The sequence below is a fragment of the Amycolatopsis regifaucium genome, assembly GCF_001613935.1.
Lineage (GTDB): Bacteria > Actinomycetota > Actinomycetes > Mycobacteriales > Pseudonocardiaceae > Amycolatopsis > Amycolatopsis regifaucium.
In genome coordinates this window covers 393,850-438,902 of sequence record NZ_LQCI01000012.1, presented here as the reverse complement: position 1 = coordinate 438,902, position 45,053 = coordinate 393,850, and the positions used below count along the sequence as shown (strand labels likewise).

Below are 45,053 nucleotides of genomic sequence, written 5' to 3'. Positions count from 1 at the left end.
ACCCTCGAACAAACACGATGAAAAAGGCTCATTGCAAATTTTGCAATGAAGGGGCCTTTCATGTCACTTGAAGCGACTTAAAGCGCCCGTCGGCCGGAGAGTGCCCGTCCCAGCGTCAGCTCGTCCGCGAACTCCAGGTCACCGCCCATCGGCAGCCCGGACGCCAGCCGCGTCACCCGCAGGCCGGGGAAGTCGCGAAGCATCCGTACGAGGTACGTCGCGGTCGCCTCGCCCTCGGTGTTCGGGTCGGTCGCGATGATGATCTCGCTGATCTCCGCGCCGCCGATCCGCGCGAGCAGCTCACGCATGCGCAACTGCTCCGGACCGATCCCGGACAACGGGTCCAGCGCACCGCCGAGTACGTGGTAGCGGCCCTTGAACTCGCGCGTCCGCTCGACCGCGAGGACGTCCTTCGGCTCCTCGACCACGCAGATGACCGTGAGGTCGCGGCGGGTGTCCCGGCAGATCCGGCAGGTCTCCTGCTCGGAGACGTTGCCGCAGACTTCGCAGAACTGCACGCCTTCCTTGACCTTGCCGAGCACTTCCTGCAAGCGCGAGATATCCGCGGGATCGGCCGCCAGCAGGTGGAAGGCGATCCGCTGCGCGCTCTTGGGACCGACGCCGGGCAGCCGCCCGAGCTCGTCGATCAAATCCTGGACGACACCTTCGTACAAGCTAGCCGCCGAGCCCGGGGAAGCCGCCGAGATCCGGCATCCCGCCACCGAGGCCGCCCGCGAGCGGGCCGAGCTTCTGTTCGGTGAGCTTCTGCGCGTTGGCCGAGGCGTCCCGCACGGCCGCGACGACCAGGTCGGACAAGGTCTCGACGTCGTCGGGATCGACCACCTTGGGGTCGATGGACAACGACTTGAGCTGACTGTCGCCGGACACGGTCGCGGTGACGAGACCGCCGCCGGAGGTGCCGGTCACCTCCGTGTTGGCCAGTTCTTCCTGGGCTTCGACCAGCTTCTGCTGCATCTGCTGTGCCTGCTGCATGATCTGCGACAGGTCGAAGCCGCCACCGGGTTGCGCCATGATCCGATCGGTCCTCTCCTGGAAAATCCGTGCCGCCTACCAGCCTAGCCGCCACTCGTATGGCACCGTGGGCGCCGTGCGACGACGGCTGAGCCTGGTGATGGCGATCGGATTGACGCTCTTCGCGGCGTGCGGGGTCGAGACCCCCGCGTCGCCGCCGTCCGCGTCGGCTCCGGGTACCACCACCGTCTTCACCTCCCTTCCCGAACCGGCACAGCCGACACCACCGAGTTCGGCACCACCGTCGAGCGTTCCCCAGCCGCCGCCCTCCACTCAGCGGCCGGCGGCCGGGAAGGTCGTCGTGCTGGATCCGGGGCACAACGGCGGCAACGCGGGCAGGCCCGGCGAGATCAACAAGCCGGTGCCCGCCGGACGAGGCAAGACGAAACCGTGCAACACCACCGGAACTGCGACGAATTCCGGCTACGCCGAGCACGCGTTCACCTGGGATGTGTCGCAGCGGATCGCGGAAGCCTTGAGCGCCAAGGGAATCCGGGTCATCCTCACCCGGCAGAACGACAACGGCGTCGGACCGTGCGTCAACGAACGCGCCGCCATCGGGAACGACGCGGCGGCGGACGCGGTCGTGTCCATCCACGCCGACGGCTCGAATTCCGCCGGTGCGCACGGTTTCCACATCGCCTATTCGGCGCCGCCCCTGAACGCGCAACAGGGCGAGCCCTCGGCGAAACTCGCGACGGCGTTGCGGGACGGCCTCCGCGCGGGCGGCTTCCCGACGTCGACCTACCTCGGTTCGAACGGGCTCGCGCCGCGTTCCGACCTCGCCGGGCTCAACCTCTCGACCCGGCCGGCCGCGCTCGTCGAATGCGGGAACATGCGCAACGCCGACGAGGCCGCGGCGATGGCGAGCGAAGAAGGGCGTCAGCAGTACGCCGCCTCCATCGCGAAGGCCATCGCGGACTACCTCGCGGCCTGACCCCCACCGCGTTCCGTCCTCTCAACGCGGTAGTTGGCAGCGCGAACTACCGCATTGAGAGGACGAAATGCGTTCTCGTCAGCGCTCGTCAGCGCTCGTCGAGGGGGCGGGCGTTGAGGTGATCGGTGAGCAGCTTCCGGGCGATCTCCTCCGGGTCCTGCTCGGGCGGGAGCGGCGGAGGGGGCGGAGCGGGGCTCGCGTCCTCCGAGTAGAGCTCTTCGTCGTCCTCGACCGGCTCTGGCGGGAGCGGGATGTCCGGTTCGGTCGTCGCCACCTTGGGCCGCTGGGGCTCCGGCTTCGGCGGCGGAGGCGCCGCGGGGGCGCCGGCCGCCTCGGCGGACCGGCGGGTGAACGATCGCTCGGCCGAGGGCGGCGGCGCGGCGGCCTTGGGAGCGGCGGCCTGCCGGGGCTGCGCGGCGCCGTGCACGCACCGCACCTGCCAGTCGCCGCCGAAGACCTCCTTGAACGCGGCCGCGATACGTTCCGTGTGCTGTGGCTCGGAAAGCCTGAGCGCCACCGGTTCCGCGTTGTGCGTGAGGGTGACGGCGTTGCCTTCGACGCCGACCACACTCGCCTGCGTGAGCATCGCCCCGGTCACCGCGCCACCCGGGAGCTTGCGGATCGCGGCCTGTACCTGCGGCCAGCGGCCGCGGATGCCGTCCGCGTCCGACCCACCGCTCGAAGCCGCCGCGGGCGCCGGGGCGGCGGGAGGCGGCGTGGGTGCGGAAGGACGTTGGGGAGCGACCGGCTCGGGCCGCGCGGTGGGCTGAGCCGCCGCCGCGGGCTGCTGTACCGGGGCGGCCTGCTGGGCGGGGGCGGGGGCGCGACGCGAGGGCCGCTGGAACTCACGGACGGGCTCACCCGCGGGAGCGACAGGGGTCGGCGCCGCGCCCACCGAAGCGACCGGCACCGTCTGGGCGACCGGAGCGGCTTGGGCGGAACCGGCGACAGGCGCGGGTGCCGAAGCGGCGCGGCGCTCCAGCCGTTCGAGCCGGGCGAGCAGCGCGTCGGTGCCCTCGGCGACCGACGGCAGCAGCATCCGCGCCGTCAGCAGTTCCAGCACCAGCCGCGGCGAAGTCGCGCCCCGCATCTCCAGAAGTCCATTGTGGACGATGTCGGCGTAGCGCGAGAGGGTGGCGGGCTCCAGCTTGGCGGCCTGCTCCTGCATCTTCTTGAGCTCGTCGTCCGGCGCGGAGACCAGTCCGCGTTCCCCCGCGTCCGGCACCGAACGCAGCATCACCAGGTCGCGCAGGCGGTCGAGCAGGTCGGTGGCGAACCGGCGCGGATCGTGCCCGGCCTCGGCGAGTTTCTCGACGGTGCCGAAGACCGCGGCCGCGTCGTCCGCGGCCAGCGCGTCGACCATGCCGTCGATGAGCGCCACGTCGGTGACGCCGAGCAGGGACACCGCCCGCGAGTAGTCGACGCCGTCCGGCCCGGCACCCGCCAGCAACTGGTCCAGCACCGATTGCGTGTCCCGCGCCGAACCGCCGCCCGCGCGGATGACCAGCGGGTACACGGCGGGCTCGACCTTCGCGCCCTCGGCGGCGACGTTGCGTTCGAGCAGGTCGCGCATGGAACTGGGCGGGATCAGCCGGAAGGGGTAGTGGTGCGTCCGCGACCGGATGGTGGGCAGCACCTTGTCCGGTTCGGTGGTCGCGAAGATGAAGATCAGGTGCTCCGGCGGCTCTTCCACGATCTTCAGCAGGGCGTTGAAACCCTGCGTGGTGACCATGTGCGCCTCGTCGATGATGAAGACGCGGTAGCGCGAATCCGCCGGGGCGTAGAAGGCCCTGTCACGCAGTTCGCGGGCGTCGTCGACACCACCGTGACTGGCGGCGTCGAGTTCGGTGACGTCGACGCTGCCTGGGCCCTCGGGCGCGAGGTTTCGGCACGAGTTGCACTCGCCGCACGGATCCGGGGTCGGGCCCTTCGCGCAGTTCAGCGACCGCGCCATGATGCGCGCGCTGGAGGTCTTGCCGCAGCCGCGCGGGCCGGAGAAGAGGTAGGCGTGGTTGATCCGGCCGGCCGCCAACGCGGTCCGCAGCGGATCGGTCACATGCTCCTGCCCGACGACCTCGGCGAAGGTAGCCGGACGGTACTTTCGGTACAGCGCTAATGCCACGGCCGCGAGACTACCGGGAAGGTCCGACGGTGAGACCAGCACCGACCCCAGGCACGTATCCGGTCCGCTTCGGCACGGCCGAACTGCTCCGCGACGCCGACCGCCCGAACGCCTGGCTGGTCATGGTCGACGGCGTGGCCCAGTCGCACGTCAACCTCGACGACCCCACGGATCTCGAGTTCGACTACGTCCGCCGGATCGCCGACGTCGTCGACTGCCTCGGCGAAGGCCCGCTAGACGTGCTGCACGTCGGCGGAGCGGCCTGCACCCTCCCCCGCTACATCACGGCGACGCGACCGCGCTCACGCCAATTGGTCTTCGACGCCGACGGCGAACTCGTCGCGCTCATCCGCGAGCAGCTGGGTCTGAAGGGGTTGAAGGTCCGGGTCGGCGACGGCCGCGAAGGCGTCTCCGGCAGGTATGACGCTTCGGCCGACCTGGTCATCGTGGACGCCTTCGAGCGCGGAGTGTTCGCCGGCGGGCTGGCGACCGCCGAGTTCACGAACGAGGTCGCACGCGTCCTTCGACCGACCGGGACCTACCTCACGAACGTTTCGGACGGCCCGAACCTGCCGTTCCTTCGCCGGTTCCTGGCGACACTGGCGACGTCGTTCCCGCACCTCGCGCTGCTCGCGGAACCGGGTGTCCTGCGGGGCCGCCGCTTCGGCAACATCGTGGTCGCGGCTTCCCGCGTCGAGCTGCCCGTGCCCGACCTGACCCGCCGGGCCGCCTCAGCCACCTACCCGGCGCGCTGCGTCGCGGGCGAAGACCTCCGCGACCTGCAAGGCAAAGCGCGCCCCATCACCGACGCGGACGCCTTGCCGTCCCCGGTACCACCAAAAGACGTCTTCGGGATCTTCCAGCCCCGGAAATGAAAGGGGACCCCGCGCACCCGTCAGAGCTTGCTTATCCTTGCTGCCTTCCGGCCCTGGGGAGGTTCACAAGATGGACGCCGCGCGGGGTCCGGGGACCAGTGTAGCCACTCCCCTCCCGGCATGGAGGACAGTGGGGGGTATGAGTACTCCGACCTGGGAAGATGTCCTCAAGGCCGCCGAAGCCGTCCATCCGTTCGTGCGACACACGCCGGTACTGCGCGCCGAAGTCGACGGGCGGCCGCTCGTCCTCAAGCTGGAGCATCTGCAGCGGAGCGGGTCGTTCAAGCTGCGGGGCGCGGTGAACGCGCTGGTGAACGGTCCGCTGCCGGAGCGGGTGCTGACGGCGTCCGGTGGCAACCACGGGCTGGGCGTGGCGACGGCGGCTTCGCTGCTGAACGTGCCCGCGACGGTGTACGTGCCTGAGTCCGCTCCGCAGGCGAAGACGGCTCGGATCGAGGCTACGGGCGCGAAGCTCATCCGTCACGGCGCGACGTACGCCGAGGCGGCCGCGAAGGCGCTCGAAGCCGCGTCCGAGCCGGGTACGCGGTACCTGCCCGCCTACGACGATCCCGCCGTCGTCGCCGGCCAGGGCACCGTCGCGGCCGAGGTGATCGAGGACGCGCCGGACGTCGACGCGTTCCTGGTCGCGGTCGGCGGTGGCGGGCTGGTCGCCGGGACGTCGCTGGCCGGGTTGCCGACCTTCGGTGTCGAGCCGGAGCGGTGCCGTGCGCTCGACGCGGCGCTGAAGGCGGGAGCGCCGGTGGACGTGGACATCGATTCGGTGGCGGCGTCCGCGCTGGGCGCGTCCAAGATCGGGAGTGTCCCGTTCGAGGTGCTCCGGACGCGGGTCACGTCCGTGCTGGTCAGCGACGCGGAACTGCTCGCCGCGCGGGATCGGCTCTGGGAGGAGTTCCGCCTCGCCGTCGAACCGGCCGCGGCGGTCCCGTTCGCCGCTTGGCTGGCCGGGCGGACCGGCGGCGAGCTGCCCTGCGTCATCCTGTGCGGCGCGAACAGCGAGTGGACGCCGTGAATCAGCGCTGATCAACCCTGGGCGGGGGCGGCCCGGAACCGGACCCGGAACTCGGTCCGCCCCGGACGGCCGGCCACCCCCACCTGCCCGCCGTGCGCGGCGACCACGGCCGCGACGATGGCCAATCCGAGTCCGGTGCTGCCTGCCGCCCGCGAGCGGGAATCGTCGCCGCGGGCGAACCGTTCGAACACGTCCGGGAGGATCTCCGGCGGGATCCCCGGCCCGGTGTCGACAATGGACAGTGTCACCATGGAGTCCACTGTGGATAGAGAAGTGGTGACCTCGGTGCCCGCGGGGGTGTGCGTGCGCGCGTTGCCGAGCAGGTTGCTCACCACCTGGTGCAGCTGACCCGCGTCACCGAGGACGGTGATCGGTTCGGGCGGGACTTCCAGCCGCCACTTGTGTTCCGGCCCGGAAACGTGCGCGTCGGCGACGGCGTCCGCGACCAGCCGGGAGAGATCGACCGGCTCGTGCACCACCGGACGGCCGGAATCGAGGCGCGCGAGCAGCAGCAGATCCTCGACGAGACCGGTCATCCGCGTGGATTCCGACTCCACCCGCCCCATCGCGAACGCGATGTCCGGTGGCACCTCGGAGGTGGAGCGCCGGGTGAGTTCCGCGTAGCCGCGGATGGCCGCGAGCGGTGTCCGCAGTTCGTGGCTGGCGTCCGCGACGAACCGGCGCACCCGGCTCTCACTGGCCTGGCGCGCGGACAACGCGGCGGCGATATGCCCCAGCATGCGGTTGAGCGCGAACCCGACCTTGCCTACCTCGGTCCGCGGATCAGTGTCTACTTCGGACACTCGTTCGGACAGCGCGACCTCGCCGCGGTCCAACGGGAGTTCGGCGACCCTGGTCGCGGTGGCGGCCAGCCGGTCGAGGGGTTGCATGGTGCGCCGGACGGTCACCGCGCCGAGCGCGCCGGCCAGCAGGATGCCGCCGACGGCGACCCCGCCGAAGATGAACCCCAGGTTCCACAGAGTGTCGGTGACCTCTTTGGTCGGCAGTCCGGTGACCGCGATCCCGCCGCCGGGCGTCGCCTTCGCCACCACCCGGTACTCCCCGAGCGACCCGAGATCCACGTCGCGCGGTTCGCTCCCCGGCCGCGTCCGCACCAGGGTGTCGATCTGCGTCCGCGTGATTTCGTCGTGCGGGAACGGGTGGGCGACCTTCGCGTCGTAGCTGGAGCGCAGCACCGCCGCGAGCACGCGCCCGTCCGGATACACGTTCACGAACAACGAACCGGTGCTCTGGCCGTAGGCGCGCAGGCCTTCCGGAACCCCGTCGCCGCCTGGACGGCCCGTCGGTGGCGGACGACTGGCGCGTTCACTGGTCTCGGCGATCCTCGCGTCGAGCTGGCCGAACAGGAAGTCCCGCAACGCCAGTTCGGTCACCACGCCCACCACCAGGCAGACGAGCGCGAGCAGCCCCGCGACCTGTGCGATCAGCCGCCGTCGCAGGGACCAAGGCCGCCTAGCCCGCGGGCTTGAGGACATACCCGGCGCCGCGCATCGTGTGGATCATCGGTTCCCGGTCGGCGTCGATCTTCTTGCGGAGGTAGGAAATGTACAGTTCGACGATGTTGGCCTGGCCGCCGAAGTCGTAGCTCCACACCCGGTCCAGGATCTGCGCCTTCGACAGCACCCGCTTCGGATTGCGCATGAGATAGCGCAGCAGTTCGAATTCGGTCGCCGTCAGCGGCACGAGATCACCGCCGCGGTGCACCTCGCGGCTGTCCTCGTCGAGCGTCAGGTCGCCGACGACCAGCGTCGAACCGCTCGGCCCGGCGACCCCGCCCGCGCGGCGCAGCAGCGCGCGCAACCGCAGCGCGACCTCCTCCAGGCTGAACGGTTTGGTGACGTAGTCGTCGCCGCCCGCGGTGAGCCCGGCGATCCGGTCCTCCACCGCGTCCTTCGCGGTCAGGAACAGCACCGGCAGGTTCGGCACCTCGGAACGCAGGCGGCGCAGCACCTCCAGGCCGGTCAGGTCCGGCAGCATGACGTCCAGTACCACCGCGTCCGGCCGGAACTCCCTGGCGACCCGGACCGCCTCGGTGCCGTCGGCGGCGGTGCGGATGTCCCAGCCCTCCATGCGCAGGGCCATCGACACGAGTTCGGACAACGTCGCCTCGTCATCGACCACCAGCACCCGCACGGGGCTGCCGTCGGCACGGCGCAAGCCTGCCTTCGCGGAACCTGACGAAGGGACGTTCACACTGGTCATGCTGCCATCGTGGGCGCCACCGTTGAGGCTTTGCTGTGTCCGGCCTGTGCGTTTCCTGTGAACGATCACCCGGCCGGGGCGGAATCACAGCGCGTGCCCACGGCCGGCACAGCTTCCGCACAGCGTCGGCGCCGAGCATGGCCGCAACCGAGTACACGGAGGCGACCAGATGACCGAACCGACCAAACCCGGTGAGCCCGCGGGGCCCACCGAGCCCGCGACGGGGGAAACCGCCGCCTGGGGCGCGCCCGTCCCGCCCCGCACCCCCAAGAAAACGTGGTCGGGCCGCAAGACCGCGGTCGCGGCCGGGGTGGCGGTGGTGCTCGCCGCCGGCGGTGGAGCCGCGATCTGGGCGGGAACCGTCGCGAACGGCGCGGAACGGGCTCAGGGCGGGATGATGGGCGGCCCCGGCGGTGGCCGGGTGATGATCGGCCCCGGCGGGGGCATGCCGCGTGACACGCTGCACGGCGACTTCGTCGTCCCGGACGGCAAGGGCGGTTACCACACCGAGCGGGTGCAGACCGGCGAGATCACCGAGATCAGCGCGACGTCCGTCAGCCTGACCAGCAAAGACGGCTACAAGCAGGTCTACACGATCGACGCGTCGACACGGAAAACCGGCGACCCCAAGACGGGCGAGACGGTGACGGTGACCGCCAAGGTCTCCGGGCAGACCGCGACGGCGACGACCATCGGAAAGGCCGGGCAGAACCAACGCGGTCAGACCGGCGGCCAGCCGGGACAAGGACAGCAGGGCCAGCCGGGTCAGGGCGGTCCGCGCCCCGGCTACTGACGCACGGCGGCGAGCAGGGCGGCGGCCGTCTCGGCGGGCTCTTGTCCGGAGGTATCGAGGACGACGCGGTCACCGCGGGACGCCCGCATCCGCTCCGCCTCGGTGGCCGCGCGGGCGGCCACCCGGTCCCGCACACCGGGTGGCGCGCCACGGAGTTCGTCACCTGCCAGCAGCGCGGAGTCGCCGTCGGCCCGGAGCCGGACGCGTTCGGCGAGCGTCGCGGCGTCCGCGTCGAGATGGACGACGGTGACCTCCTCGAAGACCCGGCGGTGCTCCGGGCGGAATTCCCTGGCCACGACGAGAAGCCGCCGCGCTCCCGCGTCGCGGTAGCCGCGCCAGAGTGCCGCGAGGTTCGCCGCCTCCAACGCCGGATCCGGGCCGGGATGGGCGAACCCGAGCTGCGCGAGGTCGACGTAGGCGACCGGCGTCTCCTGCTGCCAGAAGTCCCGCAGCACCCGCCACGCGGCCGTCGACTTGCCGACCGCCGTCGGACCGGTCACCACGGTCACGAGCCCGGGCGCAGGCTCCACCGGGGCCGGCCGCCGGACCGGCCCGTCGGCCACGACGCAGCGCCGGAACAGGGCCTCCACGGTCTCTTCGGGGCGCTGGCCGGTCGTGTCCATCTCCTCGCCGAAACCGGTGCGGTCGTAGGCGTCGGCCACCGCGAAAAGGTCGGGCAGCGCCTCGGCTGGTGAACCGCGGCCGAGGAAACGGCTCCGCAGTTCGTCGCGCTCGCAGGTCAGCCGGACGAGCGTGAGGTCGAAGTCGCGGCCTTCGAAAGGTGACTCGACACCGTTTTCGGGGTCCACCACCCCGGACACGACGACCTGCGCGGTGCCCCGGTGGCGCAGGATCTCCAGCACCCGCAGCAGGTTGGCCGCCTTGATCGTGTGCGCGGCTTCGCCGCCGCCCGGCGGCGGGCCGATCAGCCCGAGCTGGTCGATGTCGACGTACGCGACGTTGCCGCCCGATGCCACGATGCGCGTGTACAAACCCCACGCGGTGGTCGATTTCCCGGCACCCGGTGCCCCTGTCGTCCAGAGCACGGGCGTCTTGGCGGTCCCCATGGCTTTCGATCTTATGAACCCCTGTCCACCGAAATAGGGCAGAGTTGGGCGCGTGCGGGACATCAGCGGTTCGTTGGCCAGACAGGCTTATGCGGTCGCGGCCGTCTGCCTGGTCGCCGACGCGGGACTGTTCCTCATCGGCGGGCCGCCGCTCTCCCTCGGCTGGCAGGCGTGGGTGGTGCTGCTCGGCGGGATCCTCGCCAACGCCGCCCTCGCCGGGCCGTCACGGTATTCCGGCTGGGTTTCGGCCGCGCACGCCGCGTTGCTCGTCGCCGCGCCGCTGCTGCTGTTCCCCTACGACCACTACCTGCAGGCCACCAACGCGGGCGTGCTGATCGCGGGATACCGCGCGGGTGCCTGGCTGTCGGCCGAACCCGCGCTGGCCTCGCTGGCGACGATGCTCGCCGGGCTCGTCGCCTGCAACCTCATCCCGGTCGACCGCGGCGACCGGGACTGGCGGTTGCTGATCATCGACGTCGGCGTGAGCGGCCTGCTCCCGTGGATGGTCGGCCGCTACACGACCGCGCGGCGCGCCTACATCGCCGATCTTCAACGCGCCGAGGACCAGCGGCAGCAGCACGAAACCGAGGCGGTGCGCCGTGCCGTCATCGAAGAGCGCACGACGATCGCCAGGGATCTGCACGACGTGATCTCCCATCACGTCAGCGCGATCGGCGTGCACGCCGGGGCCGCCCGGCTCGGTTTGCCGGACGGCGAACCCGTCGTCCGTCGTTCGCTCTCCGCCGTCGAATCGTCGAGCCGGGCCGCGATGGCCGATCTCCGCCGCCTGCTGGATCTGTTGCACGGCAAGGAGAATGGAGACGCGCAGCGGCAGCCGGGGCTGGACAATCTCGACGAGCTGCTCGAAAACCTCCGCATCGCCGGACTTCCGACGCGGATGACCAGTCACGGTGGACCGCGCGAACTGCCTGGCTCGGTGGACATCGCGCTGTACCGCATCGCCCAGGAGGCGCTGACGAACGCGCTCCGGCACGGGTTGGACAGCGTCGTGGAGATCGACCTCGCCTACCGGCAGACCGAGGTCGTCCTCACCATCACGAACGAGATCGGCCGTCCGAGCGGTGGCTCGTCGGCCGAGTCGACGAAACGCGGTCTCGCCGGGATCAGGCAGCGCGTGGCGTTGTTCGGCGGGCACGCGGAATGCGGGCCGCTGGACGACGGGCGGCATTGGCGGGTTCGAGTCGGATTTCCTTTGGAGGCTGAGTGATCCGGGTTCTGCTGGCGGACGACCACGCGATGTTCCGGTCCGGGATGCGCGCGGTACTGGACACCCAGGCGGACTTCGAGTGCGTCGGCGAGGCCGCGGACGGACGCGAGGCCGTCGCCCAGGCGGCGTCGCTGCGCCCGGACGTCGCGGTACTCGACGTCCGGATGCCCAAACTGGACGGTCTGGCCGCGACCGAGGCGATCATGTCCGCACCAGGCAACGACACCCGCGTCCTCGTGCTGACGACCTACGACTCCGACGAGTACGTCTACCGCGCGCTGCGGGCCGGCGCGAGCGGATTCCTGTTGAAGAGCCTCGCACCCGAAGAACTCGTCTCCGCCATGCGGGTGGCCGCACGCGGCGACGCGCTGATCGACCCGACGGTGACCCGGCGGCTGGTGTCGACCTTCGCCACCAGCATCGAACCCGTCGCCGCCGAACCGGCGGAGCTGGAACGGCTCACCTCCCGCGAACGCGAGGTCCTCCTGCTGGTCGCCGACGCCTCCAGCAACGCGGAAATCGCCGCGCATCTGCACGTCGGCGAAGAGACGGTGAAGACGCACGTTTCCCGGATCCTGGCGAAGCTGGGGCTGCGGGACAGGGTGCACGCCGTCGTCTACGCCTACCGCAACGGTCTCGTCGGCGACCGGTGATCGGTTCGCCGGACGCGGCCGCCGGTGACAGAATCGCCGCAGGTACGACGAGGCGGGGAGCTGCGAATGAAGCGCTGGATCACGCTCACGATCGGACTGGTGTTCCTACTGGTGGGCGGCGTGTGGGTGCTTCAGGGCGCCGGCGTGCTGACCGGCAGCTTCATGACCGGGCAGAAGCTGTGGTTCCTGATCGGACTCGTCGCGTTCCTGGTCGGGGTGGTGCTGGTGGCGGCCACCGCCCGGCGGAGCAGGCATGGCGGACGAGCCCGGTAGTGGCCGGTCTCCTCGGCCTTCGCACCTTCCCCAGTACATGATGGCCCCCTTCAGGTACTTCACCCGGGCAAAGCGTCAGCGGATCTTGAAGATCGGGTAGCCGGGCGCGATCTCCCGCAGCTTTTCGTCGGACGCCTTCGCGTCGACACCGTCGAAGAACACACCCACCTCGAACTTCCAGCGCTTGAGGTAAGCGCGCAGGATCTCGGGCTTCTCGTCGTCGGTGAGTTCGGTGAAGCTGAACGTCTCGGTGCGGCGCCCGACGCTGAGTTGCCCTTCCCCCGCCACGCGCAGGTTCCGCACCCACTGCGTGACGCCGCGCGGCGCGACCAGGTAACGCTCGCCGTGCAGCTTCAGCAGGTTGACCGGCACCGAGCGAAGTTCCCCGCTTTTGCGACCGCGGATCGAGAGGACCCGGCTGCCGAACACACTGACGCCGAGCTTCGTCAGCTTGAGCACGAACTCGTTGAACGCGCTGGTCGCCTTGGCGGGCTTGAGATAGCGGGGGGCGGTCATCTCGGCTCCTGAAGTTTGGGAGAGCAGCGCTCTCTGTTAAGAGCAGTGAACACTGGAGTGCCGCCCCGCGTCAAGAGCAGCGCTCTCGTTTAGGTGCGATGCTCTACAGTGAGCGCGTGCCCGCCACCCAGACCGCACGTGAACGCGCCCGTGCCGAACTCACCCGTGAGATCAAGGACGAAGCCCGCCGCCAGCTCGCCGAGGTCGGCGCGCTCGGTCTTTCCCTCCGCGCCGTCGCGCGGGAACTCGGCATGGTCTCTTCGGCGCTCTACCGGTACTTCTCCAGCCGTGAGCAGCTGCTGACCGCCCTGATCATCGACGCCTACAACGCCGTCGGCGAGACCGCGGAGGCCGCCGACAACCCAGGGAAGAGTCCGCTGGAACGATGGGAATCGATCTGGCGAGCGGTCCGCGCCTGGGCGAAGGCGCATCCGCACGAGTACGCGCTGATCTACGGTTCGCCGATCCCCGGCTACCAGGCTCCGCAGGACACCATCGCACCGGCAGGCCGGGTGGCGTTCGCATTGGTCGCCGTTTTGCGCGACGCGAACCTGCGTGTCGAGACCGAGGTCGGCGAGATGCCCGGCGAACTACTGCGCCAGCTCGACGCCGTCACCGGAATCCTCCGGGTCAACCTGGCCCCGGAGACGGCGTCCCGGCTGATCATGGCCTGGACCCAGCTGTTCGGAATGCTCAACTTCGAGCTGTTCGGCCAGTACGTCGGCAGCGTCGACCCGTCGGACGCGTTCTTCGCGCACGGGACCCGTCAGATGGCCGAGTTCGTCGGGATCAAGATGACCGGCTGAGCGCGGTCCACGAGCGCATCAGCAGCTGGACGGCGTCCACGACGTCCTCGTCACCGGTCCCCTCGGGACTGAGGAAGCGCTGCAGCAGGAGACCGTCCTCGAGCGCGTGCAGGATCAACGCCAGAAAGGCCGGCTCGGCGGGCGGTTCCACGCCCCGCGCGGCGAGCTCGGTCTTGACTGACGCCTCCAGCAACGCCCGTGTCGACTTCTCGCCTTCACCGACCAGCGGCCGCGCCTCGGGATTCCGCAGAGCGTAGAGGGCCAGTTCGGTGCGCAGGGTCAACCAGCCCGCGAGATGTTCGGCGCGCTCGACGTTCCAGACGCGCAGCCGGTCCATCATCTCGGCGAAGGAACCGACGCCCGCACGCAGCGCGGCGACCTCCTCGGCTTCGCGCTGGGTCCGGCGGCGCAGCAGTTCGACGACCAGCTCGTGTTTGCCGTCGAAGTTGCCGTAGAAGGCACCTCGCGTGAATCCGGCCCGGTCGGCGATCTGCTCGACCGACGTACCGTTGACCCCGCGTTCGGCGAACAGCTCGGCGGCCGCCGCGAGCAGGCGCTGTCGGGTCTGCTCGCGACTTTCTTCCCGCGTCAAGCGCTTCGCCGCCACATGGCGATCCTAGAGTTCGCGACTCTTGTGCCCGCTCAGCCACACCCCGCTCGCGAGGACGACGACGGCGACCGCGACGGCCACGGCGGTGAGCGGCCACAGAGCCTGGCTGGCGAAGAAGGCGGCGACGGCGCCGAAGAGCACGGCGACGAGAAGCAACGGCGTGGTCCGGACGGCTGCGGCGGGGACGGTGGCCATGGGAGGTTTCCCTTCGGGGCTGGAGCGCGGAACACTCGGCTTTCGCGGATGGGACCGCGCCGGTTCGGTGGCCTTACGCCGGCTGGGGCGCGGATCACCCTTCCGGGCGAGATATCCGCGTGGCGGCTAACGTCACGCCGGGGACGACATCGAGGGAAAGGCGGCTCGCGGTGGAGAAGTGGGCGGAGCAGGTCGACAGGATCCGGGTCATCGGAACCGGGGTGATGGGCCGGGGCATCGTCCAGCTCGCCGTGACGGCGGGGCTCGAAGTCGAGCTCGCCGACGCCCAGCCCGACGCCGTCGACAAGGCCATCGACCACGTCGGCGCGATGCTCGGCAAACTCGCTTCGAAGGGCAAGATCACCGAAGAAGCCGCCGCGGCCGCGAAAGATCGGCTGATCGCGGTCGCCGATCCGCTGGCCCCCGCCGACGGCGTCGACCTGGTCGTCGAAGCGGTCCGCGAGGATCTGGAGATCAAACGCGCGCTGTTCGCCGAACTGGAACGCGTCTGCGGCCCGGACACCGTGTTCGCCACCAACACCAGTTCACTTTCGGTCACCGAGATCGCCGCCGCGCTGACCGATCCCGGCAGGCTGCTCGGTCTCCACTTCTTCAATCCGGTGCCCTTGATGCGGCTGGTCGAGATCGTTCCCGGCGCACGCACTCACACCTGGCTTCCGCCCGCGATGACCGAACTCGTCCGCGGCTGGGGGCACGAACCCGTGCTCGCCCGCGACGCCCCCGGCTTCCTGGTCAACCACGCCGGTCGCGGCCTGGGCACCGAAGCGCTGCAGATCCTCGCCGAAGGGATCGCGAGCCCGGCCGAGGTCGACCGCATCGCGCGTGACGTGCTCGGCTTGAAACTCGGCCCGTTCGAACTGCTCGACCTCACCGGTCTCGACGTCTCGCACGCGGTGCTGGAAAGCATTTGGAGCGGATTCCACAGTGAACCGCGGCTGCGGCCGTCGTGGCTGACGCGCCCGCGCGTCGCCGCCGGGCTGTTCGGCCGCAAGAACGGCGAGGGCTTCTACCGCTACGTCGACGGTGCGCAGCAGGCCGAGCCCGAGCCGACGGCGCCGGAAGCCCCCACGACGCCGGTATGGGTCGAAGACGAACGCCTCGGCACCTTGCTGTCGTCGGCGGGGATCCAGGTCGTGCACACGGCGTACCCGGACACCGTCCTGATCGTCAGCCCGATCGGATCGTCCACTGTGGACACCGCGCTGGCGGCCGGTCTGCCGGCGGAACGAGTGGTCGGGGTCGATCCACTCGGCGGCTACGGGAAACGCCTCACGCTGTCGGTCCACCCCGCGCTCGACCCGGCCGCCGGCCGCACCGCCTGGGGCGCGCTCGCCGCGACCGGGCTCCCGGTGACCGTGGTCCGCGACGGTCCCGCGCCGATCGCGCAACGCCTGCTGGCGTCGATCGTCAACACCGCCTGCTTCATCGCCGGACAGCGGCTCGCGACGCCGGAGGACATCGACACCGCCGTCCGGCTCGGCCTCGGCTACCCGCGCGGACCGCTGACGTGGGGCGAAGAGGCGGGCGCGGAACTCGTTCTGCGGGTCCTGCGCGGTCTGGTCGCGAGCACCGGCGACCCGCGCTACCGGCCGAGCGGCTGGCTCACCGAACGAGTCGCACTCGGCCTGCCGCTCACCTCGTCCGGCACCTCCCCGGCCGACCTGCTCCCCTGACCCGCCGACTACCGCATTTAGTCCTCTAAATGCGGTAGTCGCCCACGCAAGCACCGCGTTTAGAGGACTAAATGCGGTAGTGCACGAAGGCGGAGCGCCGCTTACCGGCGGCGGTCGGTCACCGCACCGTTGGAGGCGTTCCAGAACACGTCGCCGCCCTGGAAGTTGTTCTGCCGTCCACCGGGGACCGAGAACTCGTCGGTCGTCGGGTACCTCAGGTAGCCGGCCTCCCAGTCGAGCGCCTCCCAGCGCTGCCGGATGGCCCCCCAGACGCCGTGCGCGTCGGTCTGCGTCGTCCAGTAGATGGAGCCGGCCTCGGTGAAGTGGACGAACCGGCCGATACCGTCCGGCGTCGGCGCCTCTTCCATGGTCGGGTACCCGAGGGGTCCCGCCTCCCAGCCCAGCGCCTCCCACCTGGCACGGATCCGGCCCCAGATGGCCTTGGCGTCGGTCTGGACCGTGTAGTAGATCGACGAGTTCTTGCTGAAGTGATTGAACCGGCCGATGCCGTCGGGGGTCGGCAGTTCGTCCGTCGTCGGATACCCGAGCGGTCCGGCCTCCCAGCCCAACGCCGCCCACTTGACCCGGATCCGCCCGTAGACCGGATGCGCACCGGTCGACATGGTCCAGTAGATCGACGACTGCAGCGTGCCCGGCCAGTTCGGGAAGTGGTTGTACCGGCCGACACCGTCCGGAGTGGCCATCTCGTCGGTCGCGGGCGGCCCGAACTTCCGGTGCCCGCCCTGCGCGAGGTACTTCGCCAGGATCTGCCCCTCGATCTGCTTCACACCGGTCTCGGCACTCCAGTAGAGCCTGCCGCCCGTGTACGGCCGGTAACGCACGGTCCCGTCGATGACCTCGGGCCCGGTCGGGGCGCCGAGTCGTTGCCGCAGCGCGGGATCCGCCTGATAGCGCTTGTCGATCGGGGTGCGGTAGGTGGCGGTCAGGGTCAGGTCGCGCGGCGGGACGGTGATGGTGATCGTGCGCGACGTCCTGCCGTCGGACCAGGTGCTGAAGGTCGAAACACCGTCCGCGGCGACCTCGGCCGCGACGACCTCGAACGTCGCGCCCTCGGTGACCATCGCGGTGCCGACCCCGCCTTCGGCCGGGATGCCCAGCGCCGCCGGGACATTGCCGGTCAGCGTCAACAGATGTTCGCGCGGCCTCGCGACGTAGGTCCGGCGCGCGGTCACCCCGGCACCGTCGGTCACCGTCGCGGTGATCTCGACCCGGGAATCCTGGTGGTCGGTGAAAGGCATGGAGAACGACGGCCCGGTGCCGGACGCGCCGGGATGCGCGTGACAGGTCGCCTCCTCCGGGCAGTGCCGGATCAGCGTGGTCCAGGTGATCGGCAGCGCGCCGTCCTCGGCGTCGGTGGCGCTCGCGCCGACGGCGACCGGTTCCCCGACCGCGTAGGTGCGCGCGCCGAGATCCGTCATCCCCAGCTCCGGTGAGTGGTTCGCCGGGACCACGACGACGTCCGTGCCGCCGGTGGCGCCGAGGCGGTCGGTGACGGTCAGCCGCGCGGTCACCGTTCCCACCCCCGCGGCGTACGGGTGGCTCACCCGGGCTCCGGTCTGGCTCGTGCCGTCCCCGAAATCCCAGTGATAGGCGAGCGGATCGCCGTCGAAGTCGTAGGAGCCGGTGCCGTCGAAGGTCACCGTCCTCGTCGACGGCTCGGTGCTCGACGTCGCCACCGCGACCGGTTCCGCGTTGGTCCCCGGATAACTGAGCCGCCGCAGGTTCCCGGTGTAGATGTCGGCGTAGACGATGTCACCGTTGGCCGCGGCCGCGAACTTGACCGGACCACCGACGCCGGTGAACCTCGGCGGCCGTTGCGGTGCCTGGACAAGCCTCCCCTGACTGTCGTACGTCATCGTCCAGATCTTCTGCGTGGCGTAGTCGCCGAAGAAGAACGCGCCGCGGTATTCGTCCGGATAGGACGATCCACTGTAGACGATCCCCGCGGTGACGCTGTTGCCTTCGTCGGCACCCGAACCGTGGTGGTGCGCGGTGATCGGCGGGGTGTTGACGACCCCCGCGCAACCGGCCAGGCCGGAGTACCCCGGCGTCGGGATGTTCCCTTCCCAGCAGGGCCAGGCGTGGTTATCGCCCGGCCGCACGACGTTCACCTCTTCCCAGGTGTTCCAGCCGACGTCGCCGACGACCGGGAGACCGAGGCGTGGATCGAGCGAGAACCGGAACGGGCTGCGGTAACCGCTGGAGAAGACCTTGGAGCGATTCGAATTCGGCGCCGCCGCGGCGTAGTACGGGTTGCCGGGGACTCCGACGCCATCCGAGGTGACGTGCAGGATCTTGCCGTAGAGCTGATCGAGGTCGAGTGCGCGCAACGCGCCGGGATCCATCCTGGTGAAGTCGGCGGCGTCGCCGATGGAGATCCACAAAGTCCCGTCGCCTGCCGCGATGAGCCCCGTGACACCGTGGACGTCGTGGAAACCGGGAAGGTCGACGAGCACTCGTTCGTTCGCGAGACCCGTCGGGACGTCCGTGCCGGTCACCGTCCAGCGCGCGACCCGCATGGTGAACCCGCCGCCCGTGTCGAACGACCACGTGAGGTAGATCTGGCGCGACGTCGCGAAATCCGGGGCGACGGCGAGACCGACGAGACCGAGGTCACCGTTGTCGCGGACGGGGAGCGTCGCGATGGTCCGCGACTGGCCGGTGTCGGACACCCAGGCGACCTTGCCGCTCTTGCCGGTGCTGAGCACGGAACCGTCCGGCAGATAAGCGAAATCGGTCAGGTCGAACGCGGCCTGACCGCTCGGCTGATCACGGAGGACGAACCCGGACGGCAAAGCGGGCGCCCCGATCGCTTCCGGAGCGTTCACCCAACCAGGGAGAAGCAAGAGTGAAACCGACAGCGCGATGAGCACGCGAGTGAGTAACCGGTTTCCGATCATCCGCACTTCTCCATTTCCGGCGTGTCATGAACACGTCGCCGGAAATGGACAATACATTCCCGCCGGAGCTTTCATTCACCCCAATGACACCGAACCGCGATGATCCGGCCGGTCCACGAAGGACTCCGTGAGGGACTGGTGTGGGGCTTGCGCGGGTCACCGGAAACTTCGAATCAGGCCACGACCTGCACCACGTCGCCACTCTGAAGCGTCGTGAAGTACTTCTGCGAAGCCGCCGCGGCCAGGTGAATGCAGCCGTGCGAATACACCGACAGGCTGCCGGTGTGGAAGGCGATCCCCGGCAGGAAGAACACCGAATTCGGCATCGGCGCGTCGAACTCTTTCGAGTGGTAATTCTTGACCTTGGCCGAAACGTGGAAGACCCCGGTGGGCGTCGCGTGGCCCTTCTTGCCGGGCAGCTGCTTGACCGGGCCGTAGATGACCTTGCCGTCCTGCAGCAGCCAGGTCTTCAGCGCGGAGAGGTCCACACAGGCGCTCACGCCCGGCGTGGCCAGCGCGGCCTTGCACGGGACGTCGGCGGCGTTCGCGGCGGGTTTGGCCGCCGGTTTCGGCGTGGGCTTCGGCGTCGGCTTGGACTTCGAAGACGTCGGCTTCGGCGAGGAGCTCGAACTGCCCGACGTCGGTGTCGGCGTCGATGACGACGTGGCGGGTGCCGAGGACGGCGCCGACGTGGTCGTGGTCCCGGAGGCCGGGTCACCCAGTGCGACGGCGCCGCCACCGGGCGCGCCGCCGCCGGTGTTGCCGGAACACGCGGTCAGCACCAGCGCGGTGGCCAGTGCGGTCACCCCCACCAAGAACCTCTTCACGACCCTTACCCCCGTTTGTCCGTAGTCCGTCTGACATGGGTAAAGACGGAACTCACCCGTCCGTGGTTGTTGAGGTGAAGGTCACGATCCCATCTCAGGGCACGCGGCCGACGACTCTGGCGTACATCCGGCCGGGGTTGGCGCCCTCGTCCAGGTAGCCGGGCAACGGCGGCAGGTCACGGGCGAACACGGCCAGCCGTTCGAACAGTTCGTTCGCGTCCGCGGGACGTCGGTCCGGGTCCTTCTCCAGCAGATTCGCGAGCAGGACGTTCAGTCCACCCGGGACGCCGCCCACTTCGGCCGGGTTTTCCTTGACCTGCTTCTCGAAGACCGCGTACGCCGTCGGCCCGGTGAACAGCTGCCTGCCGGTCAGCATTTCGTGCAGGACGCAGCCCAGCGCGTACAGATCGCTGCGCGGTCCGGCGATCCCGCGCTGGATCTGCTCGGGCGCCATGTACGCGGGCGTGCCCAGGATCTGCCCGGCGCGGGTGAACCGGGCGACGTCGGTCTCGCGCAGCATCGCGAGCCCGAAGTCGAGCACCTTCACGCTGCCGTCGGGACACAGCATGAGGTTCGTCGGCTTGAGATCGCGGTGGCAGATCGAAAGCGCGTGCGCGGCCGACAGGACGGCGCACGCCTGCGCGGCGATCGCGGCCGCCCAGGGCACCGGCAGCGGTCCGTGTTCGGCGGCGAGATCGGCGACGGTCACGCCCTCGATGAACTGCATGACCTGGTACAACCGCTCGTCGTAGGTGCCGAAGTCGTACAGCGTGGGCGCGCCCGCGTGCTCCAGAGTCGCGAGGATCCGCGCCTCCCGGATGAAACGCTGTTCGAGTTCGGCGTCCGGACCGCCGGGAAGCCCGAGGAACTTCACCGCGACGCGGCGGCCGAGATGCCGGTCGTGGCCAGCGTAGACCGCGCCCATCCCACCCCGGCCGAGCGGCAGCTCGTCGAGTTCGTAGCGGTCCGCGATCAGCAACTAGTTCTCCGGGATGAGCTGGCCTTCGGTGAGCCCGGCCAAGCCTAGTCTCACCAGCTCCAGGCCCGATTCCGCCGCCTCGCGCAGCGCGTCCTCGAACTCCGCGAGCCGGGTGAACGCCTCCCCGTGCGCGCGCTGCGTCTCGATCGGCAGGCGCGGGATCCGGGTGCGCTTGAGGTCGATCCGGGTCGAGGAGGTCGGCGCGATCTGCCCGGCCGCGCGCAGGCACCCGGCGAAGAACGCGGCGTCCAGTCGTTCGGGATCGGTGCGATACTTCGACATCGACGGCTCCACGTCGACAGGTGGTCCACTGTGGACATACGCGGGAACGGCGGGTGACGTGACGACGTCGCCCTCTTCCACCGTTTCCGGCACGCTGAGCACCCCGGACTTCAGCAACTCGGCGACCGTGGTGAACGCGGGCTTCCCGTCGGAAACCGCCAGCGACGGCGGCTCCGGCCGGATCCCCTCGAAACGCCGTCGCAGTTCGAGGAAGGCCTCGCCCGCGTGTTCGTCCCTTGCCTGGTGGCGGGCGGGAGACAGATCGATCTCCTCGTCGAGCAGATCGATGATCGGGACCGCGCCCGGCACCTCGGCCCCCCGCAGGTGCTCCGGCCACTGTTCCTCCACAGTGGACGGATCGGCCAGCAGGAGCAGCCGGGACGGCGATCGCTCGCCGGGTTTCGGCCGCCGCAGCAGCCAGAGATCCGCGCCGCCGACCGTCACGATCGCGCGCAAGGCCCCGGCCCGCAACAGGTTCCCGCGGATCCGGCGGCCGGTCCGGCGACCGGCGGCGGCCAGCGGCATCCGGATCGCGACCAGCCCGCCGGGTTTCACGTGCGCGAGACAATGCTGCACCCACGCCAGTTCCGGTTCGCCACGCGGCGGCTGGCCGTACTCCCAGCGTGGGTCACCGACGAGTTCGTCGTAACCCCATTCCCGTTCGTTGAACGGTGGATCGCAGACGACGGCGTCCGCGAGAAGTCCTTCGAAGGAGTCCATCGACAAAGCGTCCGCGCCGTACATCTCCATCTCCGCGCCCGCCAGCAGCAACCGCTGCGCGGCGATGCACGAGACGGTCGGATCGGCGTCCTGGCCGAGCAGCCGGGTGCCGCCGGAGGCGAGCAACAGCGTCCCGAGCCCGCACGCGGGGTCGAGCACGACCCCGGGAGCCGGGCCGATGAGCCGGGACATCAGCGCGGCCACCGGTTCCGGGGTGCGGGACAGCTGACGCGAGTGCGCCTCGACGTAGCGGTCGCACAGGAACTCGTACGCCTGGCGCGCGCCCAGTTCGTCGGCGAAGCGGTCCACCAGCGCGAGTAGCTCGGGATCGTCGTAGCGGGTGTCGAAGTTCAGTTTCCCGGTACCCCGAAGTGTCAGGAAGGTGCCCACCCGGCCGACCCGCAGACCCAGCGACAGGTCGTCGCCGAGGTTCCGCAGCCGCTGCCAGATCCGGTCCCCGAGCGAGATCTCGAACGGTTTCCCGCGCTCCCGCAGCCACTTCTCGACGGCGGGCAGCGAAAACAGGGGGCTCGACGCGGTCCCGCCGACGGGCGGCGGAAAATCTCCGTAACGTCGACGCCAGTTGCTCACCGCGGCGCGGCCGACGCCGGCGATATGCGCGATGTCCGCCGCACTGACGGTGGCTTGCTCCTCCATCGGCGCATCGTAACCGACACCTGCGCATTCCAGGATCCCGTTTGTGAACTGAGTACACAACTGCTTTACTGGGTCCCATGACGTACACCCTTCGGTACGCGGCCGGCTCGGACGTCGGGCGGCGCCGTCAGGTCAACCAGGACTCGGTCTACGCCAGCGCCAGGCTGCTCGCGGTCGCCGACGGCATCGGCGGCCAGCCGCACGGCGAAGTGGCGAGCGCCGAGGCGATCGGCGTCCTCTCCCGGCTCGACGCGGACCTCCGCTCGTTCGACCTCGCGGACGTCGACCTGATCGAGATCCTGTCCGACGGAGTCCGCGCTATCGGCGACCGGCTGATCGCGACGGCCGAACGCGAACCGGAAACGCGCGGCATGGGCACCACCCTGACCGCCCTGCTGTTCGACGGCAGGCAGTTCGCGGCCGCGCACATCGGTGATTCCCGCGGATACCTCCTGCGCGACGGGACGCTGCACAAGATCACCCGCGACCACACGCTCGTCCAGGCTCTCGTCGACGACGGGCGGATCGACGCCTCCGAGGCCGAAGGACACCCTCGCGGCTCACTGCTCATGAAGGCGCTCCTGAGCACCGGCAGCGGCGAAGCGGACATCTGGACCTTCGACGCGGCCCCCGGGGACCGTCTCCTGCTGTGCTCGGATGGGTTAACGGCAACGGTTGTCGAAACCGTTATCAAGGACGTCCTGGGCGCCTTCCAAGATCCCTCCGACACCGTCCCGAAACTGATCCACCTGGCCAACGAAGGCGGCGGACCGGACAACATCACCTGCGTCGTCGCCGACGTCCTCGCGCCCGCGCGGGCCTGAGCGCGCGAAGCCGCAAACGCAGGTCAGACCCGCCTTCGAAGGGCCGAAGGGGCATCCGGTAAAGTTCCCCACGGAGGATTGGCCGAGCGGCCTAAGGCGCACGCTTGGAAAGCGTGTTGGGTTCACGCCCTCGCAGGTTCGAATCCTGTATCCTCCGCCGTCAGCAAGGCCCCGGACGTTCCGACGTCCGGGGCCTTGTTGATTAGTTAGCAGGACCTTCACTTAACAGAGTCAGTTGATCACGCTAAGTTTGATGGTGGTCGTTCCAGCCCCCGACGTCCCAAGGAGTCCGCCAAAATGGCCGGAGTCGAAGAGATCCGCGCTGGTATCGCGCTCGCGAACGAGAAGGCATCCGCGAGCATCGCCGCACTTCAGCAGGCAGCGCAGTCTCTCGAAGAAGCACAGCTTTCGCTTTCCCAGGCCACCCAGGGCAGCACCCAGCACGAGGTGAGCCAGGCGCACGGGCTTCTCGCCGAGGCTCTGCAAGGCATCACCGGTATGCAGAGCACCATCCAGGCGGGCATTTCGTCGGCCGAGTCCTACTCGACCCGCCTCTGACGCATGTACCTCGAGGAACTGCACCAGCTGCTGACGGCCGTCCAAACCGGCCTCGCCGACGGACGCACGCACGCCGAACGGGCCAGAAGCCTGCTCGAAGAGGCCCGTCGGGCCATCGTGGATCCACAGGCTCAAGCCGTGCCATGGGTGCCGTCGCAGCTGGCGCAGGCCGACGAGGGGATGGAAAATCTCCTGACGCGCCTTTCCGCCGCTGACGACCTGGTCAGCGGTTACCAATCACGCCTCTGAGATCGGCGAGCCGGTATGGGCAGCAAAGCGAGTGAACAGCGCAACCGCGTCGTCACGGCGCTGGAACGGGTCCGGCACCAGATCGGGCTCGTCCTGGGCGCCGCCGCCGGCGCCCGCCAGGACGCCGAGGCGGAACTGGCCAAACTGCGACTGGAACAGCACATCGTCCGGGTGGGGATGAACAACTCCACCTCGGATCAGTACGCCGAATGGTCGCGCCATCCCGCCGCCGGCGAGGTGTTCGGCCTGCTCGGTAACGTGCGGAACCAGTTCTACGCGGACTGGGAAGCGGGGCCGGACGCGCTGCGCGACCTCGTCGCGAACAACGCGCCGGGCCCCGCCGGCCAGCAGCCGGGCAACTGGCTCGGCCGCGTCGGCGGGAATCCCGGCATCACCGCGCCGGGGCTGTGGCGCGTCGGCTCGGCGACCGTGCCGGGCAAGGACGTCCCGCGCACGTTCGACGTCGCGATACCCCTGCTGGACGAGTCGCACCTGTCCATCACCTCGGCACCGAAGACCCGGGCCGCGGTGGACGGCATCGTGCAGAACCTGCTGATGCGCGTGCTGAGCACCTTCGAGCCCGGTGCGGTGCGCGTCCACCTGTGGGACGTCGGGCAGCTGACCGCGATCCTGCCGGACCTCTATCCACTGAGCCGCACGAGCGCGCTCACCCTCTACGACCCAGGACGGCTCGAGGACCTCCTCGACGAACTGGCCGGGCACATCCGCCGTATCCACGCGACCGGGATGCAGGCGGGCCACACGTCGCTGCGGGAGATCCGGCAGGCGAGCGGCCAGCGCGTCGAACCGTTCCGCATCGCGGTGCTCTACGGCAACGGGGAGACTCTCGAACCGGAACGCGCCCGCGAGCTGAAACGCGTCGCCACCGGGGCGCTCGCGGCCGGGATCTGCCTGATCCTCATCGACGTGCCGACCACGCTGTCGACGTCGGTGGAAACCTTGAGCCTGTACGACGACCGGCGCGCGACGAGCAGCATGACCGGCCCGGACCTGATCGTCGACCTCGATCCGCCGATGCCGTCCGCGCAGGTCATCCGGGCCGCCGGGCGGATCGCCGAGGCGCTGATCGCCAAACAGGGCGGGCCCCGTTCGTTCGCCGACCTCCTGCCGGCCGAACTGGGCAAGGAGAGCTCGGCGCGGGAACTGCGGGCGCCGGTCGGGTTCTACGAGGGCGAGGCGGTGGAGGTCGTCATCGGCGACGCCAGCCCGCACGCGCTCATCGGCGGGCCGAGCGGTTCGGGGAAGACGAACTTCCTGTACTCGCTGCTCGGCAGCCTCGCGGCGCGGTACTCGCCGGACGAGCTCGCGCTGTACCTGCTGGACTTCAAGGAAGGCGTCTCGTTCGCCGGGCTCGCCCCCGGGCGGCGGGACGCCAGCTGGCTGCCGCACGCCAAGCTGATCGGGGTCAACGTCAACACCGACCGCGAGTTCGGCCTGGCGCTGCTGCGCTTCCTCGCCGACGAGCTGCGTCGCCGTTCGGCGGCGGCGAAACAGCACGAGGTCACCAATCTCGCGGATCTGCGCGAACAGGATCCCGGCGGGCACTGGCCGCGGATCGTCGCGGTGATCGACGAGTTCCAGTACCTGTTCGCCGGCCGTGACGGCGTGACCTCGACCGCGACCCAGCTGCTGGAGGACATCGCGCGGCGAGGCCGGTCGCAAGGCATCCATCTGGTGCTGGCGAGCCAGGACGTCGCCGGGATCGAGGCGTTCTGGGGCAAACCGGCGGTGTTCGAGCAGTGCACGCTGCGGATCGCGATGCCGAAGGCGCGGCGCGTGCTGTCCGAGACCAACAACGCGGCGGTCTCCGCGCCGAAATGGCATGCGGTGATCAACCACGATTCCGGTATCGCGCACGGCAACCAGCTCGCCCATGTACCCGACGCGAGCAGCAAGGACGTCTTCGTCAAACTGCAGCACCGGTTGTGGGAACAGTACTCGGAGTCGTTCAACCGGCCTCGGCTGTTCGACGGCGCGCATTCCCCGGTGCTGGAACAGTTCCCGGCGTTCAACGATCTGAAGCCGACGAAGAAGCCGCGAGCGCTGCTGGGTCAGTCCATCGACGTCGACGAGGCCGCCTGCGGGGTCGATCTGCCGAAGGCACCCGGCCGCAACGTCGCGGTCTTGGGTGCCGCGACGGCGGAAGCACTGTCCATCATGGACTCCGCCGCGCGATCACTCGCCCGGCAGCATCCGCACGGCTCGGTGGAGTTCGTGCTTTCGTGCCCGATCGAGGCGTCCATCCCGGCGGTGACCGAGCTGGCCGAGCGGCTGCGCGCGGAGGGACACCAGGCGTCGCTGGTCGACGACCTGCCTGCCCGGGTAATCGATATCGCGGAGAATTTGTCCTCTTCGGACAACGCGAAAGTGCTGTTGCTGTACGGCGTCGACGCCTCGATCCCCGCGCTGGAAGCCAAGGCTCCCGGGCAGTTGAAGAGCGGTTTGGACCAGCTGCGGGTACTGCTTAAGCAGGGGCCGACACACGGCGTCCACACCATCGGCTGGTGGCGCAGCGTCGCGCGGCTGAAGGACACGCTCGGGTTCGCGGGCACCGACGACATCGGCACCTGGGCCGCGCTGGACGTCCAAGGCAACGAGCTGTCGCCGTTCGCCGCCGGACAGGTCGTGCACTGGTCGCCGCGACCGGGTCGCGCGTTGTTCTTCGATCGCACGACCCACGGCGCCCCAGAGGTGATCATCCCGTTCCAGCGGCCGGAAGGGCTTCTCGATGGATGACGGCATGACCGCGGCCATGCGGTACAAGGAGATCGTCGGCCTCGCCCGCGCTTCGGCGGAGAACCTCCGCAACTGGGAAATCGGCCGCGCGGACGAACTGGAGGCCCGGCTCGCCGAGGCACAGCAGGCGGTCGCGGACGCCGCCGAACGCGAGCAGCGGGCGATCGACCGGTGCACGCGCTGGTGGAAGATGGCGCAGCACAACGTCGAAGGCCTCGCCTGGCTGCCGGATGACGAAGACCCCCAGCCGGTCCCGACCGCGCGCGCCGGCTACCTGGAGCGGTACCTGGAAGAGGTCAAGCCGAGCTACCAGGAACTCGTCCAGGCCGTCCTTTCGCTCGGATGGCGCGCCAAACGCTCCTGATCCTCTCCCCGCGTTTCGTCCTCTAATTGCGGTAGTACGTGATGCGAACTACCGCGTTTAGAGGACGAAACGCGGGAGAGCGGGGTTACGGAGTCGGCAGGTAGGGGCCGAAGACGCGTTCCAGGTGGTCCGCCAGGTCGTAGAAGGCGTCCTGGATGGGGTTGCCCGCGCTCGGCCGGAACCGCAGCACCTGCGGGTCGTGGTCGCTCGCCTGCCGCGCGAACTCCGCGTTCAGGTGCACGACGTCGTAGTCGGTCCCGCGCGGCGCCCGCGACGCCAGGATGTGGTCGAGCACCTGCGACTGGCCCTCGAAAACGTAGCTGTACCGCTCGTTCTCCGGAAGCGAGGCGATGAGGTCCTTCAGCGCGCCACCGGCGGTCAGCGTCCGGACCGCGGGCGAGAACGGGTAGTCGTTGAGGTCGCCCGCCACGACGATGTTCGCGTTCTTGTCCGACGCGAGCACCTTGTCGATGAAGCCGCGGAGCACCGTCGCCTGCTTGCCCCGCTGCACTTCGGAACTCCGCACCGGCGGCTGGTTGCGGCCGTGCGTCGGCTGGTCGCCGCCCTTGGAGTTGAAGTGGTTCGCGATGACGAACACGGTGCGGCCCTGGAAGACGAACTCACCGGCGAGCGGCTTGCGGCTGGAGTTCCATGCCTCGTCGGCGGGTTCGACCCGGCCGGGGGAAGCGGTCAGGTGGGTCTTGCCGTGTTCCTTCATCACGCCGACCGCGGTGGTCGCGTCGCCGCCCGGACGATCCACAAAGGACACACGAGCCGGGTTGAACAGGAACCCGACGCGGATGTTGCCGCCCGGCTGCCCGCCGTCCTTGCCGTTCTCCGGGTCGATCTGACGCCACTCGTAGCGCGGGCCCCCGGCGGCGACGATCGCGTCGACGAACTTCCGCAACGTCTGGTCCGCGGCGACGGTGCCGTCGTTGGTCGGTCCATTGTTGTCCTGGATCTCTTCCAGGTTCAGGATGTCCGGCTTCGCCAGGTTGGTGGCGACGGCCTTGGCCAGCTCACCGAACTTCTCCGCACTGTCCAAAGCGGACAGGTTTTCGACGTTGTAGGTCGCCACCGACAGCTCGCCGCTGCGCTGCTTACGAGTGCTCTCGCGCCGCAGTCCGTTGTCCTTGGCCGCGCCCAGTTTCGTCGCGAACAGCGTGTAGCCGCCGAAGTTGCTGTACTCGACCGGGCCGGAGGTCTCGCCGGTGAGCACGTCACCGGTGTTGACCTTCGGGAAGGGCGTCTCGGCGAACGGGAGCAGCGACGCGACCTTGAGCACGCCGGTGTTGAGCCGGTCGTAGTCCAGGTACACCGCGCCGCCGCGGACGCTCGGGTTCTGCTGCGGCTTGGTGGTCACGTAAAGCTCGTTGAACGACGACGTCGGGCCGACGACGCGCGCGTCGGAGACGCTGACGGTCTCGCTCTCGTGCGTCTCCCAGAAATCCAGCGAGTACTTCGACGGCTCCAGCGGCAGCGGTTCGATATTGCCGCCCGGCGCCGGGGCGACGGTGTCCGGGACCGACTCCGGCGTGACGACGGTCGGCGCGGGTACGGCGTTTCCGCTCGAACCGACCGTCCACTGTGCACTCGTCAGCTCGGTGAGCGACTGGTACGGCGAGGTCGCGGGCGCGTCCGGGTAGAACTCGCGGACGGTGCCGGTGGCCGTCACCGCGTCACCGACGGCCACGGCGGGGGAGGTGGAACCGGTGAAGACGAACAATCCCTCGCTGGTGCGCGGGTCGGCGTCGGGGGCGGTGTCGGTGATCCAGAATCCGCGTGCCGAACCGAAGCTCCGGATCGCGGTCACGACGCCGGTGACCCCGTCGACCTTCCGGTCCTTGAACGGCGAGATCCGGGTGTTGCCCTGGATGTCGTGGATCTTCGCGGTGACCGGCGGCGGGCCGGTCTCGCCCGGCGTCTCGCCCTTGCTGTTGGTCGGCGTGGGCGCGCCCGCGGTGAAGTCGGCGGCGTTGTCGTCGGTGTCCGCCAGCGTCGTCGCCCTCGCCACGGACGCGGTGTTGGACGGCGCCGGTGCCGCCGTCCCCTCCCGGATGATGGCGGTCGAGCCGAAGCCGACGAGGTCCTTGACGCGAGTGTCCGCCGTGCAGTCGGCGGCGGTCTTGCAGGTCAGCGCCGTGGTGCCGTGGACGAGCGCGACGGTGCCCGCGGTGGCGGACAGCGTGATCGTCCCGGTGGCGTCCGGCGTGGGCAGCGCGACGGTGCCGCCCGAGCCTTTCGCCTGCGCGACGAGGTACCGCGCGCCCGGCGCGACACCGCCGGTCAGCGGCGTGACCTGCCAGCTGCTCCCCGACGCGGGCGCGTACTGGACGCTGAAGCCGTCGAGGCTCACGGCGGCCGCGCCGCGGTTGGCGAGTTCGACGAAGTCGTTGCTCAGCGTGGCTCCCGAGTTCCCACCACCGCCGTAGACCTCGGCGATCACGGCGTCGGCACTGGGCGCGGCGAGCGCGGCGGGAGCGGCGATACCGCTCACGACCAGTCCGGAGGTGACGGCCGCGGTCAGGGCCTTTCTCCGGGCAGCACGTCGGGATGTGGTCACGCTGAGTCCCCTCTTCGCAAGATCGGTCGAGGAATACTCCCCCGGACAAGTGAAATGAGGAAGACGGCAAGACAACGATTCGTCACCGCTAGCCCGTTCGGACCCGTGCTTTCGTCGCTGCCGAGGCTGGTTTCCCCGGGTTCCTTCGTGAGAGGATCAAGCTCCGCCGCCTGCACACACCAGGAGGCGTTTTCATGCGCGGACTTCTTTGCGCGCTCGTCCCTCTCCTCGCGGCGGGTCTCGTGACCCCGGTTTCGCCGGCGGCCGCCGAACCACCCGGAAAAGCCGCGTTCGAGGTGATGACCCCGGCGAGCACCGTCGCGTCCCGCACCGACCGGCGGCCCACCGCGGGCGGGATCCACGATCCGATCGCGCGCAAGACCTTCATCTCGTGGTCCGGCAAGGCCGCCGACACCTACGTCCAGGCCTACGACCACCGGACCGGCGCCTGGACCGCGCCGAAGAAGATCGCGGACGGCGAGTCGGATCCGCACAACTACCCGACGATGCTGCTCGCGGGCGACGGCCACCTGCTGATCTTCCGCGGCATGCACAACACGCGCACCGTGATCAGCCGCGCGCCGCTGGCCCACTCCCTCGACGGGACCTGGACCGACACGGAGGTCCCGGCGGGAGACTCGGCGAGCTACCCGATGCCGGTCAAGACCGTCGACGGCACGCTGTTCATGTTCTACCGCGAGACGACCAACGAACTCGATCCGGCGGCGAATCCGGACTTCCGCCCGATGAAGTACATCGTCTCCCGCGACCACGGGAAGACCTGGAAGAACTCGGTACAGCTGACCGGGAAACAGTGGGCCTTCGGTTCGCTGGGTCGCGCCGACCACATGGACGAGATCTACGTCGGCCAGCCGCGGTACCTGCCGTCGGCCGGGCGGATCCAGTTCGTCTACACGCTGGCGGGCGGTGGGCCGACGCAGCACAAGCACGACGTCTACCACCGCAACGTCTATTACCTGTCGTTCGACGTCCGGACCCTGCGGTTCTTCTCCGCGGCGGGGCACGACCTCGGCACCCAGGTCGACGACGCCGAGCAGGAGCGGTACCTGAAGGTCGTCGAGACCCCGCTCGAACTGCCCGGCGGGCTCAAGTCGCCGGACTACATCCTCCAGGTCGGCACACAGCGCGACGGCAAACCGTTCGTCACCTGGTTCCAGTTCGACACCGCGGGTTCGCCGCGCGATTTCGCGGGCGCGTGGAACGGCCGGAACTGGGAAGTGCGCGAAGTAGCGAAGGGCCTTCGATTGCGCGAGATCGAACGGCTCAATGGGGGCACTTGGCGCGTTTACGGAACTCGTGACGGACAGCCGGGCATCGAAACGTTCTTGCTCGGGAACGGACGCGTCTGGAAGCCGGAAACCGTGATCACCACACCGAAACCGGTCCAGCGGGTCGAGGTGATCGCCGGCTTCCGGGACCCCGCCCGCATTCTGGCGACCGGTGCGTCCAGTGCGCGTGACGTTTCCGTGGCCGACGGTGACATTTATGTCGCGGGAATGCCACGCAGATAGACCATTGGTGTTCCGCTGCCTTAAATGAACCTCAAGTCCGGGTACAACGGGGCGTCTTCGGAGTTACCTTTGCGACGTGAGCGAGGACACACTCTTCTGACGCTCGCCGGGGAGGGCGAGCGGGGGGAACTGGGGGAATGGGGGGCGCACCGCCGGTGCACGGGACCCGTCTGGGGAGGACGGAGCCCGTATACCGGCGGTGCGTCATGTACGGGGGAAGGTGTGAAGGATTCCCGCAGGACCTTCACAGCCCGGGTCAGCGCTCCAATTCCTGCCGCGCGCGGTACTTGCCGATGAGCGACTTCGCCCCGGCGACGGCGGCCTTCCCCGCGCCCTTCGCGCCCGCCGCCAGGAAGGTCGTCCAGTCGAAGTAATCCCGCCACAGCACGATGCGGCCGTCGCGGACTTCGAAGGTGCCGCACACCCAGAACTCGGCCTCCCACGTGCCGCGGCGCAGGACGTCGGTGCGCTCGGTGAGCACGACCGGGCCGTCGGCGGCGATGTGATGCGTGCGCGCCTCGAAACCGCTGCCGTAGCGGGCCAAGGCACGCAACTGCTTCTCCACCGCCGAGAGGCCGCGAGCCGGGGGAAGTGGGACGTTCTGATAGACGACGTCGATCGCCAGGAAACCCAGCGCGCGATCGATGTCGAACTCTTCGAGGGCCTGAAGGAAACCGGTCACCACGGTCTTCGGATCCGTCATGTCCGCCAAGGCTAATCCGATTTTGAACCACCGGAAGGTCACAGCCGTATCACAGAGCGGAGGGGCCGGTTCCCCATGACTACGGAGGTCTCAATGCGACGGCGACTGCCGATGGCCCTGCTCGGGCTGCTCGTCTGGGTGCTCGCGGGCTGCTCGACGGCCACGGGCGCCGCGACGGCGGCGCCGGGCGCCAACCAGGCCGACATCACGTTCTCCCAGCAGATGGTCCCGCATCACCAGCAGTCGATCCAGGTCGCGAACCTGGCTCCGGAACGGTCGGCGTCCGAGTTCGTGAAGTCCGTCGCGGCCAAGATCGTCAAGGCCGAGGCTGCCGAAGTCCAGACGATGACCGGCTGGCTGCAGTCGTGGAACGCCGCCGTGCTCCCCGCGGCGGGCCACGCCGGGCACTCGATGCCGGGGATGATCACCTCGGGCCAGGTCGCCGCGCTGCAGAACCTGGCCGGCGACGAGTTCGACCGGACGTGGCTCCCGTTGATGGCCGAACACCTGCGCAACGGCGTCACGATGGCGAAGACCGTGCTGTCTTCAGGCGAACACCCCGAGACGAAGGCGCTGGCACAGGAGATCGTCGAGAACCAGACGGCGGCGATCGACGAGATCACCGCGCGGATTTCTTGACCCCCTGAAGGGCCTCCGACGCCCTCCGGTATTGTTCTCGGCGGTGGCGTGTCCGAGCGGCCGAAGGAGCACGACTCGAAATCGTGTGACGGTTAATACCCGTCCGTGGGTTCAAATCCCACCGCCACCGCAGCGAAGAGCCGGTCTCCACGGAGACCGGCTCTTCTGCGTGAAGGCTACTTGTTGAACTTGTCCTTGAGGTCCTGCACGCCGCCTTCCGCGCGATCGCGCAGATCGTGCCCGGTCTCCTTGACCTGGCCCTCGGTCTGGTCTGCTCGACCGGAGTTCGCGAGGTCCTGGTTGTCGGTCTTCTCGCCGAGCTTCTCCTTGGCGGCGCCGATGGCCTGCTCGGCCTTGTCCTTCGCCTTGTCGAAAACGCTCATGGCGGACGTTCCTCCTTCGACTGCGGCCGCCGTTTGCGGCCGCCTGTCTCCGGAATACCCGGGGAGCGGGAACCGACACATCTGTCACCCGGTGCGGTTACCCCGTTGCCCGTGGAAGAAGCCTTCGAGCAGGGCCGCGCATTCGGTCTCCAGTACCCCGCCGACGACCTCCGGGCGGTGGCTGAGCCGCCGGTCCCGGACGACGTCCCACAGCGACCCCACCGCCCCGGTCTTCGGCTCCCAGGCACCGAAGACGAGCTTCGTGACCCGTGCCATCACGAGGGCGCCGGCGCACATCGTGCACGGCTCCAGCGTCACCGCGAGCGTGCAGCCTTCGAGGCGCCAGCCGTCGCCGTAGACCTCGGACGCGGCCCGCAGCGCGAGGATCTCCGCGTGCGCCGTCGGGTCGCCGTATTCCTCACGCGCGTTGCGCGTGGCCGCCAGCGGGGTGCCGTCCGGTGCCAGTACGACGGCGCCGATCGGCACGTCGTCGCCCGCACCCCGCGCCGCTTCGATCGCCGCCTGGACGGCGGCGATGTCGGCGGCGGAGGCGGAGGGGCTCAGATCTCGTCCAGGATCTTGGAGAACTCGGCGGCGAATCCGCACCGCTGCGCGACCATCTGCAGCTGTTCGTCCGGATAGAGATCGACCTCGCCGACGATGACCTCGAGTTCGGCACCCGGCAGGCCGAGATCGGCGAGGATCTCCAGATCGCCTTCCGGCCAGACCGCGTCGTCGTCCTCGTCCGGTGGGTCGACTCTCAGCACGTCGAGGACGTCGGCGGCGATGTCGTAGTCGAGCGCCGCGGCGGCGTCGGACAGCAGTAGCGAGGGGCCCCTCGGACTCGGCCGGACGATCACGAAGAACTCGTCATCGACCGCCAGCAGCCCGAAGGCGGCACCCGTCGAACGCAGTTTTCCCAGCTCGGTGATCGCAGCGTCGAGTTCCGCGAGCGCCCCCGGGTCAAGAGAGCTGCACCGCCACCGACCGTCCTCCCGCACCACGGCCACCGCGAACCCCGTGATCGGCTCTTGCACCGCCATGCGCACACCGTATTCCGCCCGCATTCGGAACGCACGCACGGTGCGCCCGAAGCGCCTCATGCGCCACTATCGAGACATGACCGGACCCACCGACCTGCCCACTCTCCCCGACGCGCGCTTCGCCGGTTTGCTGGCCGAAGCCCGCGCACTCCAAGCGAAAACCGTAGAGCTCCGCCGGGAGATCCACCGGAATCCGGAGATCGGCCTCCATCTGCCGAAGACCCAGGCCGCGATCAAGGCGGCGCTGGAGGGTCTGCCGCTGGAGATCACCGAGGGCAAATCCACCACTTCGCTGACCGCCGTCCTCCGTGGTGCGAAGCCGGGGCCGTCGATCCTGCTCCGCGGCGACATGGACGCGCTGCCGCTGCATGAGGACACCGGCCTCGACTTCGCTTCCGAAGACGACGGCGCGATGCACGCGTGCGGGCACGACACCCACGTCGCGATGCTGGCTTCGGCGGCCCGGCTGCTCAGCGAGCACGTCGACGAGCTGGCCGGGTCGATCGTGTTCATGTTCCAGCCCGGCGAGGAAGGCGAGCACGGCGCGCGGCACATGATCCACGAGGGGGTGCTCGAGGCGGCGGGCGAACGCGTCGAAAAGGCTTTCGGCCTGCACATCTTCACCCAGGTCGAATCCGGCATCGTGCAGACGCGGCCGGGTCCGATCATGGCTTCGGCGAACAGCTTCCACGTCAAGGTCACCGGCCGGGGCGGGCACGGCTCGGCGCCGCACCAGGCCATCGACCCGGTGCCCGCGGCGGCGGCGATGGTCGGCGCGCTGCAGACGATGGTGGCCCGCAAGGTGAGCGTTTTCGAGCCCGCGGTGGTCTCGGTCACCCGTATCGAGGCCGGGACGACGACGAACATCATCCCGGAGACGGCGTTCCTGGAGGGCACCATCCGCACGCTGTCCGAGCGGACGCTGGCGTTCGTGCGCGAGGAGGTGCCGAAGGTGTGCGAAGCGATCGGCGCCGCGCACGGCGTCCGGGTGAGCGCCGAGGTGGTTTCCGGATATCCGGTGACGGTGAACGATCCGCAGGTCGCGGCCAGGGTGCTGGAGCTGGCGGGCGAGGTGCTCGGGGCAGGCAACGCCGAGGTCATGGAGAACCCGGTGATGGGCGCGGAGGACTTCTCCTATGTTCTGCAGCGTGTTCCGGGTGCTTTCGCCTTCCTCGGGGCCTGCCCGCCCGGCGCCGACCTGGCCACTGTCGAAGCGAACCACTCGAACCGGGTGGTCTTCGACGAGGACGCCATGGCCAACGGTGTCGCGATGTACGCCGCGTTCGCCCTCGACGCACTGCGCTAGCCATTAGACAACAGTGTTGATTTAATGGCGGCATGACCGATGACACCCTGGCCGTCCTCGCCGCGCAGGAGGAGCGACTCGTCTTCCGCCGGTTCGACAACGAGACCGCGCTGCAGCTGGGCCTCCACCTGCTCACGGCGGCACGGGACCGCGCCCTTCCGGTGACGATCTCCGTGCGCCGCGGCGGACAGCGGCTGTTCCACGCGGCGTTGCCGGGCACTTCCGCCGACAACGACGCGTGGATCGACCGCAAGAGCCGGGTCGTCGACCGCTACGGGCACAGCTCGTTCTTCGTCGGCGAGCAGTTCCGCGCGAAGGGCACGACGTTCGAGGCCGAATCACGCCTGGACCCGAATCTGTACGCCGCGCACGGCGGCGTGTTCCCGGTGCTCGTCGAGGGCGTGGGGCCGGTGGGCACCGTCGGCGTCTCAGGCCTGCCGCAGGCCGAGGACCACGCGTTCGTCGTGGAGCAGCTGGAGGCCTTCCTCGCCACGTCGTGAGTGGGTCTTGGCTTGCGCTACACCCGTCCCACCCTGGCCTCATGCTACCTTCGGGCGTCACATCATATATCAGATCGGACATGCCAGTGACGACCACTTCTTCGTACGACGAGCTGAAACGAGCGCTCTCCGGGGTCGTGGCGATCCCGGTGACCCCGTTCGACGCCGACGGCGCCGTGGATCCGGAGACCTACGCGAAGCTGGTGGACCGGCTGCTCACCGGCGGCATCGACGTCGTGACACCGAACGGCAACACCGGCGAGTTCTACGCGCTCGACGAGGCGGAGACGCGGCACTGCCTCGAACTCACGGTCGAGACCGCGGCCGGGCGGGCGACCGTGGTCGCCGGCGTCGGGCATGACGTCGCCACGGCGAGCCGCGCGGCGCGGCACGCGCGGGAGGCGGGCGCGGACCTGATCATGATCCACCAGCCGGTGCATCCGTACGTTTCGGCGGAGGGCTGGGTCGAATACCACCGCGCCATCGCGGCGTCCGTGCCGGAGCTCGGTGTCGTGCCGTACGTGCGCGACACGCTGATCGGCGGCGAGCAGCTGGCCCGGCTCGCCGACGCCGCGCCGAACGTCATCGGCGTGAAGTACGCGGTGCCGGATCCGGTGCGGTTCGCATCGGTGGCGCGAGACGCCGGGTTCGATCGGTTCACGTGGATCGCCGGGCTGGCGGAGCTGTCCGCGCCCGGCTACTTCGCCGTCGGCGCGACCGGGTTCACGTCAGGACTGGTGAACGTCGCGCCGTCGATCTCGCTGGAGATGTTCCGTTCGCTACGGGACGGCGACTTCCGCGGCGCCATGGCGAACTGGGGACGCATCCGCCCCTTCGAGGAGATGCGGGCCGCGGACAGCAACGCCAACAACGTGAGTGTCGTGAAAGAAGCGTTGGCACAGCTGGGTTTGTGCCGCTCCGACGTACGACCACCGAGCCGCCCGCTCCGACACGGCGAGCGTGACCGGGTCGGCGTCCTGCTCGGTGAATGGGGTCTTCGCTAAACGACTTGTCCGACCACGGTGACAGGTCAGCGGTCTTGGCCGTCGATGTCCGGCCGTCACTCCTGTCTCCGGTCGAACTCGGGCCGGACGGAACCGGGGGAAGTTTCCCTCGATGTCCTTGACTGTACGCCAGATCGTGCTGTTCCGGTGAATTGCTTCCGGTCCGCACACGTGGGACGCTGGGGCAGGCCACGGAGCGTCCGTGGCGTGTTGTGGTCCCAGTGCCATTCTCGGCCGAACCAGATCTCTCCGGTGTTCTGAAGACCGTTGCTGGATTGCCCACTTTCACGAGACCAGAACGGTGTGACCCTCCATGACCTCCACAGAGACGAGGCAGGGCAGCGACTTCGCCGAACTGTCCAAATTGGTCAAAGAGGCGGGCTTGCTCAAACGGAGGCGCGTCTACTACGCGCTGAAGATCTCCTTGAACCTCCTCGCTTTCGCGGGCGGCTGGGTCGCGTTCGCGCACCTCGGGGATTCCTGGTGGCAGCTGTTCCTCGCCGCCTTCTTCGCGATGATGTTCACGCAGCTGTCCTTCATCGGCCACGACGCCGGGCACAAGCAGATCTTCTCGAGCCGCAAGGCGAACGACGCCACCGGATTCGTCCACGGCGGGCTGACCGGGTTGAGTTACGGCTGGTGGATCGGTACGCACACCCGTCACCACGCCAACCCCAACCATGAAGACGAAGACCCGGACGTCAACCTCGCGGCCCTCATCTTCACCAAGGCCCAAGGTGCCGAACGACGCGGTTTCCTCCGCTGGATGGCGAAATACCAGGCGTTCCTGTTCTTCCCGCTGCTGTTGCTGGAAGGCCTGAACCTGCACGTGTCGAGCGTGACGGCGATCGTCCAGCGCGGCTTCAAACGGCGGAAGCTCGAATCGGCGCTGATGCTGGCCCATGTCGCCGCGTATCTGACAGCGGTGTTCGTGGTCCTCTCGCCCGGTGTCGGCTTCGCCTTCATCGCCGTGCACCAATGCCTCTGGGGTGTGTACATGGGCTGCTCGTTCGCCCCGAACCACAAGGGCATGCCGACGCTTTCGGCCGGTCACAAGCTCGACTTCCTGCGCAAGCAGGTGCTCACCTCGCGCAACGTGCGCGGCGGTCCGATCGTGGACTTCGCCCTCGGCGGACTCAACTACCAGATCGAGCACCACCTGTTCCCGAGCATGGCCCGGCCGAACCTCAAGCACGCGCAGGTGATCGTGCGGGAGTTCTGCGCGAAGCACGGCATCGACTACGCGCAGTGCGGCTGGGCGGCGTCCTACGGGTACGTCCTCCGACATCTGCACGAGGTCGGGGCTCCCCTGCGCGCCCAGGCGACGGCGGGTGCGCGATGACCGCCCCCGTCTACTCACTCGGCGATGTCGCCGAACCGGCCGCCGACGACCGCTGCCCTAGCTGCCCGCATCCGATGTCGTCGCACGACGCGATCGCGCGACGGTTCTGCACCGCGACCGCGGCCGGCGGCTTCAGCCGCGGCTGCACCTGTGCCACAAAGCCCGAAACAACCGAATAGAGGATCACCGTGAACGCCGAAACCGTCCCCGTCTCCCGCTACGAAATGCGGGTCGACACCGTGAAGAAGATCGTCGCCGAACACACCACCCTCGACAACGAGGCGGCCTTCTCCCTGGCCGTGCACATGGTGCGGGCCCTCGACACCGTCCCGGAGCCGGTGCGCTGAGGAATGTGGCCGGGGTTACTCGCGCGTTAACAACGCGTCAGTGACCCGCCCGGCGACGTCAGGGAGACGTTGTCGGAGCGGCCGGGGCAGGTCGATCGGAGTTGTGCTGGCGGAGCACTGACCGATCGACGCGGAGGTACCCGTGACGCTCAGCGAGCTCCTGCCCAGCCTCGGTTGCGAGGCCGCCGACCATCTCGAACCCGGCGTCTGGCCGAGGAGTACCTGCCTCGGCCCCGGCGGGGAACTGCTCTTCGCCGGCGCGCCGGTGTCCCACCTCGCCGCCCGGTTCGGGACACCGGCATACCTGCTCGACGAGGACGAGGTCCGGCAGAACGCCCGCGCGTACCGCACGGCGCTGCCCGACGCTGAAGTGGCGTACGCGAGCAAAGCGCTGTGCACCCGCGCGGTCCTGCGCTGGATCGCCGAGGAGGGCCTTTCCCTCGACACCTGCTCGGCGGGTGAGATCGCCGTGGCGCGGTCGATCGGCTTCCCGCCCGAACGGATCCTGCTGCACGGCAACGCGAAGACCCCCGAGGACCTCAAGGCGGCGTTGTCCTACGGCGTCCGCCGGATCGTGGTGGACTCGCTCGACGAGATCGAGCAACTCGGCGCGCTCACCACCGGCGCGCAACAGGTGCTGATCCGGGTGACACCCGACGTCGCGGCCGGTACGCACGCGGCGATCACCACGGGCACCGAAGGCCAGAAGTTCGGCTTCTCGTTGCGCGGGGAAGTCCGCGACAATCTCGACCGGGCCGTCTCCGCCGTCCTCGCCCAACCGGGCCTGCGCCTTGCCGGGTTGCATTGCCACATCGGCTCGCAGGTATCCCGGGTGGATTTCTACGAACAGGCCGCCCGCAAGATGGTCGGGGTCCTCGTCCGGCTCCGCGAGACCCACGGCATCACCCTCCGGGAACTGGATCTCGGCGGCGGCCACGCCGTCCGCTATCTGCCCGGCGACGCCGGTTTCGACATCGACGGCTACGTTCGCCGCCTTCGGGTCGCACTCGCCTATGAATGCGCATCGAACGGCTTCCCACTGCCGGAACTGACGATCGAGCCGGGCCGCGCGATCGTCGGCCCGGCAGGCATCACCGTGTACCGGGTCTGCGCGGTGAAACGCGGCTCGCGCACGTTCGTCGCCGTCGACGGCGGCATGAGCGACAACGCCCGTCCCGCGCTCTACGGGGCGGCGTACACCGCTCGGCTGGTCGGCAGGCGCAGCCGCGCGGCCAGGCGGCCGGTCACGGTGGTCGGCAGGCACTGCGAATCGGGTGACATCCTCGCCGACGGACTCGCCCTCCCCGACGACGTCCATCCCGGGGATCTGCTCGCCGTGCCGTGCACCGGGGCTTACCACCACTCGCTCGCGTCGAATTACAACCTCGTCGGAAGGCCACCGGTCGTCGGCGTCTCGCGCGGTACGGCGACCCTGCTCGTGCGGCGCGAAACCGAGGAAGACCTGCTGAAACGCGATCTCGGCTGACCCGGCTTCCGAAAACCTCGGCCTTCTCCCTGTCGCACGACAGAATCCTCCGCAGGACAACGTCTTGAAAGAGAATCGCGACAAACAACTTAACGGCGGTAGCATTACGGGCATTGATCGATACGCTGCGCGACAAGAATCGCATGCCGAAACAAAGGGAGGGACGGCATGGGTGACGAACCACGCGCGCAGATGGAGCAGCGCACACCTAGAGGATTGGACAATACCGATCGCACTCTGATCGCCCTGTTGCAAGTCGACGGACGGGCCTCGTTCACGGCGCTCGCCAAGGCCGTCGGCCTGTCGGAGGGCGCCGTACGGCAGCGCGTCCAGCGACTGCTGCGGGACGAGACGATGCAGATCGTCGCGGTCACGGACCCGGCGAACGTCGGCCTCGGCAGGCAGGCGATGGTCGGGGTCAAGGTCCACGGCGATCCGCGGGCGGTCTCCGACCAGCTCTCCGGATTGCCGGACGTCCATTACGTCGTTCTCACGGCGGGAACCTACGACCTGCTCGCCGAGGTCGCCTGCCGGGACGACGAACACCTCTTGAGCGTGCTGAACGACGACATCCGGCCCATCCCGGGCGTCGTCAGCACGGAGACCTTGGTCTACTTGAAACTGGCAAAACAGACATACGCCTGGGGCAACCTGACCCGATAACAGCCTCGCCCCGTGCCATGAAAGGTCCTTTCCTTGCAAAATTTGCAAGGAAAGGACCTTTCATGGCACTCGGGGGAGGGTCAGACGCAGCGCAGGTACGCGTCCGGAGTCCGCTGCCCGGAGTCGAGCCCGCGAAGCGCCTTCGGCAACACGCCGCTGTACAAGACCCCGAGCCGTTGAGTCGCCCGAGTCAGCGCGACGTACAGTTCCGCCTCGCCGCTGGGCCCCTCGGCGAGAATCCGCTCCGGCTCCACCACGAGGACGGAGTCGTACTCCAGGCCTTTGGTCGCGGACGGCGCGATCGCACCCGGTACGTCCGGCGGCCCGATGACCACCGAAGTACCTTCACGACCCGATTCCTCGCGGACGAATTCCGCGATGGCGTCCGCGAAGTCCACTTCGGACAGTCGACGGGCCCACGGGCGCACGCCGCACGAACGCACCGAGTCCGGCGGCACCACGTCCGGCGCGAAACTCGCCAGGAGCGAGGACGCCACCGTCATGATCTCCGACGGCGTCCGGTAGTTGACGGTCAGTTTCCGGTACACCCACCGGTCGGCGACGTACCGGGAGAGCATCGCGTCCCACGACCGCGCACCGGACGGCGACCGGCGTTGCGCGAGATCCCCGACCACGGTGAACGACCGGCTGGGGCATCGCCGCATCAGCACCCGCCAGTCCATTTCGGACAGTTCCTGCGCTTCGTCGACCACGACATGGCCATAGGTCCATTCCCGGTCGGCGGCCGCGCGTTCGGCCAGCTCCCGATCGTCACGCTTCGCGAAGCGTTCCGCCAGCTCCTCCGCCTTCAGTACGTCGGTCGGCCGGAGCGCGAACTCGTAGTCGTCGTGGTCCTCTTCGACCTCGACGATTTCCAGTACGCGCTCCGCGTACTCGCGCTGGGCCAGCTGCCGCCGTTCCTCCGCCCGGCGCTCGGCGGTGCGGTCCCAGCCGAGCAGCTCGACGGCCTCGTCGAGCAACGGCACGTCGGACACCGTCCACGCCGTCGCGTCCTCGCGGAACAGCGCCGGATCGGCCCCTGCCGCCCGCAACCGCTCCGGCGAGGAGTAGAGCTCCGCGAGCAGCCGCTGTGGCGTCAGTACCGGCCACAGCCGATCGAGTACCGCGCCGAGCCCCACGCTGACTTCCAGGTCACGCCGCAGGTTCTTCAGCATCTCCGGGCGGGTATGCGCGTCGTCCTTCGGCAACCAGCCGTCACCGAGCCGGTCGACGGCGCGTTCGGCGAGCGCGGTGATCACCTCGCGTTCGAAGACGGCCTTCGCCTCGTTGTGCAGCAGCCCGGTGTCCCTGGCCACCTCGCGGGCGGCCGCCGCGACTTCGGCGTCGAGCGGCACGGTGACGTCGTCGAGTTCGATCGGCTCCGGTTCGGCGGGCAGTTCCTGCCGGTCCGTCACCGCCGCCGCGAGCACGTCCAGCATCGCCAGCGAGCCCTTGAGCCGCTGGACGGCGGGCGGATCCTCGCGTTCGGTGTGCAGCCCGGGGACGAGGTCCCCCGGCGTCGCGAAAACGGCGCTGGTCTCGCCGAGCGACGGCAGGACGCGGCCGATGTGGTCGAGGAAGCCGCTGCTCGGGCCGACCACGAGCACGCCGCGGCGTTCCATCCGCTCCCGTTTCGTGTACAGCAGGTACGCCACCCGGTGCAGCGCCACCGCCGTCTTGCCGGTGCCGGGGCCGCCCTCCACGACCACGACCCCGGGGTGCTCCAGGCGGATGATCTCGTCCTGCTCGGCCTGGATCGTCGCGACGATGTCCCGCATCCCCTCGCCGCGCGGCGCGTTGACCGCGGCCAGCAGCGCGACGTCGCCCCGTTCCCCCGCCGGCTCCGGACGGCCGAAGACCTCGTCGGTGAAGTCGAGCACCTTCCGGCCGAGGGTACGGAACTGACGACGACGCCTCATTCCCTCCGGAGACGCGCCCGTCGCGCAGTAAAACGCGCGCGACGCGGGCGCACGCCAATCCAGCAGCAAGGGTTCATAGTCGTTTTCGTCGTCGAAAAGACCGACCCGGCCGACATAGAACCGGTCGCCCGAAAGGGCGTCCAATCGACCGAAACAAAGGCCCTCGTCGGCGACCTTCAGCCTGGCCATTTCGCGGGCTTTCGTGCCGACGGAGACTTCCCGGTCCGAAAGCGCGAACCCTTCTCCCCGCAGCGCGCCGGCGTACGCTTCGCTCACCCGCACCCGTTCCGCGTCCAGTCGCCCGTAGAGCGACGCGACGTACTCCCGTTCGGATCGCAATTCCTCGTCGTACCCCTGATTTGACAAGTTCCCCTCACAGCGTTTAGACTGCTGACAAGTTCGGCGTGACAATCAGGTACATCTGATTGCGCGCCGATTTTTCATTGTCCACCACTTGTCAAGGGCGACCCGGTATCACTACGGAAATGATCGTGCGCGATAATGGGGACCACAGCCCACCATTACCGCGCACGATCCGCGCTGTCCGGTTACCGCTCAGCCGAGCATGAACTCGCGGGGCTCCAGCGCCCTCCCCACCACGCGGACGTCGCCGAGCCAGCCGTGGAACGCCTGCTCGACGGTCGAGTCGTAGGCGTAGGCCCCGATCAGCCAAGGACCACCGGGATTCGCGATCCCCGCGGCCGCCGTCTTCGGGTTCCGCAGCACCGGGCAACCGTCGACGTACAGCGTCATCCGCCTGCCGTCGTTGACGGCGGCGACGTGGAACCATTCCGCCAAGGCCAGTTCATGACCCCAGCAGGTGGAAATCCCGTTCTGGTCCACCGGGAACACCGCCCACTGGAACGCCGCACCGTCCGAAAGGGACAGTGTCGCGGCGGGCTCACCGGGGTCGTCACCGGTCTTGCCCGCCTTGCCCCCGGAGCCCTGCCTGCCGAAGAGCGCGGCCCAGGAATGCTTGCCGTCCTTGAAATCGGCTGGCAGCCTCACGAACGCCTCGACGGTGTAACCGCGCGCGAACGTCTCCGCGTTCATCGGTGCGGAGTCGGCGGTGCGCAGGTATCCGCCGCGCGCGGGCTTCTTGCCGCCGTCGAACCGAAGGCTCGACCTCGACGGCTGCCGCGCGGAGAACTCACCGGAGAACCGCACCGCGTCGGGCGCGCTGCCGGGCAAGGCCACCCGGACCAGGTCGTTACCCCGGCCGGACAGGTCACGGACACCGGAGACCGGCGCGCCGTCCCGGCCTTCGAACCGCCAGTACGCCACGGTGCCGCGGATCAGCTGCCGTTCGGCCGGCCGCGCGGGCGGGACCGGGACCGGCGCGAAACCGGCGAACCTCGCCTCGAAGTCGATCTCCAGGCTGAAGTAGTCCACCGGGCCGGTGCGCTCGATCTCCTGTCGCTGCAACTCGTTCAGCCGCGGCGCCTGGTCGGCCAGCCACGGCGAGAACGTGCGGACGTCGATGACGTTCCGCGCGAGGTCGAACCGGTAGAGCCGGATCATCGCGCTGCCGCCGTAGTAGCGGTCCTGGTAGTTGGTGATGTGCAGGTGGACGTCGTTGCCCGCCTTGTTCCGCTTCACCGCGCGTCCCGGCGGCCAGTAGTGTCCGTTGAGTGTCAGGAAGATCTGGTCGTTCCCGTCGACCAGCTCGTCCCACACCTTCTGCCCGAACTCCGAAAGCCGCGCCTCGCCCGCCTCGTCGGCCCATACCAGTTCATGGATGGTCAAAATCGCCGGAAGCCGGGGATTTTTCGCGAGTATCGACCGCGCCCACTCCAGTCCGCCCGCCGACGGCCGCCAGTCGAGCGCCAGCAGCAGCCACTCCCGGCCACCCGCGCGGAACACGTGATGGCTGTTGTAGCCGTCCGGGCTCGCGCCGCGGAAGGTCCGCGAACCGCGTTGCCGCTGCGGGCCGAAAGCGTCGAGATACGGCGTGCGGCCGCGCTGGTCGTCGGTCGAGGACTTGATGTCGTGGTTGCCCGCCAGCGTGCTGTAGGGGAACCGGCGTCGGTCCAGGTGCTGGAACGACCGGCTGATCCCGTCGAACTCGCCCGGCCGGCCGTTCTCGGTGAGGTCACCGAGATGCGCCAGGAAGACGATGTTCTCGTCGCCGCCGGTGACGTACCGCAGCGTCGCGTCCAGCGGCGCGGGGTCACCGCGGTCGGCGTCGAAGAGGTACTGGGTGTCGGGCAGGACCGCGAGGGTGAACCGGGTGTCTTCGGTGTCCAAGCCGTGGTGGCCGGGGGTCGCCGAAGCCGCCGGTGCGCCGAGGGAGGGCAACGCGGACACCGCCGCACCGGCGCCGAGCAGGCCGGCACCACGCAGGAAGGTCCTTCTGGAGGAGTCGTTCACGGCCGCAACCTACGGTCGCGGAGGCAACGCTTCCCGAACCGCGGATGAACACTTGCTCCGC

At 69.2% G+C, this 45,053-nt stretch carries 44 protein-coding genes, 2 tRNA genes and 1 other RNA gene; 26 read left to right on the top strand and 21 right to left on the bottom strand.

The window, feature by feature from the left end:
* Positions 1-77: 77 nt before the first annotated feature.
* Positions 78-674, bottom strand: coding sequence for a recombination mediator RecR (gene recR, locus AVL48_RS16635; RefSeq protein WP_061981975.1), 597 nt, complete (start codon positions 672-674; stop codon positions 78-80).
* 1 nt (position 675) lies between these two features.
* Positions 676-1,032, bottom strand: coding sequence for a YbaB/EbfC family nucleoid-associated protein (locus AVL48_RS16630; protein WP_061981974.1), 357 nt, complete (start codon positions 1,030-1,032; stop codon positions 676-678).
* A 100-nt stretch (positions 1,033-1,132) separates the two neighbouring features.
* Between AVL48_RS16630 and AVL48_RS16620 the strand changes: the two genes are divergently transcribed.
* Complete coding sequence (locus AVL48_RS16620; RefSeq protein WP_061982020.1) at positions 1,133-1,969, top strand: N-acetylmuramoyl-L-alanine amidase; 837 nt, start codon at positions 1,133-1,135, stop codon at positions 1,967-1,969.
* An 88-nt stretch (positions 1,970-2,057) separates the two neighbouring features.
* Here the strand turns inward: AVL48_RS16620 and AVL48_RS16615 are convergent, their stop codons facing one another.
* Positions 2,058-4,091 (bottom strand): DNA polymerase III subunit gamma and tau, encoded by a 2,034-nt coding sequence (locus AVL48_RS16615; RefSeq protein ID WP_061981973.1) that lies wholly within the window; start codon positions 4,089-4,091, stop codon positions 2,058-2,060.
* A gap of 29 nt (positions 4,092-4,120) precedes the next feature.
* On the opposite strand from AVL48_RS16615, the gene AVL48_RS16610 reads away from it, so the two are divergent.
* Positions 4,121-4,966 (top strand): spermidine synthase, encoded by an 846-nt coding sequence (locus AVL48_RS16610; protein ID WP_061981972.1) that lies wholly within the window; start codon positions 4,121-4,123, stop codon positions 4,964-4,966.
* On the opposite strand, the gene ffs is transcribed toward AVL48_RS16610, so the two are convergent.
* Positions 4,965-5,059: signal recognition particle sRNA small type (gene ffs / locus AVL48_RS16605), an RNA gene on the bottom strand. The genes AVL48_RS16610 and ffs overlap by 2 nt on opposite strands.
* 46 nt (positions 5,060-5,105) lie before the next feature.
* Here ffs and AVL48_RS16600 point away from each other — a divergent pair.
* Positions 5,106-5,996 (top strand): serine/threonine dehydratase, encoded by an 891-nt coding sequence (locus AVL48_RS16600; protein ID WP_061981971.1) that lies wholly within the window; start codon positions 5,106-5,108, stop codon positions 5,994-5,996.
* Positions 5,997-6,007: 11 nt separating this feature from the next.
* Here AVL48_RS16600 and AVL48_RS16595 read toward each other — a convergent pair whose 3' ends face one another.
* Positions 6,008-7,492, bottom strand: coding sequence for a sensor histidine kinase (locus tag AVL48_RS16595; RefSeq protein ID WP_061981970.1), 1,485 nt, complete (start codon positions 7,490-7,492; stop codon positions 6,008-6,010).
* On the bottom strand, positions 7,470-8,219 hold the full coding sequence (locus AVL48_RS16590; protein WP_061981969.1) for a response regulator transcription factor: 750 nt from the start codon (positions 8,217-8,219) through the stop codon (positions 7,470-7,472). Before AVL48_RS16590 ends, AVL48_RS16595 begins: the two co-directional genes overlap by 23 nt.
* 169 nt (positions 8,220-8,388) lie before the next feature.
* Between AVL48_RS16590 and AVL48_RS16585 the strand changes: the two genes are divergently transcribed.
* A complete protein-coding gene (locus tag AVL48_RS16585; protein ID WP_061981968.1) occupies positions 8,389-9,012 on the top strand; it encodes a hypothetical protein in 624 nt (207 codons plus the stop codon).
* Here the strand turns inward: AVL48_RS16585 and AVL48_RS16580 are convergent.
* The gene (locus AVL48_RS16580; RefSeq protein ID WP_061981967.1) at positions 9,006-10,079 is read right to left on the bottom strand and encodes a hypothetical protein; all 1,074 of its coding nucleotides are present in this window, start codon (positions 10,077-10,079) and stop codon (positions 9,006-9,008) included. The two genes, AVL48_RS16585 and AVL48_RS16580, sit on opposite strands and share 7 nt — an antisense overlap.
* Positions 10,080-10,131: 52 nt before the next feature.
* Between AVL48_RS16580 and AVL48_RS16575 the strand changes: the two genes are divergently transcribed.
* The 3 genes from AVL48_RS16575 to AVL48_RS16565 all read left to right on the top strand — a co-directional run bounded on the left by AVL48_RS16575 (position 10,132) and on the right by AVL48_RS16565 (position 12,233).
* Positions 10,132-11,307 carry a sensor histidine kinase gene (locus AVL48_RS16575; protein ID WP_061981966.1) on the top strand — a complete coding sequence of 392 codons (1,176 nt, stop codon included), beginning with the start codon at positions 10,132-10,134 and terminating at the stop codon, positions 11,305-11,307.
* Positions 11,304-11,960, top strand: a complete 657-nt coding sequence (locus AVL48_RS16570) for a response regulator (RefSeq protein WP_061981965.1) — start codon at positions 11,304-11,306, stop codon at positions 11,958-11,960. Before AVL48_RS16575 ends, AVL48_RS16570 begins: the two co-directional genes overlap by 4 nt.
* 66 nt (positions 11,961-12,026) lie before the next feature.
* The gene (locus AVL48_RS16565; RefSeq protein ID WP_061981964.1) at positions 12,027-12,233 is read left to right on the top strand and encodes a hypothetical protein; all 207 of its coding nucleotides are present in this window, start codon (positions 12,027-12,029) and stop codon (positions 12,231-12,233) included.
* 75 nt (positions 12,234-12,308) lie between these two features.
* Here the strand turns inward: AVL48_RS16565 and AVL48_RS16560 are convergent, their stop codons facing one another.
* Positions 12,309-12,749, bottom strand: coding sequence for a nitroreductase/quinone reductase family protein (locus AVL48_RS16560; protein ID WP_061981963.1), 441 nt, complete (start codon positions 12,747-12,749; stop codon positions 12,309-12,311).
* A gap of 98 nt (positions 12,750-12,847) precedes the next feature.
* On the opposite strand from AVL48_RS16560, the gene AVL48_RS16555 reads away from it, so the two are divergent.
* Positions 12,848-13,555: a TetR/AcrR family transcriptional regulator gene (locus AVL48_RS16555; RefSeq protein ID WP_143104820.1), complete on the top strand. Its 708-nt coding sequence runs from the start codon at positions 12,848-12,850 to the stop codon at positions 13,553-13,555.
* On the opposite strand, the gene AVL48_RS16550 is transcribed toward AVL48_RS16555, so the two are convergent.
* Both AVL48_RS16550 and AVL48_RS16545 read right to left on the bottom strand, forming a co-directional pair.
* On the bottom strand, positions 13,539-14,162 hold the full coding sequence (locus tag AVL48_RS16550) for a TetR/AcrR family transcriptional regulator (protein ID WP_061981962.1): 624 nt from the start codon (positions 14,160-14,162) through the stop codon (positions 13,539-13,541). The genes AVL48_RS16555 and AVL48_RS16550 overlap by 17 nt on opposite strands.
* A 9-nt stretch (positions 14,163-14,171) precedes the next feature.
* On the bottom strand, positions 14,172-14,360 hold the full coding sequence (locus tag AVL48_RS16545; RefSeq protein ID WP_061981961.1) for a hypothetical protein: 189 nt from the start codon (positions 14,358-14,360) through the stop codon (positions 14,172-14,174).
* Positions 14,361-14,530: 170 nt separating this feature from the next.
* Here AVL48_RS16545 and AVL48_RS16540 point away from each other — a divergent pair, with 170 nt between their 5' ends.
* Complete coding sequence (locus tag AVL48_RS16540; RefSeq protein ID WP_061981960.1) at positions 14,531-16,054, top strand: 3-hydroxyacyl-CoA dehydrogenase; 1,524 nt, start codon at positions 14,531-14,533, stop codon at positions 16,052-16,054.
* Positions 16,055-16,155: 101 nt separating this feature from the next.
* On the opposite strand, the gene AVL48_RS16535 is transcribed toward AVL48_RS16540, so the two are convergent.
* The 4 genes from AVL48_RS16535 to AVL48_RS16520 all read right to left on the bottom strand — a co-directional run bounded on the left by AVL48_RS16535 (position 16,156) and on the right by AVL48_RS16520 (position 22,440).
* Positions 16,156-18,975: a PQQ-dependent sugar dehydrogenase gene (locus AVL48_RS16535; RefSeq protein ID WP_061981959.1), complete on the bottom strand. Its 2,820-nt coding sequence runs from the start codon at positions 18,973-18,975 to the stop codon at positions 16,156-16,158.
* A gap of 173 nt (positions 18,976-19,148) precedes the next feature.
* On the bottom strand, positions 19,149-19,802 hold the full coding sequence (locus AVL48_RS16530; RefSeq protein ID WP_061981958.1) for a L,D-transpeptidase: 654 nt from the start codon (positions 19,800-19,802) through the stop codon (positions 19,149-19,151).
* Between the two features lie 94 nt (positions 19,803-19,896).
* Positions 19,897-20,781 carry a serine/threonine-protein kinase gene (locus AVL48_RS16525; protein WP_061981957.1) on the bottom strand — a complete coding sequence of 295 codons (885 nt, stop codon included), beginning with the start codon at positions 20,779-20,781 and terminating at the stop codon, positions 19,897-19,899.
* The gene (locus AVL48_RS16520) at positions 20,782-22,440 is read right to left on the bottom strand and encodes an N-6 DNA methylase (protein ID WP_061981956.1); all 1,659 of its coding nucleotides are present in this window, start codon (positions 22,438-22,440) and stop codon (positions 20,782-20,784) included.
* A 77-nt stretch (positions 22,441-22,517) separates the two neighbouring features.
* On the opposite strand from AVL48_RS16520, the gene AVL48_RS16515 reads away from it, so the two are divergent.
* The 6 genes from AVL48_RS16515 to AVL48_RS16490 all read left to right on the top strand — a co-directional run bounded on the left by AVL48_RS16515 (position 22,518) and on the right by AVL48_RS16490 (position 27,192).
* A complete protein-coding gene (locus AVL48_RS16515) occupies positions 22,518-23,264 on the top strand; it encodes a PP2C family protein-serine/threonine phosphatase (RefSeq protein ID WP_082857657.1) in 747 nt (248 codons plus the stop codon).
* Positions 23,265-23,336: 72 nt separating this feature from the next.
* Positions 23,337-23,421 (top strand) — tRNA-Ser (locus AVL48_RS16510).
* Between the two features lie 140 nt (positions 23,422-23,561).
* Positions 23,562-23,822: a hypothetical protein gene (locus AVL48_RS16505; protein ID WP_005167132.1), complete on the top strand. Its 261-nt coding sequence runs from the start codon at positions 23,562-23,564 to the stop codon at positions 23,820-23,822.
* 3 nt (positions 23,823-23,825) lie between these two features.
* Positions 23,826-24,071 carry a hypothetical protein gene (locus tag AVL48_RS16500; RefSeq protein WP_061981954.1) on the top strand — a complete coding sequence of 82 codons (246 nt, stop codon included), beginning with the start codon at positions 23,826-23,828 and terminating at the stop codon, positions 24,069-24,071.
* Positions 24,072-24,086: 15 nt separating this feature from the next.
* Positions 24,087-26,828: an FtsK/SpoIIIE domain-containing protein gene (locus tag AVL48_RS16495; protein WP_061981953.1), complete on the top strand. Its 2,742-nt coding sequence runs from the start codon at positions 24,087-24,089 to the stop codon at positions 26,826-26,828.
* Complete coding sequence (locus AVL48_RS16490; protein ID WP_061981952.1) at positions 26,821-27,192, top strand: hypothetical protein; 372 nt, start codon at positions 26,821-26,823, stop codon at positions 27,190-27,192. Before AVL48_RS16495 ends, AVL48_RS16490 begins: the two co-directional genes overlap by 8 nt.
* Before the next feature lie 85 nt (positions 27,193-27,277).
* Here the strand turns inward: AVL48_RS16490 and AVL48_RS16485 are convergent, their stop codons facing one another.
* Positions 27,278-29,755 carry an endonuclease/exonuclease/phosphatase family protein gene (locus AVL48_RS16485; RefSeq protein WP_061981951.1) on the bottom strand — a complete coding sequence of 826 codons (2,478 nt, stop codon included), beginning with the start codon at positions 29,753-29,755 and terminating at the stop codon, positions 27,278-27,280.
* A gap of 194 nt (positions 29,756-29,949) precedes the next feature.
* Here AVL48_RS16485 and AVL48_RS16480 point away from each other — a divergent pair, with 194 nt between their 5' ends.
* Positions 29,950-31,287 carry a BNR-4 repeat-containing protein gene (locus AVL48_RS16480; RefSeq protein ID WP_061981950.1) on the top strand — a complete coding sequence of 446 codons (1,338 nt, stop codon included), beginning with the start codon at positions 29,950-29,952 and terminating at the stop codon, positions 31,285-31,287.
* A gap of 256 nt (positions 31,288-31,543) precedes the next feature.
* Here AVL48_RS16480 and AVL48_RS16475 read toward each other — a convergent pair whose 3' ends face one another.
* Positions 31,544-31,990 (bottom strand): limonene-1,2-epoxide hydrolase family protein, encoded by a 447-nt coding sequence (locus AVL48_RS16475; protein WP_177242322.1) that lies wholly within the window; start codon positions 31,988-31,990, stop codon positions 31,544-31,546.
* A 93-nt stretch (positions 31,991-32,083) separates the two neighbouring features.
* Between AVL48_RS16475 and AVL48_RS16470 the strand changes: the two genes are divergently transcribed.
* A complete protein-coding gene (locus AVL48_RS16470; RefSeq protein ID WP_061981949.1) occupies positions 32,084-32,629 on the top strand; it encodes a DUF305 domain-containing protein in 546 nt (181 codons plus the stop codon).
* A 42-nt stretch (positions 32,630-32,671) separates the two neighbouring features.
* Positions 32,672-32,759, top strand: a tRNA-Ser gene (locus tag AVL48_RS16465).
* Between the two features lie 46 nt (positions 32,760-32,805).
* On the opposite strand, the gene AVL48_RS16460 is transcribed toward AVL48_RS16465, so the two are convergent.
* The 3 genes from AVL48_RS16460 to AVL48_RS16450 all read right to left on the bottom strand — a co-directional run bounded on the left by AVL48_RS16460 (position 32,806) and on the right by AVL48_RS16450 (position 34,055).
* Positions 32,806-33,012 (bottom strand): CsbD family protein, encoded by a 207-nt coding sequence (locus AVL48_RS16460; RefSeq protein ID WP_034314526.1) that lies wholly within the window; start codon positions 33,010-33,012, stop codon positions 32,806-32,808.
* Positions 33,013-33,096: 84 nt separating this feature from the next.
* The gene (locus AVL48_RS16455; RefSeq protein ID WP_061982017.1) at positions 33,097-33,549 is read right to left on the bottom strand and encodes a nucleoside deaminase; all 453 of its coding nucleotides are present in this window, start codon (positions 33,547-33,549) and stop codon (positions 33,097-33,099) included.
* A gap of 23 nt (positions 33,550-33,572) precedes the next feature.
* On the bottom strand, positions 33,573-34,055 hold the full coding sequence (locus AVL48_RS16450; protein WP_208616281.1) for a tRNA adenosine deaminase-associated protein: 483 nt from the start codon (positions 34,053-34,055) through the stop codon (positions 33,573-33,575).
* A gap of 76 nt (positions 34,056-34,131) precedes the next feature.
* On the opposite strand from AVL48_RS16450, the gene AVL48_RS16445 reads away from it, so the two are divergent.
* From AVL48_RS16445 to AVL48_RS16415, 8 genes are all read left to right on the top strand, one after another.
* Positions 34,132-35,361 (top strand): M20 metallopeptidase family protein, encoded by a 1,230-nt coding sequence (locus tag AVL48_RS16445; RefSeq protein WP_061981947.1) that lies wholly within the window; start codon positions 34,132-34,134, stop codon positions 35,359-35,361.
* A gap of 32 nt (positions 35,362-35,393) precedes the next feature.
* Positions 35,394-35,861: a heme-degrading domain-containing protein gene (locus tag AVL48_RS16440; RefSeq protein WP_061981946.1), complete on the top strand. Its 468-nt coding sequence runs from the start codon at positions 35,394-35,396 to the stop codon at positions 35,859-35,861.
* A gap of 80 nt (positions 35,862-35,941) precedes the next feature.
* A complete protein-coding gene (locus AVL48_RS16435) occupies positions 35,942-36,865 on the top strand; it encodes a dihydrodipicolinate synthase family protein (RefSeq protein WP_061981945.1) in 924 nt (307 codons plus the stop codon).
* A gap of 313 nt (positions 36,866-37,178) precedes the next feature.
* Positions 37,179-38,207 carry a fatty acid desaturase family protein gene (locus AVL48_RS16430; protein ID WP_061981944.1) on the top strand — a complete coding sequence of 343 codons (1,029 nt, stop codon included), beginning with the start codon at positions 37,179-37,181 and terminating at the stop codon, positions 38,205-38,207.
* Positions 38,204-38,386 (top strand): RGCVC family protein, encoded by a 183-nt coding sequence (locus tag AVL48_RS16425; protein WP_063054108.1) that lies wholly within the window; start codon positions 38,204-38,206, stop codon positions 38,384-38,386. The genes AVL48_RS16430 and AVL48_RS16425 overlap by 4 nt, the downstream gene beginning before the upstream one ends.
* Positions 38,387-38,395: 9 nt before the next feature.
* Positions 38,396-38,554, top strand: a complete 159-nt coding sequence (locus tag AVL48_RS39555; RefSeq protein ID WP_167386383.1) for a DUF6307 family protein — start codon at positions 38,396-38,398, stop codon at positions 38,552-38,554.
* Positions 38,555-38,696: 142 nt separating this feature from the next.
* On the top strand, positions 38,697-40,040 hold the full coding sequence (gene lysA, locus AVL48_RS16420) for a diaminopimelate decarboxylase (RefSeq protein ID WP_061981943.1): 1,344 nt from the start codon (positions 38,697-38,699) through the stop codon (positions 40,038-40,040).
* A 168-nt stretch (positions 40,041-40,208) separates the two neighbouring features.
* The gene (locus AVL48_RS16415; protein ID WP_061981942.1) at positions 40,209-40,703 is read left to right on the top strand and encodes an Lrp/AsnC family transcriptional regulator; all 495 of its coding nucleotides are present in this window, start codon (positions 40,209-40,211) and stop codon (positions 40,701-40,703) included.
* An 80-nt stretch (positions 40,704-40,783) separates the two neighbouring features.
* On the opposite strand, the gene helR is transcribed toward AVL48_RS16415, so the two are convergent.
* Entirely contained in the window at positions 40,784-42,988 is a 2,205-nt protein-coding gene (helR, locus tag AVL48_RS16410; protein WP_279626665.1) for an RNA polymerase recycling motor ATPase HelR, read from the bottom strand.
* 189 nt (positions 42,989-43,177) lie between these two features.
* The gene (locus tag AVL48_RS16405; RefSeq protein WP_061981940.1) at positions 43,178-44,992 is read right to left on the bottom strand and encodes a LamG-like jellyroll fold domain-containing protein; all 1,815 of its coding nucleotides are present in this window, start codon (positions 44,990-44,992) and stop codon (positions 43,178-43,180) included.
* Positions 44,993-45,053 lie beyond the last annotated feature (61 nt).

Coding starts and splice junctions, on each gene's coding strand:
- AVL48_RS16450 (WP_208616281.1), bottom strand. CDS start 34,055: ATGGCGGTGCAAGAGCCGATCACGGGGTTCGCGGTGGCCGTGGTGCGG.
- AVL48_RS16440 (WP_061981946.1), top strand. CDS start 35,394: ATGACCGATGACACCCTGGCCGTCCTCGCCGCGCAGGAGGAGCGACTC.
- AVL48_RS16490 (WP_061981952.1), top strand. CDS start 26,821: ATGGATGACGGCATGACCGCGGCCATGCGGTACAAGGAGATCGTCGGC.
- AVL48_RS16475 (WP_177242322.1), bottom strand. CDS start 31,990: ATGACGGATCCGAAGACCGTGGTGACCGGTTTCCTTCAGGCCCTCGAA.
- AVL48_RS16565 (WP_061981964.1), top strand. CDS start 12,027: ATGAAGCGCTGGATCACGCTCACGATCGGACTGGTGTTCCTACTGGTG.
- AVL48_RS16560 (WP_061981963.1), bottom strand. CDS start 12,749: ATGACCGCCCCCCGCTATCTCAAGCCCGCCAAGGCGACCAGCGCGTTC.
- AVL48_RS16595 (WP_061981970.1), bottom strand. CDS start 7,492: ATGTCCTCAAGCCCGCGGGCTAGGCGGCCTTGGTCCCTGCGACGGCGG.
- AVL48_RS16460 (WP_034314526.1), bottom strand. CDS start 33,012: ATGAGCGTTTTCGACAAGGCGAAGGACAAGGCCGAGCAGGCCATCGGC.
- AVL48_RS16445 (WP_061981947.1), top strand. CDS start 34,132: ATGACCGGACCCACCGACCTGCCCACTCTCCCCGACGCGCGCTTCGCC.
- AVL48_RS16600 (WP_061981971.1), top strand. CDS start 5,106: ATGAGTACTCCGACCTGGGAAGATGTCCTCAAGGCCGCCGAAGCCGTC.
- AVL48_RS16545 (WP_061981961.1), bottom strand. CDS start 14,360: ATGGCCACCGTCCCCGCCGCAGCCGTCCGGACCACGCCGTTGCTTCTC.
- AVL48_RS16470 (WP_061981949.1), top strand. CDS start 32,084: ATGCGACGGCGACTGCCGATGGCCCTGCTCGGGCTGCTCGTCTGGGTG.
- AVL48_RS16515 (WP_082857657.1), top strand. CDS start 22,518: ATGACGTACACCCTTCGGTACGCGGCCGGCTCGGACGTCGGGCGGCGC.
- AVL48_RS16500 (WP_061981954.1), top strand. CDS start 23,826: ATGTACCTCGAGGAACTGCACCAGCTGCTGACGGCCGTCCAAACCGGC.
- AVL48_RS16535 (WP_061981959.1), bottom strand. CDS start 18,975: ATGATCGGAAACCGGTTACTCACTCGCGTGCTCATCGCGCTGTCGGTT.
- AVL48_RS16505 (WP_005167132.1), top strand. CDS start 23,562: ATGGCCGGAGTCGAAGAGATCCGCGCTGGTATCGCGCTCGCGAACGAG.
- AVL48_RS16590 (WP_061981969.1), bottom strand. CDS start 8,219: ATGACCAGTGTGAACGTCCCTTCGTCAGGTTCCGCGAAGGCAGGCTTG.
- AVL48_RS16580 (WP_061981967.1), bottom strand. CDS start 10,079: ATGGGGACCGCCAAGACGCCCGTGCTCTGGACGACAGGGGCACCGGGT.
- AVL48_RS16585 (WP_061981968.1), top strand. CDS start 8,389: ATGACCGAACCGACCAAACCCGGTGAGCCCGCGGGGCCCACCGAGCCC.
- AVL48_RS16630 (WP_061981974.1), bottom strand. CDS start 1,032: ATGGCGCAACCCGGTGGCGGCTTCGACCTGTCGCAGATCATGCAGCAG.
- AVL48_RS16620 (WP_061982020.1), top strand. CDS start 1,133: ATGGCGATCGGATTGACGCTCTTCGCGGCGTGCGGGGTCGAGACCCCC.
- AVL48_RS16520 (WP_061981956.1), bottom strand. CDS start 22,440: ATGGAGGAGCAAGCCACCGTCAGTGCGGCGGACATCGCGCATATCGCC.
- AVL48_RS16435 (WP_061981945.1), top strand. CDS start 35,942: ATGCCAGTGACGACCACTTCTTCGTACGACGAGCTGAAACGAGCGCTC.
- AVL48_RS16480 (WP_061981950.1), top strand. CDS start 29,950: ATGCGCGGACTTCTTTGCGCGCTCGTCCCTCTCCTCGCGGCGGGTCTC.
- AVL48_RS16555 (WP_143104820.1), top strand. CDS start 12,848: ATGCTCTACAGTGAGCGCGTGCCCGCCACCCAGACCGCACGTGAACGC.
- AVL48_RS16415 (WP_061981942.1), top strand. CDS start 40,209: ATGGGTGACGAACCACGCGCGCAGATGGAGCAGCGCACACCTAGAGGA.
- AVL48_RS16430 (WP_061981944.1), top strand. CDS start 37,179: ATGACCTCCACAGAGACGAGGCAGGGCAGCGACTTCGCCGAACTGTCC.
- AVL48_RS16425 (WP_063054108.1), top strand. CDS start 38,204: ATGACCGCCCCCGTCTACTCACTCGGCGATGTCGCCGAACCGGCCGCC.
- AVL48_RS16495 (WP_061981953.1), top strand. CDS start 24,087: ATGGGCAGCAAAGCGAGTGAACAGCGCAACCGCGTCGTCACGGCGCTG.